The organism is Rubellimicrobium thermophilum DSM 16684, from assembly GCF_000442315.1.
GTDB classification, from domain to species: domain Bacteria; phylum Pseudomonadota; class Alphaproteobacteria; order Rhodobacterales; family Rhodobacteraceae; genus Rubellimicrobium; species Rubellimicrobium thermophilum.
Window position 1 is genome coordinate 56,053 of sequence record NZ_KE557325.1, and the last position, 57,671, is coordinate 113,723.

General features: G+C 69.8%; 41 protein-coding genes, 1 tRNA gene and 6 pseudogenes (2 of these 48 only partly in view). 35 read left to right on the top strand and 13 right to left on the bottom strand.

The genetic code is table 11. The annotated features are described in order from the left end of the window. The 10 genes and pseudogenes from RUTHE_RS14525 to RUTHE_RS14565 form a co-directional block, all read left to right on the top strand. Window positions 1-1,256, top strand: partial view of an ABC transporter substrate-binding protein gene (locus tag RUTHE_RS14525; RefSeq protein WP_021099241.1) — the 3' portion only. The gene continues 31 nt to the left of window position 1, outside the view; only the last 1,256 of its 1,287 coding nucleotides appear in the window; its start codon lies beyond the left edge, outside the window; its stop codon occupies window positions 1,254-1,256. Between the two features lie 109 nt (window positions 1,257-1,365). Then, window positions 1,366-2,352: a carbohydrate ABC transporter permease gene (locus RUTHE_RS14530; RefSeq protein WP_021099242.1), complete on the top strand. Its 987-nt coding sequence runs from the start codon at window positions 1,366-1,368 to the stop codon at window positions 2,350-2,352. A gap of 1 nt (window position 2,353) precedes the next feature. Next, window positions 2,354-3,313, top strand: a complete 960-nt coding sequence (locus RUTHE_RS14535) for a carbohydrate ABC transporter permease (protein ID WP_021099243.1) — start codon at window positions 2,354-2,356, stop codon at window positions 3,311-3,313. Window positions 3,314-3,316: 3 nt separating this feature from the next. Beyond that, a complete protein-coding gene (locus RUTHE_RS14540; RefSeq protein ID WP_021099244.1) occupies window positions 3,317-4,342 on the top strand; it encodes an ABC transporter ATP-binding protein in 1,026 nt (341 codons plus the stop codon). A 144-nt stretch (window positions 4,343-4,486) separates the two neighbouring features. Continuing rightward, window positions 4,487-5,755 (top strand): efflux RND transporter periplasmic adaptor subunit, encoded by a 1,269-nt coding sequence (locus RUTHE_RS14545; RefSeq protein WP_021099245.1) that lies wholly within the window; start codon window positions 4,487-4,489, stop codon window positions 5,753-5,755. Between the two features lie 52 nt (window positions 5,756-5,807). After that, window positions 5,808-6,221 (top strand): annotated as a pseudogene (locus RUTHE_RS18100) (efflux RND transporter permease subunit); the annotation flags it as partial. A 112-nt stretch (window positions 6,222-6,333) separates the two neighbouring features. Then, a complete protein-coding gene (locus RUTHE_RS14550; protein ID WP_021099246.1) occupies window positions 6,334-8,868 on the top strand; it encodes an efflux RND transporter permease subunit in 2,535 nt (844 codons plus the stop codon). A 55-nt stretch (window positions 8,869-8,923) separates the two neighbouring features. Next, a complete protein-coding gene (locus RUTHE_RS14555; protein ID WP_021099247.1) occupies window positions 8,924-10,066 on the top strand; it encodes a fumarylacetoacetate hydrolase family protein in 1,143 nt (380 codons plus the stop codon). A gap of 64 nt (window positions 10,067-10,130) precedes the next feature. Further along, on the top strand, window positions 10,131-10,409 hold the full coding sequence (locus RUTHE_RS14560; RefSeq protein WP_021099248.1) for a hypothetical protein: 279 nt from the start codon (window positions 10,131-10,133) through the stop codon (window positions 10,407-10,409). A gap of 71 nt (window positions 10,410-10,480) precedes the next feature. Continuing rightward, window positions 10,481-12,019, top strand: a complete 1,539-nt coding sequence (locus tag RUTHE_RS14565; RefSeq protein ID WP_021099249.1) for an aldehyde dehydrogenase (NADP(+)) — start codon at window positions 10,481-10,483, stop codon at window positions 12,017-12,019. Window positions 12,020-12,513: 494 nt separating this feature from the next. On the opposite strand, the pseudogene RUTHE_RS14570 reads toward RUTHE_RS14565, so the two are convergent. From RUTHE_RS14570 to RUTHE_RS14580, 3 genes and pseudogenes are all read right to left on the bottom strand, one after another. Further along, window positions 12,514-12,723 (bottom strand): annotated as a pseudogene (locus RUTHE_RS14570) (iron chelate uptake ABC transporter family permease subunit); the annotation flags it as partial. 227 nt (window positions 12,724-12,950) lie between these two features. Continuing rightward, window positions 12,951-13,445: a bactofilin family protein gene (locus RUTHE_RS14575; protein ID WP_021099251.1), complete on the bottom strand. Its 495-nt coding sequence runs from the start codon at window positions 13,443-13,445 to the stop codon at window positions 12,951-12,953. Further along, entirely contained in the window at window positions 13,435-14,733 is a 1,299-nt protein-coding gene (locus RUTHE_RS14580) for a M23 family metallopeptidase (RefSeq protein ID WP_021099252.1), read from the bottom strand. The genes RUTHE_RS14575 and RUTHE_RS14580 overlap by 11 nt, the downstream gene beginning before the upstream one ends. A 463-nt stretch (window positions 14,734-15,196) precedes the next feature. On the opposite strand from RUTHE_RS14580, the gene RUTHE_RS15680 reads away from it, so the two are divergent. From RUTHE_RS15680 to uvrA, 7 genes and pseudogenes are all read left to right on the top strand, one after another. Continuing rightward, window positions 15,197-15,760 (top strand): Uncharacterized protein involved in outer membrane biogenesis, encoded by a 564-nt coding sequence (locus RUTHE_RS15680; RefSeq protein WP_021099253.1) that lies wholly within the window; start codon window positions 15,197-15,199, stop codon window positions 15,758-15,760. Further along, the gene (locus tag RUTHE_RS16555) at window positions 15,757-17,061 is read left to right on the top strand and encodes a hypothetical protein (RefSeq protein WP_051150490.1); all 1,305 of its coding nucleotides are present in this window, start codon (window positions 15,757-15,759) and stop codon (window positions 17,059-17,061) included. Before RUTHE_RS15680 ends, RUTHE_RS16555 begins: the two co-directional genes overlap by 4 nt. Further along, window positions 16,950-18,485, top strand: a complete 1,536-nt coding sequence (locus RUTHE_RS15690; RefSeq protein WP_051150491.1) for an AsmA-like C-terminal region-containing protein — start codon at window positions 16,950-16,952, stop codon at window positions 18,483-18,485. Before RUTHE_RS16555 ends, RUTHE_RS15690 begins: the two co-directional genes overlap by 112 nt. A 21-nt stretch (window positions 18,486-18,506) precedes the next feature. Beyond that, window positions 18,507-19,556, top strand: coding sequence for a tRNA preQ1(34) S-adenosylmethionine ribosyltransferase-isomerase QueA (queA, locus tag RUTHE_RS14590; protein ID WP_021099256.1), 1,050 nt, complete (start codon window positions 18,507-18,509; stop codon window positions 19,554-19,556). An 80-nt stretch (window positions 19,557-19,636) separates the two neighbouring features. Then, window positions 19,637-21,499, top strand: coding sequence for a DUF924 family protein (locus RUTHE_RS18460; protein WP_021099257.1), 1,863 nt, complete (start codon window positions 19,637-19,639; stop codon window positions 21,497-21,499). Between the two features lie 63 nt (window positions 21,500-21,562). Then, window positions 21,563-22,955, top strand: a pseudogene (gene lpdA / locus RUTHE_RS14605) (dihydrolipoyl dehydrogenase). A gap of 108 nt (window positions 22,956-23,063) precedes the next feature. Next, window positions 23,064-25,928 (top strand): excinuclease ABC subunit UvrA, encoded by a 2,865-nt coding sequence (gene uvrA / locus RUTHE_RS14610; RefSeq protein WP_021099260.1) that lies wholly within the window; start codon window positions 23,064-23,066, stop codon window positions 25,926-25,928. A gap of 64 nt (window positions 25,929-25,992) precedes the next feature. Here the strand turns inward: uvrA and RUTHE_RS14615 are convergent, their stop codons facing one another. Next, window positions 25,993-26,622 carry a hypothetical protein gene (locus RUTHE_RS14615; protein WP_021099261.1) on the bottom strand — a complete coding sequence of 210 codons (630 nt, stop codon included), beginning with the start codon at window positions 26,620-26,622 and terminating at the stop codon, window positions 25,993-25,995. Between the two features lie 201 nt (window positions 26,623-26,823). Here RUTHE_RS14615 and RUTHE_RS14620 point away from each other — a divergent pair. After that, window positions 26,824-26,900, top strand: a tRNA-Pro gene (locus RUTHE_RS14620). A gap of 550 nt (window positions 26,901-27,450) precedes the next feature. Next, window positions 27,451-31,059, top strand: a complete 3,609-nt coding sequence (locus tag RUTHE_RS14625; RefSeq protein WP_021099262.1) for a vitamin B12-dependent ribonucleotide reductase — start codon at window positions 27,451-27,453, stop codon at window positions 31,057-31,059. 205 nt (window positions 31,060-31,264) lie between these two features. Here RUTHE_RS14625 and RUTHE_RS14630 read toward each other — a convergent pair whose 3' ends face one another. The 3 genes from RUTHE_RS14630 to RUTHE_RS16565 all read right to left on the bottom strand — a co-directional run bounded on the left by RUTHE_RS14630 (window position 31,265) and on the right by RUTHE_RS16565 (window position 32,864). Next, window positions 31,265-31,768 (bottom strand): regulatory protein RecX, encoded by a 504-nt coding sequence (locus RUTHE_RS14630; protein WP_021099263.1) that lies wholly within the window; start codon window positions 31,766-31,768, stop codon window positions 31,265-31,267. A 145-nt stretch (window positions 31,769-31,913) separates the two neighbouring features. Beyond that, on the bottom strand, window positions 31,914-32,408 hold the full coding sequence (locus tag RUTHE_RS14635) for a transglycosylase SLT domain-containing protein (RefSeq protein WP_021099265.1): 495 nt from the start codon (window positions 32,406-32,408) through the stop codon (window positions 31,914-31,916). 273 nt (window positions 32,409-32,681) lie between these two features. Then, window positions 32,682-32,864, bottom strand: coding sequence for a hypothetical protein (locus RUTHE_RS16565; protein ID WP_021099266.1), 183 nt, complete (start codon window positions 32,862-32,864; stop codon window positions 32,682-32,684). A gap of 254 nt (window positions 32,865-33,118) precedes the next feature. Between RUTHE_RS16565 and RUTHE_RS14640 the strand changes: the two genes are divergently transcribed. From RUTHE_RS14640 to RUTHE_RS14650, 3 genes are read left to right on the top strand one after another with little or no spacing between them, the layout of a single operon-like run. Beyond that, window positions 33,119-33,865, top strand: a complete 747-nt coding sequence (locus tag RUTHE_RS14640) for an SDR family oxidoreductase (RefSeq protein WP_021099267.1) — start codon at window positions 33,119-33,121, stop codon at window positions 33,863-33,865. A gap of 14 nt (window positions 33,866-33,879) precedes the next feature. Next, the gene (locus tag RUTHE_RS14645; protein WP_021099268.1) at window positions 33,880-34,725 is read left to right on the top strand and encodes a fumarylacetoacetate hydrolase family protein; all 846 of its coding nucleotides are present in this window, start codon (window positions 33,880-33,882) and stop codon (window positions 34,723-34,725) included. 3 nt (window positions 34,726-34,728) lie between these two features. Continuing rightward, window positions 34,729-35,595 (top strand): amidohydrolase family protein, encoded by an 867-nt coding sequence (locus RUTHE_RS14650; RefSeq protein ID WP_021099269.1) that lies wholly within the window; start codon window positions 34,729-34,731, stop codon window positions 35,593-35,595. Between the two features lie 45 nt (window positions 35,596-35,640). Here the strand turns inward: RUTHE_RS14650 and RUTHE_RS14655 are convergent, their stop codons facing one another. After that, on the bottom strand, window positions 35,641-35,949 hold the full coding sequence (locus RUTHE_RS14655) for an ATP-dependent Clp protease adaptor ClpS (protein ID WP_021099270.1): 309 nt from the start codon (window positions 35,947-35,949) through the stop codon (window positions 35,641-35,643). A 211-nt stretch (window positions 35,950-36,160) separates the two neighbouring features. Between RUTHE_RS14655 and RUTHE_RS14660 the strand changes: the two genes are divergently transcribed. From RUTHE_RS14660 to RUTHE_RS14685, 6 genes and pseudogenes are all read left to right on the top strand, one after another. Continuing rightward, window positions 36,161-37,006, top strand: a complete 846-nt coding sequence (locus tag RUTHE_RS14660; RefSeq protein ID WP_021099271.1) for an ABC transporter ATP-binding protein — start codon at window positions 36,161-36,163, stop codon at window positions 37,004-37,006. Next, a pseudogene (locus tag RUTHE_RS14665) lies at window positions 37,003-38,030 on the top strand (FecCD family ABC transporter permease). The gene RUTHE_RS14660 and the pseudogene RUTHE_RS14665 overlap by 4 nt, the downstream one beginning before the upstream one ends. Continuing rightward, the gene (locus RUTHE_RS14670; RefSeq protein WP_021099273.1) at window positions 38,027-39,091 is read left to right on the top strand and encodes a FecCD family ABC transporter permease; all 1,065 of its coding nucleotides are present in this window, start codon (window positions 38,027-38,029) and stop codon (window positions 39,089-39,091) included. The pseudogene RUTHE_RS14665 and the gene RUTHE_RS14670 overlap by 4 nt, the downstream one beginning before the upstream one ends. A gap of 116 nt (window positions 39,092-39,207) precedes the next feature. Beyond that, a complete protein-coding gene (locus RUTHE_RS14675) occupies window positions 39,208-40,209 on the top strand; it encodes an ABC transporter substrate-binding protein (RefSeq protein WP_021099274.1) in 1,002 nt (333 codons plus the stop codon). A 5-nt stretch (window positions 40,210-40,214) separates the two neighbouring features. Beyond that, window positions 40,215-41,174 (top strand): ABC transporter substrate-binding protein, encoded by a 960-nt coding sequence (locus tag RUTHE_RS14680; RefSeq protein ID WP_021099275.1) that lies wholly within the window; start codon window positions 40,215-40,217, stop codon window positions 41,172-41,174. Window positions 41,175-41,179: 5 nt separating this feature from the next. Beyond that, window positions 41,180-42,142 (top strand): iron-siderophore ABC transporter substrate-binding protein, encoded by a 963-nt coding sequence (locus RUTHE_RS14685; protein WP_021099276.1) that lies wholly within the window; start codon window positions 41,180-41,182, stop codon window positions 42,140-42,142. 109 nt (window positions 42,143-42,251) lie between these two features. On the opposite strand, the gene RUTHE_RS14690 is transcribed toward RUTHE_RS14685, so the two are convergent. The 3 genes and pseudogenes from RUTHE_RS14690 to carB form a co-directional block, all read right to left on the bottom strand. Continuing rightward, window positions 42,252-43,988 carry an ABC transporter ATP-binding protein gene (locus RUTHE_RS14690; RefSeq protein ID WP_040646022.1) on the bottom strand — a complete coding sequence of 579 codons (1,737 nt, stop codon included), beginning with the start codon at window positions 43,986-43,988 and terminating at the stop codon, window positions 42,252-42,254. A gap of 76 nt (window positions 43,989-44,064) precedes the next feature. Further along, window positions 44,065-44,760 (bottom strand): IucA/IucC family C-terminal-domain containing protein, encoded by a 696-nt coding sequence (locus RUTHE_RS14695; RefSeq protein WP_040646024.1) that lies wholly within the window; start codon window positions 44,758-44,760, stop codon window positions 44,065-44,067. A 353-nt stretch (window positions 44,761-45,113) separates the two neighbouring features. Next, window positions 45,114-48,439 (bottom strand): annotated as a pseudogene (gene carB / locus RUTHE_RS14700) (carbamoyl-phosphate synthase large subunit). Window positions 48,440-48,718: 279 nt separating this feature from the next. On the opposite strand from carB, the pseudogene RUTHE_RS18725 reads away from it, so the two are divergent. The 5 genes and pseudogenes from RUTHE_RS18725 to RUTHE_RS14725 all read left to right on the top strand — a co-directional run bounded on the left by RUTHE_RS18725 (window position 48,719) and on the right by RUTHE_RS14725 (window position 55,040). After that, a pseudogene (locus RUTHE_RS18725) lies at window positions 48,719-49,829 on the top strand (aminodeoxychorismate synthase component I). Beyond that, on the top strand, window positions 49,793-50,458 hold the full coding sequence (locus RUTHE_RS14710) for an aminotransferase class IV family protein (protein ID WP_021099282.1): 666 nt from the start codon (window positions 49,793-49,795) through the stop codon (window positions 50,456-50,458). Before RUTHE_RS18725 ends, RUTHE_RS14710 begins: the two are co-directional and overlap by 37 nt. Window positions 50,459-50,558: 100 nt before the next feature. Next, on the top strand, window positions 50,559-52,340 hold the full coding sequence (gene aspS, locus RUTHE_RS14715) for an aspartate--tRNA ligase (RefSeq protein WP_021099283.1): 1,782 nt from the start codon (window positions 50,559-50,561) through the stop codon (window positions 52,338-52,340). Window positions 52,341-52,469: 129 nt separating this feature from the next. Further along, the gene (locus RUTHE_RS14720; protein ID WP_021099284.1) at window positions 52,470-53,843 is read left to right on the top strand and encodes a DUF1800 domain-containing protein; all 1,374 of its coding nucleotides are present in this window, start codon (window positions 52,470-52,472) and stop codon (window positions 53,841-53,843) included. Between the two features lie 3 nt (window positions 53,844-53,846). Continuing rightward, on the top strand, window positions 53,847-55,040 hold the full coding sequence (locus RUTHE_RS14725; RefSeq protein ID WP_021099285.1) for a DUF1501 domain-containing protein: 1,194 nt from the start codon (window positions 53,847-53,849) through the stop codon (window positions 55,038-55,040). Window positions 55,041-55,199: 159 nt separating this feature from the next. Here the strand turns inward: RUTHE_RS14725 and RUTHE_RS14730 are convergent, their stop codons facing one another. Together RUTHE_RS14730 and RUTHE_RS14735 are read right to left on the bottom strand one after the other, a co-directional pair. Beyond that, window positions 55,200-55,943 (bottom strand): Bax inhibitor-1/YccA family protein, encoded by a 744-nt coding sequence (locus tag RUTHE_RS14730; RefSeq protein ID WP_021099286.1) that lies wholly within the window; start codon window positions 55,941-55,943, stop codon window positions 55,200-55,202. A gap of 114 nt (window positions 55,944-56,057) precedes the next feature. Further along, entirely contained in the window at window positions 56,058-56,282 is a 225-nt protein-coding gene (locus RUTHE_RS14735) for a DUF1127 domain-containing protein (protein WP_021099287.1), read from the bottom strand. 140 nt (window positions 56,283-56,422) lie between these two features. On the opposite strand from RUTHE_RS14735, the gene RUTHE_RS14740 reads away from it, so the two are divergent. Further along, entirely contained in the window at window positions 56,423-57,319 is an 897-nt protein-coding gene (locus RUTHE_RS14740; protein WP_021099288.1) for a LysR family transcriptional regulator, read from the top strand. 171 nt (window positions 57,320-57,490) lie between these two features. Further along, window positions 57,491-57,671: the start of a helix-turn-helix domain-containing protein gene (locus RUTHE_RS14745; protein WP_021099289.1), read on the top strand. It continues 197 nt past the right edge of the window; the window shows 181 of its 378 coding nt (coding positions 1-181); its start codon is at window positions 57,491-57,493; the stop codon falls past the right edge of the window.

Consider the following 57,671-nt stretch of genomic DNA (forward strand, 5'->3'; position numbering starts at 1 on the left):
GGTCGTCAGCTCTCGCCATCCTTGTGGCGCTGGGGGCCTCGGCAGCGGCGGCGCAGGGTGTGCAGGTGACGATCGTGTCGGGGGCTGTGGGCAATGCCGTGGCCAATTTCGATGCGCTCGTGGCCCCTTGGGAGGAGCGGACGGGCAATGACGCGGTCCTCGTGCCGATGCCGGCATCGACCACCGACCAGTTCGGTCAGTACCGTCTGTGGCTTGCCGCGCAGAACGGCGACATCGACGTCTACCAGACCGATGTCATCTGGGCGCCCCAGCTTGCCGAGCATTTCGTGGACCTGACCGAGGCTGCCACGGCCGCCGGCCTGATCGAGGCGAATTTCCCCTCGATCATCGAATCGCAGACGGTGGACGGCAAGCTGGTCGCCATCCCGATCTTCACCGATGCTCCCGCGCTCTACTATCGCACGGATCTGCTTGAGAAATATGGCGCCTCCGTGCCCACCACCTGGGAAGAGCTGACCGCCACGGCGCAGATGATCCAGGATGCCGAACGCGAGGCGGGCAACAGCGAGATCTGGGGCTTTGTCTGGCAGGGCAACGCCTACGAGGGGCTGACCTGCGATGCTCTCGAATGGATCAAGTCCTTCGGGGGCGGCCAGATCATCGAGCCGGACGGCACCATCTCGGTCAACAATCCGCAGGCGGCGGCGGCGCTCGAGATGGCGGCGTCCTGGGTGGGGACGATCTCGCCCGAGGGGGTTCTGGCCTATCAGGAGGAAGAAAGCCGCGGCGTCTGGCAGACCGGCAATGCGGTCTTCATGCGCAACTGGCCCTATGCCTATGCCCTGAGCAACTCGCCCGATTCGGCGGTGGCCGGGAAGTTCGACGTGGCGCCGCTGCCGGCCGGTCCTGGCCCTGATGGGCGCTCGGCCGCGACGCTGGGCGGATGGAACGTGGCCGTCTCGCGCTATTCGGACAATCAGGAAGCGGCCATCGACCTGGCCCTGTATCTCGGTTCGGCCGAGGCGCAGAAGCAGCGCGCCATCAACGAAGGTAACCTGCCGACCATCCAGGCCCTCTACGAGGATCCGGACGTCCTGGCGGCCAATCCCTATTTCGCGCGCTGGCAGGAGGTGTTCCTGAATGCCGTGCCGCGGCCCTCGGCCCCGGCCGGCGAGGATTACAACGAAGTCTCCACCGCCTTCTTCACGGCGGTGCACAATGTGCTGTCGGGCAACACCGATGCCGCCTCGGCGCTGGCGGATCTGGAGGTCGATCTCGAGGATATCCTCGAGTGATGACGGCCTGACCGGCGGCCGGCGCGGGAGAGCGCCGGCCATGGCCCCAAGTCGAGCGGGGTGGTTCCGCCGCCCCGCCCCCCGAAGCGACAGCGGGAGGTACCCGGCCATGACCACCACAGTCACCGCCGGATCGATGGCCGGCACGCGATCCGGAGAATCCGGACTCGAACGCCAGCGGGCGAGGGCGGCCTTCTGGTTCCTCGTGCCGATGCTGGCGATGCTGGCCTTCGTCGCCGCCTGGCCGCTTCTGCGGTCGATCATGCTGTCGCTCACCGATGCCGACGCCAACACCATCTTCAGCGGCAGCTATGAATGGGTCGGCTTCGACAACTATCTGCGGGCGCAGGAACGGGCGGACGGCACGATCCGCTGGCGCGGAGTCCTGGTCGATGCGAGCTGGTGGAACGCGGTCTGGAACACCATCCGCTTTGCCGTGATGTCCGTCACGCTGGAGACGATCCTCGGCCTGCTGGTGGCGCTTGTGCTCCATGCCGAGTTCAGGGGGCGCGGCTTGGTGCGCGCGGCGATCCTGATCCCCTGGGCGATCCCGACCATCGTCTCGGCCCGGATGTGGGGCTGGATGTTCAACGACCAGTACGGGATCATCAATCACATGCTCCTGTCGGTGGGGCTGATCGACGCACCCATCGCCTGGACCGCCCGCCCCGATACGGCGATGATCGCCGTCCTCATCGTCGATGTCTGGAAGACCACGCCCTTCATGGCGCTGCTGATCCTCGCCGGGCTCCAGATGATCCCCAAGGAGATGTACGAGGCGGCCAAGCTCGACGGCATTCATCCGGTGCGCGTCTTCTTCCGCGTCACGCTGCCCCTGCTGAAGCCGGCGCTGATGGTCGCCGTGATCTTCCGCCTGCTCGATGCGCTGCGGATCTTCGACCTGATCTATGTGCTGACACCGCGGTCCTCCTCGACGGTGACGATGTCGGTGATCAGCTTCCAGAATATCCGCGAATTCGGCGACTATGCCGAAGGCTCGGCCCAGTCCACGATCCTGTTCCTCATCATCCTGGTCTTCGTAACCCTCTATATCTGGCTGGGCCGCGTGGACCTCTCCGGCGAGAGGAGCCGCTGAGATGGAAACCCTCACCTTCCTGCTGTGGCAGCTCGTCCGCTTCGCCATCTTCCTGGCGGTGGCGCTCGCCGTGACCTTCCCCTTCCTCTATGCCGTGCTGGCCGCCGGCGAACGGGGAGAGGAGGACCGCTCTCCGGCCGGTCTGTTCTGGCGGGGCATGTTCTGGCTGGTCGTCGGGCTCATCGTCCTCGTGGCCGTCTTCCCCTTCTACTATGCCATCCTGTCGAGCCTCGAGACCGGAACAGCCCTGTTCCGCGTCAACTATCTGCCCGAGTCCTTCAACCTCGCCAACTACCGCGATGTGCTGACCCGCCCGGCCTTCGTGCGCGCAGTGGGCAATTCGGTCTTCGTCGCGACGATCACGGTGATCGCCGCCCTGATCCTCGCGGTGACGGCCTCCTACGCGCTGGCGCGGGTGCGCTTTCGCGGGCGGGGCCTGCTGCTGATGACGATCCTGGCGGTCTCCATGTTCCCGCAGATCGCGGTGCTGTCGGGCCTTTACGAGCTGATCAACTGGCTCGGCCTCTACAACACGCCCTGGTCGCTGATCCTGAGCTACACGATCTTCACCCTGCCCTTCACGGTCTGGGTGCTGACCACCTTCATGCGTGACCTGCCCATCGAAATCGAGGAGGCCGCGATCATGGACGGGGCAAGCCCCTGGATCATCATCACCCGCGTCTTCATGCCCCTGCTGTGGCCGGCGCTGGTCACCACCGGGCTTCTGGCCTTCATCGGCGCCTGGAACGAATTCCTCTTCGCCCTCACCTTCACCATCAGCGAGAACCAGCGGACCGTGCCGGTGGCCATCGCGATCTTCACCGGGGCTTCGGTTCAGGAAATCCCGTGGGGCCCGATCATGGCGGCCTCGGTCCTCGTGACGGTTCCGCTGATCGTCCTCGTCCTCGTCTTCCAGCGCAAGATCGTGGCCGGCCTGACCGCCGGCGGCGTCAAGGGGTAGGTCATGGCCAACATCCAGCTTCGCAATGTCGTCAAGGCCTTCGGTGCCGCCAAGGTGATCAAGGGCGTGGATCTGGAGATCCGCCGGGGCGAGTTCATGGTCTTTGTCGGCCCCTCGGGCTGCGGCAAGTCCACCCTCCTGCGGCTGATCGCCGGGCTCGAGACGATCACCTCGGGCGATCTGCTCTTCGACGGAGAGCGGATGAACAGCGTCCTGCCCTCGAAGCGGGGCATCGCCATGGTGTTCCAGAGCTATGCGCTCTACCCGCACATGACGGTCTACGAGAACATGGCCTTCGGCATGAAACTGGCCGGGGCCTCGAAGGAGGAACTCGACGCGCGGGTGCGGCGAGCAGCCAGAATGCTCCAGATCGACCATCTGCTCGAGCGGCTGCCGCGCCAGCTCTCGGGCGGGCAGCGGCAGCGGGTGGCCATCGGGCGGGCCATCACCCGCGATCCCCGCGTGTTCCTCTTCGACGAGCCGCTGTCCAATCTCGATGCCGCGCTGCGGGTTGCCACCCGGCTCGAGATCGCCAAGCTGCATCACGAGATGCGCGACGTGACCATGATCTATGTCACGCATGACCAGGTCGAGGCGATGACCCTGGCCGACCGCATCTGCGTGCTGCGCGATGGCCGCGTCGAGCAGGTGGGCACCCCGGCCGAGCTCTATGACCATCCCGCCAATCTCTTCGTCGCGGGATTCATCGGCAGCCCGCGGATGAATTTCATCGAAGGGCCGATCGCGGCCGAACATGGCTGCGCCACCCTGGGCGTGCGCTCGGAGCATCTCGATCTCGTTTCCGAGGAGGAGGGGACCTGGACGGGCCGCGTCGTCCATGCCGAGGATCTGGGTTCGGACAACTATCTGTTCGTGGACATGGGCCTGTCCGAACCGGTGATCGTGCGCCAGCCCGGCAAGGTTGCCGTGGCCATGGGCGAACAGGTCTGGCTGCGTCCCCAGCCGGGACGGCTCCATCGCTTCGACGGGAACGGCCAGCCGATCCCTGTGCCGATGGCCGCCGAATAGACAGCAGGCGAACCGGCAACAGGCGGGGCGCGCCTCTGCCTGCATCGCTGTGGACGCGGCGGGCCGCCCCGCCCTTGATTCTGCCTGCCGGGAGGCCCAGCTTCCCACGGCATGCGGTTTCGGGCTGCTTCGGGGGTCTGGGCGATGGCGAAGGATGCAGGGGCAGCGCCGGACGATCCGCTGGCCAAGCCCGAATGGGCGCTGTCGCGGCGCGAGCGGCGCGCGGCCGAGCGGGCCCGGCTGGGGCGTCCTCCGGCCCGGCGCAAATGGCCCTGGGTCCTGGCTGGCCTGCTGCTGGTCGCGGGGATCGCGCTCTGGCTGGGGCAGGACCGCCTCGTGGCTTCCGTGCCCCCGCCTTCGGCAGAGGCCGGGACGGCCGGGGCGGCCGCGACGGAACCGGGGGCCGGGCCCGCGCCGCGTCTCACCCAGATCAACCGTGGCGAATGGGCGCGGATCGAGCCGTCAACCCAGCGCCGGACGGTGCGCGTGATCGGCACGCTGGCCCCCGTCCGGCAGGCGACCGTCGCCGCCGAGACCGGGGGGCTGGTGGAGGCCGTTCTGGTGCGCCCGGGCGATGCGGTGGAGGAGGGGCAGATCCTCGTCGAGCTCGATATCGAGCGGGCGCGGATCGACCTTGATCTGGCGCGGAGCAATCTGGCCGCCACGCAGGCGCAGCTTGCCCTGGCCGAAGGGCAGCTCGAGCGGTCCGAGGCGCTCGTGGCGCGCGGCGTGGCGGCCGAGACGACGCTGGCCGAGGTGCGGGCCAATGTCGAAAGCCTGCGGGCCAATCTGGCCGCGCAGCAGGATCAGGTGCGGGCGGCGGAACTGGCGGTGGAGCGCGCGGCGGTCACTGCGCCTTTCGATGGCGTGGTCGCGCAGCGCAGCGTGGATCCGGGAAGCGTCGTCGCCGCCGGCACGCCGCTCATGACGATCGTCGATCTGGATCGGATGGAGCTGCTCGGTCAGGCGCCGGTGCGCGCCGGATCCGCGGTGCGGCCGGGACAGCGCGTCGATCTGACGGTGGAGGGGATCGCGCAGCGGCGCTTCGAGGGCCGTGTGAGCCGCATCGCGCCGGTTGCCGCCGAAGGGACGCGCATGCTGACGGTCTATGTGGAGGTGGACAACTCCGAGGGGCTTCTGCTGGGCGGCATGTTCGCCACGGGTGAGATCGTGCTGGCCGAGGCGGAGGGCGTGCTGGCCGTCCCGCAGGAGGCGTTGCGTCAGGATGCGGAGGGCGATTTCCTCTTCGTCATCGTCGATGGCGTGCTGGAACGCCGTGCGGTCACCCCGGGCGAGGTCTGGTCCGGGGGGCTGATCGGGATCGCGCGGGGGTTGTCCCCGGGAGAGGCAGTCGTGACAGCGCCGCTCGAGGGGATCGAGGCCGGCGAGGCCGTGACCCTCGTGGAGTTCTGACATGTTCCTGACCCGGATCAGTGTGGGTCAGCCGGTCTTTGCGGCGATGGTGATGCTGGCCATCACCATCCTGGGCCTTGTGTCCTATTCCCGCCTACCCATCGAGCAGTTCCCGGATGTGGACTTTCCCGTCGTCGCGGCGGTCGTGTCCTATCCGGGGGCGAGCCCCGAAGCCGTCGAGGAGGATGTGATCCGCCCCATCGAGGAGGCGGTCAGCACCATCGCGGGGATCGACGAGATCCGCTCCACGGCGCAGCAGGGGCAGGGCATCGTGGTGATGATCTTCGACCTCGATGTGCGCTCGGCGGATGCGGCCCAGGATGTGCGCGACCGTTTGGCCTCGGTGAGCGCGGGCTTCCCCGAAGGGGCCGAGGATCCCACCGTGCTGCGCTTCGACCCGGCCGAGCAGCCGGTCATCTCCGTCGCCATCTCGTCCGACCGGATGGCCCGGCGCGATCTGACGGCGCTGGCCGAGGATGTCGTGGCGCGGCGGCTCCTGACGATCCAGGGGGTGGGCCGGGCCTCGGTCGTCGGGGGGGGCGCCGCGGCAGATCGACATCCTTCTCGATCCCGACCGGATGAATGCCTACGGGATCGGGGTCGGGCAGGTGACGGCCGCACTGACCGCCGAGAACCGCGACCGCCCCGCCGGCCAGATCGAAGGCGAATCGCGCGTCCGCTCTGTCACCGTCGAGGGGCGGATCGAACGGATGGAGGATTTCCTGTCGCTGCCCGTGGGGCAATCCGGCGGCCTGCCGGTGCTGCTGGGCGATGTGGCGACGATCCGCGCCGGCGAAGGGGATGTCACCTCTCTGGCGCTGCTTGACGGGCAGGCGGCCATTGCCATCGACGTGGTCAAGCAGCAGGGCGCCAATACCGTCGCCGTGGCCGAGGCGGTGCGCGCCGCCATCGCCGAGCTGCAGGCCACGGCGATGCCCGAGGGCGTGACGCTCGAGATCATCCGCGACAACGCCGTGCCGGTGGAGGAAAGCTTCGAGAGCGTGCAGGCCATGCTGATCGAGGGCGCCGCGCTGGCTGTCGTGATCGTGTTCCTGTTCCTCAACTCGTGGCGGAGCACGGTCATCACGGGGCTGACGCTGCCCATCTCGATCATCGGGACGATGACGGCGCTCCATGCCCTGGGCTTCACGCTCAATCTGATGACCCTGCTGGCGCTGTCGATCGCCATCGGCATGCTGATCGACGATGCCATCGTCGTGCGCGAGAACATCACGCGCCATCTCCAGATGGGAAAGGGGCATGTCCGCGCCGCCCTGGAGGGAACGCAGGAGATCGGCCTGGCCGTGGTGGCGACGACGCTGACCATCGTCGCGGTCTTCCTGCCGGTGGCCTTCATGGAAGGCATTCTCGGGCGCTTCTTCCTCCAGTTCGGTGTCACGGTGTCGGTGGCGGTGCTGATCTCGCTGTTCGTCGCCTTCACGCTGGATCCGATGCTGTCCTCGGTGTGGTATGACCCGGCCTCGGACCCCCGTGCTCCCAAGGGGGTGCTGTGGCGGATGGTGGCCTGGTTCGACCGGGGCTTCTCGGCCCTGGGTCGCGGCTATGCGGGGGTCATCCGCTGGGCCTTGCGGCATCGCATCCTGACCCTGATCATCGCATTGCTGGCCTTTCTGGGGAGCTTCACCCTGCTGCCGCGGGTCGGAGTGGAGTTTGCCCCCTCGGTCGATACGGGCGAATTCGTGGTGGAGATCGAGGCCCCCACGGGATCGGCCCTGGCCTACACGGCCTCCAAGATCCGGCAGGTGGATGCCATCCTGCGGCAGTTCCCGGAGGTCGCACGGACCTATGCCACCGTCAATTCGGGCAGCACCGCTGCGGGGGCCCATGTCGCGACCCTCACCGTGGCCCTGGTTCCCTCTTCCGAGCGGACGCGCAGCCCCCAGGACATGACGGAACCGGTGCGCGAGGCGCTGTCGGTCGTGCCCGGCATCGAGGTCACCGTGGGCGCGGCCGGGGGACTGGGCCGGGTCGAGGCGCCGATCCAGGTGACCATCCAGGGCGACAGTTTCGCGGTTCTCGAAGGCATCGCGGCCGAGCTGTCGCGCCGGCTCGAGGCCATCGACGGGGTGAGGGATGTGACCTCGAGCCTGGCCGATGTGCAGTCCACGCTGGCGGTGCGGATCGACCGGGATGTGGCGGTGGATTTTGGCGTGTCCCCGGCCGAGGTGGGGGATTCGCTCTCGGCCCTTCTGTCGGGGCGGCGGGTCGGCGACTGGACGGCTCCGGACGGGCGGTCCTGGGCGCTGAATGTCCAGCTTCCCGAGGCGGTGCGCAACGATGAGGAGGCCTTGGGCCGCCTTCCCATCGCCACCGCACAGGGGACGCTGGTCCGCCTCGATCAGGTGGCGGAGATCACGCCCTCCACCGCCCCGGCAGAGATCACCCGGTCAGGCCAGTCGCGCACCGTCACCGTGAGCGCCAACCTGTCCGGCGCGACGATGGGCAGCGTCGGCCCGCGCGTGGCGGCGGCGATCGACAGCCTGACCCTGCCGCCGGGATATCGCATCCTGCAGGCGGGCGAGGCCGAACAGCTTGCCGAATCGGCAGCCTCGGCCGGGCAGGCGCTCGTGCTCGCGATTGTCTTCATCTATCTGGTGCTGGCCTCCCAGTTCGGCAGCTTTCTCCAGCCGCTGGCGATCATGGTCTCGCTGCCGCTGTCGCTCATCGGGGTTCTGGGCGGGCTGATCGTCGGAGGATCCACGCTGAACATCTATTCGGCCATCGGCTTCATCATGCTGATGGGCCTTGTGGTGAAGAACGCGATCCTTCTGGTGGACAATGCCAATCAGCGGGTGCGGGAGGGAACGAATCTCTATGATGCGCTCGTTCTGGCCGGCGGGACGCGGTTCCGGCCCATCGTGATGACGACGCTGGCCATGATCTTCGGGATGCTGCCGCTGGCGCTCAACCTGCACGGGGGCAGCGGGCAGAACGCGCCGATGGCCCATGCGGTGATCGGCGGGCTGATCTCCTCCACGCTGCTCACGCTGATCGTGGTGCCGGTGGCCCTGACCTTTCTCGACGGTCTCGGGCGGCGGGTGGCCCGCTGGTTCCCGCCCCCGCCCGACCATGATGCCGCGCCGGCCGAATGAGGCTTTTCTGTCTCCGCCGCCGCTGGCATCAGGAAGGCCCCGGGGGAGGCAGGACATGGAACTGGACAGGGACGGACTTTATCTGGGACGGGTCTGGCGCGAGGGGATCGGCCCCTGTGTCGTGACGCTTCGGGATGGGCGGCTGCGCGATGTCACCTCGCGCGCCTTCCCGACCCTGAGCGCCCTTCTGGCCGCGGAGGACATCCCGGAGGCCTGTGCCGGCGGCGAGGAGATCGGCCCGATCGGGGAATGGGAGGCGATGAGCCTCGAGGCCGCCGCCCGCCGCGATGCAGGGGCATCGCGCCTTCTGGCGCCCTGCGACCTGCAGGTGGTGAAGGCCTGCGGCGTGACCTTTGCCCGTTCCATGATCGAACGGGTGATCGAGGAACGGGCAGGGGGCGATCCGTCGCGGGCCGAGGCCATCCGGGCCCGTGTCGGGGCCGTGGTGGGCGAAAGGCTGCGCGACCTCGTTCCCGGATCCGCGGCGGCGGCGGAGGTCAGGGCCGTGCTGCAGGCCGAGGGGCTGTGGTCGCAATATCTCGAGGTGGGCATCGGGCCGGATGCAGAGGTGTTCACCAAATGCCCGCCGATGGCGGCCGTGGGCTGGGGCGCGGAAGTGGGGCTCCATCCCGTCTCGCGCTGGAACAACCCCGAGCCGGAGGTCGTCCTGGCCGTCGATCCGCGCGGCCGGGTGCGGGGCGCCACGCTGGGCAATGATGTCAATCTGCGCGATGTCGAGGGGCGTTCGGCGCTGCTTCTGGGCAAGGCCAAGGACAACAACGCCTCGGCTGCCATCGGACCCTTCCTGCGTCTGTTCGATCGCAGCTTCGGGATCGAGGATGTGCGCCGGCTCGATCTGACCCTCCTGGTGGAAGGGGAGGGTGGCTACCGGATGGAGGGCCGCTCCTCCATGGCCGAGATCAGCCGCGATCCGCTCGATCTCGTGGCGCAGGCGATGGGGCGGCACCATCAGTATCCTGACGGGATGATGCTCTATCTGGGCACGCTGTTCGCCCCCGTGGAAGATCGCGACGCGCCGGGACAGGGCTTCACGCATCATCCCGGCGACCGGGTGACGATCGCGGCACCGGGACTGGGCACACTCGTCAACCGTGTGGCACTGGCGACCGAGGCGCCGGAATGGACCTTCGGGCTGGGGGCGCTGATGCGCAATCTCGCACAGCGGGGGCTCCTGTGATCCGCTCTCTTGGGGCTGGCCGACGGGATGCCTATCCTTGCAGCGAAACGGACAGGAGACCCCGATGACCCCGACCGCGATCCTTCTGGACCAGGTGACGGACCCGCTCCGCCTGGGTCTTCTTGTTGCCTTCGTCGCGCTGCTGCTGCGCTCGCGCGAGGCGGGGCGGCATCTTCCTCTGCTCGCCCTGTCGGTGGTCGCGGTGGCGCTGCTGCGGCCGCTGTTCCTCCCGATCGAGGGCGTGTCCTACGGGATGCAGGCGGGCCTCGGGCTGATCTCCACGCTGGGACAGCTCGCCGTGGTGCTGTCCATCCGCCATGTCGTGCTGCGCTGGCTGGTCTGAGGGCCGGACAGTGGACATCCCGGCGGCGGGACGCCAGATTGCGCCCCGCAGCAGGACTCGGAGGGCATGAGATGGCAGGACGCGGCACAGGCGGCGAAGCGCAGGGACGGCATCTGATCGCAGGCGAATGGGTGGAGGGCGAAGGGTTTTTCCTCTCTGCCCCCTGGACCGGCGAAGCCCAGGAATTCGCCCTCGGATCCCCCGCGCTGGTGGACCGTGCCTGCCGCGGGGCCGAGGCCGACTTCGGAGCCTATGCTGCCCTTTCGCGCGAAGAGAGAGCCGCCTTCCTCGAACGCATTGCCGAAGAGATCGAGGCCCGCGGTGCCCGCCTGACCGAAGTGGCCCATCGCGAGACCGGCTTGCCCCCGGCACGGCTGGACGCCGAAAGGGGCCGCACCACCGGCCAGCTCCGCCTGTTCGCGGATCATATCCGCAAGGGGGATTACCTCGATCGTCGGCACGACCCCGCCCTGCCGGACCGCAAGCCCCTGCCGCGCCCGGATCTGAAGCTCGTGCAGCGGCCGATCGGGCCGGTGGCGGTCTTCGGGGCGTCGAATTTCCCGTTGGCCTTCTCGGTGGCGGGGGGGGACACGGCGTCGGCCCTGGCGGCGGGTTGCCCGGTTGTGGTCAAGGGGCACACGGCGCATCCGGGCACGGGCGAGGTCGTCGCCGAAGCGATCCGCGCCGCCATCGTCGCACTGGGCGTGCCGCCGGGGGTCTTCTCCTTCATCCAGGGCGGGGATCGCAAGGTGGGCGAGGCCCTTGTCACCCATCCGGTCATCCGGGCGGTGGGCTTCACCGGATCGCTGGCCGGCGGGCGGGCCCTGTTCGATCTCTGTGCCCGCAGGCCCGAACCGATCCCCTTCTTCGGAGAGCTGGGATCGGTCAATCCCGTCTTCCTCCTGCCCGCCGCCCTGGCCGCGCGAGGGGCGCAGATCGCCGAAGGCTGGGCCGCTTCGCTCACGCAGGGGGCAGGGCAGTTCTGCACCAATCCCGGCCTCGCGGTGGCGATGGACGGGCCGTCCGCAGACCGCCTTGCCGAAGCGACGACCGCCGCCCTCGCCAAGGTGGGGCCGCAGGTCATGCTGACCGATGGCATCGCCCAGGCCTATCGCGAAGGGTGCCACCGCGTAGCCAGTGCCGAAGGCGTGCGCGCCCTGCATGAGACCCGCCCCGAAGGCCGCAACGCAACCCCCCTGCTCTATGAGGTGACGGGCGAGCATTTCCTGCGTCAGCCGCATCTGGCCGAGGAAGTCTTCGGCCCGCTGGGCCTGCTCGTGCGGGTGCGCGATGGCGAGGAGATGCTCCGGGTCGCCGAGGCGATGGACGGACAGCTTACGGCGACGCTCCACCTCGAGGACGGCGACATGGATCTGGCGCAGCGCCTTGTGCCGGTTCTCGAACGCAAGGCCGGGCGTCTTCTGGCGAACGGCTTCCCCACCGGGGTCGAGGTCGCCGATGCCATGGTCCATGGCGGACCCTATCCCGCCTCCACCAATTTCGGCGCGACCAGCGTGGGCACGCTGTCCATCCGTCGCTGGCTGCGCCCCGTCTGCTACCAGAACTGGCCCGAGGCGCTGCTGCCCGAGGACCTCAGGCCGGCGGGCTGACGGGGGGCGTCCGGCAGGCGCTGACAGGCGGGCTGACGGCCAACGGCACGGGGGCAGGGGACTGCGGCGGACAGACCGCCAGGCAGACTGCCCCGCAGCCGGCCCCGCAGCCGGCCCCGCCGCAGGACGCGACAGGACAGCCCGGCCGTTTCTGCGGGGTTTCGCAGCGGTGGTGCGGCAGGGGCGCTGCGCGGGGCGGGGGGAGATGGCCCTATGGCTCCTTCGGTGCCGCGACAGCAACCCCGGGGGAGTGGCCCGGCGGGCGCGCACAGCCACGGCGCGTCCGGCCAAAGAGCGGAAGGGGCGGACGCGCGCAAGGATGCCGCAGAATGCGGCATGCCCCTGCGGAGCCCGCAGGCACCCTTCAGCCCGGGCTCCCCCTGCCGGGGCGGGCCGTCCGGTGCCTGCGAATCAGACTGCCACAGAAAGCTTAAGATCCGGTTAACGCCACAGCCGCCAACTGGGACAGACCATGGCGGATCCGGGGCAGGGCCTCAGGCGGCCTTCCGTCCCAGCAGGCGGACGAAGAACAGCCCGCCCACCAGGCCGGTGACGATGCCGATGGGCATGTCCTCGGGCGCCATCAGGGTGCGGGCGGCGATATCGGCCCACAGCAGCAGCAGCGCCCCGATCAGGGCGCCGGCCGGCAGAACGCGGGCATGGTCGCCCCCCAGGATCAGGCGCGCGATATGCGGCACCATCAGGCGGGCCGTCCGGTGCCTGCGAATCAGACTGCCACAGAAAGCTTAAGATCCGGTTAACGCCAGCAGGGCTTCCGGTCGCGCCAAGGCTTCCTGTGCCGCCATGGCGTGGCAGTTCCGACGCCCCCCCCCGCTGCCCACCGGGCATCGCCCGGCCCATCCGCTGCGCCGATGCGGACACGAAAAAGGGGCGCCGGGCGCCCCTTTCCCACAGCATCCCCGGATAGCCTTCAGCCCTGGCTGTCGGCGGGGGGGATCGTGGGCTTGGGCAGGACCTTGGTCGCCGCATTGAGCGGATCGTCCTGCCGCTGGACGGAGCCTTCGAAATGGGCGCCCGATTCGATGGCGATGGTCTTGTGGATGATGTCGCCTTCGACGCGGGCGGTCGCCGTCAGACGGACCTTGAGGCCCCGCACACGCCCGACGATGCGCCCATGGATGACGACGTCATCGGCCATCAGTTCGCCGCGGACAGTGGCCCCTTCGCCGACGGTCAGCAGATGGGCACGGATATCCCCCTCTACCTGGCCGTCGATCTGCAGATCCCCCGTGGTCTTGATGTTGCCCTTGATCTGCAGATCCGAGGAGAGGATCGAGGCAGGGGGCTTCGCCTTGGGGGGCTGGGGCCGGTAGTCGGCGGCGGGGGCAGCGCCCGGCGGCGGGGGCACGGGTTGCGGCGGCTGGGCCGCCGGCCCGGGCTCGTTGATCTTGGACTTAGAAAACATCGTCGCCTGCTCTGATATAGATCATGGGGTTGATGGGCTGGCCTCCCACCCTGATCTCGTAGTGGAGATGGGGCCCGGTGGATCGTCCGGAGTTGCCCATATCACCGATGCGCTCTCCGCGCGAGACCCTTTGGCCGACCTCGACCCGGATCGCATTGAGATGGGCATAGCGCGTCTCGATCCCGAAATCGTGCCGGATGCGAACGAGGCGACCATAGCCCGATTCCCAGCCGGCGAAGACCACCACGCCATCGGCCGTGGCATAGACCGGCGTTCCGACGGGGCCGGCCATGTCGACACCTTCATGCATCCGGCCCCAGCGCGTTCCGAAACCCGATGTCCAGCGGAAACTGTCCTGAAGGGGCAGCGCGAAGGGCACCCGCTCGACGGCGATGCGGTAGAGATTGAGCTGATCGAGCTGATCGAGGATGCGGTTGGCGCGCATCGTGCCGTCATCGATCCCGGCGGGGCCCATGGTGGAATAGGCGATCGGCGTCAGCGGCCCCCCGGTTCCGGAATAGCCGCGGCGCACCTCCTCGATGATGCGGTCGGGATCGAGACCCGCGGTGCGGAACAGATTGTCCAGCGGTTCGACGGAGATCTGCATCGCCTCTTCGAGCTGGCGGAAGATCTCGTCGTTGCGTTCCTCCATCAGGCGCAGTTCGAGGTCGAGATCCCCCGCAAGGCGCGTGGCCTCTTCGGCCATGGAGGCATGGCGGTCGCGATCGGCGGCGGTATCGGCCAGCGCGTCGGTCACGAAATCGAGCGCATCGGCCAGCTCGGAGGTTGCGGCACCGGGTTCATCGGCGGTCATCGCGGCGAGCCTGGTCTGCGCGTCCTCGCGCTCGGCCACGGCGCGGCGCAGCGTGTCCTGGACCACGGCGAGCGAGGTGGACAGCTCGCGCGCCCGCTCTTCGGCGGCGAGCAGTTCGCTCTGCATGGCCGAGACCTGAGCCAGGGCGGCGGCAAAGCGTTCCCGCGCGCTGGCGGCCTCGGCGGCATAGGCATCGCGTTCGGCGGCCATGGCCAGAAGGCGGTCCTCGTAGACGGCCTGGTCGCGTTCGGCCTGGGCGCGGAAATTGCCGGCGCCGATCGAATCCATCAGCACGATGGCCGTGGCGACGATGGTCCAGCCCAGCGTGAGGGCGGACACCGTCCAGAAGGCGATCTGGGTGCCCGGCCGCAGACGGATGAAGCGGGTGTGGTCATCGGACCGGATGAACAGACGCCTCTCGGGGAAGCGACGTTCGAGTGCCGCATGGACGCGCTGCGCCAGTCGTGAGGTCAATGCTCCGCCCCGTTGCTGTCCCAGGCCCTTGCCGGCCTTCCGATGGCAGAAGGGGGTAGCGGGCCGGCCGGCAGGCCGCAACGATTTTAGGGATCCCTGTCAGGGCCGGCGGAGGAGAATTGCCGCCGCTTGGCAGGAATCTGCCGATCAGGACGGCCAGGTGGAACCGGTGCGCGCCGGTCCCGCATCTGTGAGCCGGGACGGCCTTGACCCGGCGCGCCTCTGACGGCGGGGACAGGCATCGGCGGGTCCCGAAGCTGCGGGAGCGAAGCGAGTCGCGGATCGGCGGTCTTGCCGGCGGGGTCGCGTGGCGGAGCGGCGACTCGGGCAGGCGGGTCCGGGGGTGCGGCGCGCGTCGCGCTTGGGCTCCGGCCGGAGCGGGGCGATGATGAAAGCCGCAAGAGGCGTGCGGGCAGGCATGGAACAGACGGGCAGGACAGCCGTAGCGGCAGGACGGGGAGACATGCGCGACCCTGGCGCATTCCCCGCGTCCGGGCCGCCGCCCCGGCAGCGGAAGGCGGGGCGGCGCCTGGCCGCCGCGACGCTCGGGGCGCTGCTGCTGCTGATCCTGCTGCTGCCGGCGCCGCTGTGGCTGATCGGGCGCGAGATCGCCGCCCCCCCTTGGCTGCGCGAGCGGGTGGAACAGGCCGCCGCGGCGAGCCTGGGCGAGGATGCGCTGCGCTTCGGCGCCCTGCGGCTGGAGATCGGCCGCGACCTGCATCCGCGGATCCGCCTCCTTGATGTCAGCCTGAGCGACGGGGCAGGGCGCGTCCTGGCCCGCGTGCCGGAGCTGGCCGTCACGCTGTCGCCCCGCGGCCTGATCCTCGACCGCCGCCTTCTGGTGCAGCAGATCGCGCTGCGCGGGGCGGTCCTGTCGCTCCGGCGCGGGCGGGACGGGCAGCTGGATCTGGCCTTCGGGGGCGATGAGGACAGCGCCCCCGCCTGGACCGGAGCCACGCTTCTGGCGCTGCCCGAACGGTTCGAGGCCCTGTTCGATCGCCCGCCCTCGCGGCGCTGCAAGGGGTGAGGGTCGAGGGCCTCGTGGTCAATTACGAGGATGCGCGGGCCGGGCGGAGCTGGACGCTCGACGGGGGGATGCTGGCGCTCGACCTCACGGGGGGCGAGACAAAGCTGACGGGCGAGGTCGCGCTGCTGTCGGGCCGGGCCTATGCCAGCCGCGCCCGTCTTGTCTATGAAAGCCCGCGCGGCAGCCCTGCGGCGCGCATCGGCCTGACCATGATCGATGTGGCGGCGACGGATGTGGCCAGCCAGTCCCCGGCCCTGGCCTGGCTCGGCGTTGTCGATGCCCCCCTCTCCCTGTCGCTGCGGGCCGAGGTGGACGCGAACGGCGCCCTGGGGCCGGTGGGCCTTGCCCTCAAGATGGCGGCCGGGGCGTTGCGGCCCGATCCGGCCGCCCCGCCCGTGGGCTTCGATCTGGCGCGCGCCTATCTGTCCTGGAACCCGGAGGACCAGACGCTCCGCTTCGACCGGGTGGAGGTCCGCAGCGATTGGGGGTCGGTCAGGGGCGAGGGGCAGGCCGCGCTGCAGGACATCGTCAACGGTCTGCCGCGCAGTCTCATCGGCCAGTTCACCCTGCGCCAGATCGTGATCGACCCGCCGGGCCTTTATCCCGAGCCGCTGCGCTGGGATCAGGCCGGCGCCCAGTTCCGGCTGCGGCTGCAGCCCTTTGCCCTCGAGGTCGCGCAGGCGGATGTCGCGCTCGGCGGGGACGAAGGGCTGACGCTGTCGGGCCGGGTGCGGACGCCGGATGGCGGCTGGGAGGTGGCGCTGGATGCACGCGCCGGCCGTCTTGGGCGCGACCGCATCCTGGCGCTCTGGCCGCAGGGATGGCGCCCCGGCCTGCGCGCCTGGCTGGAGACCAACCTGCTGGAAGGGGCGCTCCGGGGGCTGGCGGCCTCGCTCCGGCTGTCGGAGGGGCAGAGGCCCCAATTCGCCGTCACGTCGCGCTTCGAGGGGACAAGCCTGCGTCCCCTTCCCTCCCATCCGCCGATCGAACAGGCCTCGGGGCTGCTGAGCTGGGACGAGGCAGGCCTTGCGGTCTCGCTCGATGCCGGCACGCTCTGGCCCGCGCAGGGCGGCGCGCTGAGGTTGGACGGTTCCGCCCTGGTGATCCCCCCGCCGGAGCAGACGCCGGCGCCCCGCCGCCGGCGCGGCTGCATCTGCGGGCGGAAGGCGCCATCGAGGCGGCGCTGTCGGTGCTCGACGTGCCGGCCTGGCGCTTCCTCAGCCGGGCCGGTCTGCCCGTGGCGCTGGCCGAGGGGCAGGCAAGGCTGGCCGGCACGGTGGATCTGCGCCTGGGGCGGATGAGGCCGGGCGATCTGCGCTACGACCTGCAGGGTCTGCTGACCGGGGTGCAGAGCGACAGGCTGGTGCCGGGGCGCCGGCTCGAGGCGGAGCATCTGACCCTGGCGGCGACCGAAGCGGGGATCGAGATCGCCGGGACGGCCCGGCTGGATGGTGCCGAGGCCACGGGCACATGGCGGATGGCCCATGCCGATCGCGGCGCCTCGCGCCTTGAGGCCGATGTCGCGGTCAGCCCCCCGACGCTGGCCGCCCTGGGCATCGCCCTGCCCGAGGGCATGCTGCGGGGGGCGGGCAGCGGGCGGCTTCTCCTGGATCTGCGGCCGGGGCAGCCTCCGGCCTTTTCCTTCCGCTCGACGCTCGAGGGGCTTGCGCTGGCCGTGCCGCAGATCGGCTGGTCCAAGGCCGCGGCGCAGAGGGGCACCCTCGTCCTCGAGGGACGGCTGGGTCGCTCCCCCGTGGTGGAGCGTCTCGCCCTCGATGCGCCGGGGCTTTCGGCGCAAGGATCGCTGCGGATCGGCGCCACGGGGGGGCTCGAGCGGCTCGATCTCGACCGGCTGCAGGTGGGGGACTGGCTCGACGCGCCCGTCTCGCTCCTTGGCCCGGGAATGGCGGTCGAGCTGCGGGGGGGGACGCTCGACCTGGCCCATGCGCAGCTGGGCAGCGGCGGCGGCGGGCGCGGCGGCGGCGGGCCGATCACGGGACGGCTCGACCGCGTGCAGGTGACAGGGGGACTGGCGCTGACCGATGTGACGGCGGTGCTGAATACGGCGCAGGGACTGGAGGGCCGCTTTGCCGGGCAGGTGAATGGCGGGCCGGCCGTGACGGGGCGGCTGGCGCCGCAGGGCGGGCGCGTGGGCGCGCGGGTGCAGGGATCGGATGCCGGCGCGGTGCTGCGGGCGGCGGGCTTCTTCGCGGGGGCGGAGGGGGGCACGCTCGATCTGCTGCTTCTGCCGGCGGGATCGCAGGCCTGGAAGGCGGAGCTGTTCCTGCGATCCCTGCGCGTGCGCGAGGCGCCGGCACTGGCGCATCTGCTCAATGCCGTCTCCGTGGTGGGACTGCTGCAGCAGCTCGGCGGTCCCGGCATCCTCTTCGACGAGGTGCAGGGCGAGTTCCGCATCGATCCCGGCCGCGTGACGGTGCAGCGATCAAGCGCCGTGGGCGCGGGGCTGGGGCTTTCCGTGGAAGGAAGCTACGATCTGACGACAGGACGGATGGAGCTGCGGGGTGTGCTTTCGCCCTTCTACCTCGTCAACGGGATCGGTGCGCTGCTGACGCGGCGCGGGGAGGGGCTGTTCGGTTTCGACTTCACGCTCGAGGGGCCGCCAGAGGCCCCCAGCGTGGCGATCAACCCGCTGTCGGCGCTGACACCGGGCTTCCTGCGGGAAATCTTCCGCGCCCCGCCCCCGCCTGAGTGGACGCGCGCATGACGGCAGGATAGCGGAGCTGGCATGAAACTGTCCGATTTCGACTTCGACCTGCCCGACGGGCTGATCGCCACGCGGCCTGCGCGGCCGCGATCCTCGGCGCGGCTTCTCGTGGCAACGCCGGACGAGCTGCTCGACCGGCGGGTCTGGGATCTGCCGGGGCTGCTGCGGCCCGGCGATCTGCTGGTGCTCAATGACACCAAGGTGATCCCGGCGCGGCTGCGCGGGCTGCGGCGGCGGGGAGAGGCGGCGGCGCGGATCGAGGCGACGCTGCTGTCCGACCGCGGCGGGGGGCTGTGGATGGCGCTGGTCAGGCCCCTGCGCAAGCTGCGGGAGGGCGAGGTCATCGATTTCGGCGAAGGGCTGTCGGCGACTTTCGAAGGGGTGGAGGAGGGGCAGGCAAGGCTGCGCTTCGCCCTCTCTCCTGACGCCTTCGCCGAGGCGCTGGCGCGGGCGGGGTCCATGCCTCTGCCCCCCTACATCGAGGCGCTGCGCCCCGCCGACGAGGCGGACCGCGAGGATTACCAGACGGTCTGGGCTGCGCGCGAAGGGGCGGTGGCGGCACCCACGGCCTCGCTCCATTTCGATGCCGATCTGCTGCGGTCGCTCGAGGCGGCGGGTATCGGTTTCGTCCATGTCACGCTGCATGTCGGGGCAGGGACCTTCCTGCCGGTCAAGGTGGACGACATCCGCGATCACCGCATGCATGCCGAATGGGGCGAGGTCACGGAGGCGGCGGCGGCGATCATCCGGGCCGCAAGGGCAGAGGGACGGCGCGTGATCGCGGTGGGCACCACCGCGATGCGCCTGCTCGAGACGGCCGCGCGCGCGGGCCGGGGTGAGGTCGTACCCTGGCAGGGCGAGACCGACATCTTCATCACCCCCGGCTTCGACTTCCGGGCCTGCGACGGGCTGATGACGAATTTCCACCTGCCCAGATCGACGCTGATGATGCTGGTCTCGGCCTTTCTGGGTATCGACCGCATCCGCGAGGTCTATGATCATGCCATCCGGGAGGGGTATCGCTTCTTCTCTTATGGCGATGCCTCGCTGCTGTTGCCGGGAGGGCGCTGAGCGATGCAGCCTGTCGCGGGTGGACGGCCGGTCCCTGAAGGGAGGATGCAGGCTGGACGGACAGGGGGAGGGGGTGGGCGATGATTCAGGTTCTCGGCAGCGCCTGGGCGCTGCTTCTGGGCATCTATCTGCTGATGATCGGCAATGGTCTGCAGGGCACGCTGCTGGGGCTGCGGGCGCAGGCGGAAGGCTTTGCCACGCTCGAGATCAGCGTGGTGATGTCGGCCTATTTCGTCGGTTTCCTCTTCGCCTCGCGGCTGGCGCCGGTCCTCATCCAGCGGGTCGGGCATGTGCGGGTCTTCTCGGCGCTGGGATCGATGATCTCGGCCATCCTGATCCTCTATCCGCTGCTGCCCGAGCCCTGGGCCTGGGCGCTGGGCCGCGTGGTGATCGGCTTCTGCTATTGCGGGGTCTACATCACCGCCGAATCCTGGCTCAACAACGCCGCCTCCAACGAGAACCGCGGCAAGGCGCTGTCGCTCTACATGGTCGTGCAGATGGGCGGGATCGTCACGGCGCAGTGGCTGATCACGCAGGGCGACGTGATGGGCTTTGCCGTGTTCATCATCCCGTCGGTGCTCGTCTCGCTGTCCTTCGCCCCCGTGCTGCTTTCGGTCACGCAGACCGCGCCCGCCTTCGAGAACACCCGCCCGCTGTCGATGCAGCGCCTGCTGCGCGCCTCGCCACTTGCCTGCATGGGCATGTTCCTGCTGGGATCGGTCTTTGCCGCGCAGTTCGGCATGTCGGCCGTCTATGGCACCCGCGCCGGCCTGACCGAGGGGCAGATCGCGCTGATGGTCTCGCTCGCCTACACGGCGGCGATGCTGGCGCAGTATCCCATCGGGTTCCTGTCGGACAGGATGGACCGGCGGCTGCTGATCCTCATCCTGGCCGCCCTGGGAGGCGGGGTGGCGGCCGGGGCCGTGCTGTTTCCCGGATCGGTCTGGGTGGCCCTTCTCGCGGCGGCGGTGGTGGGAGGAACCTCCAATCCGCTCTATGCCCTGCTCATCGCCTATGCCAATGATTATCTCGACAGCAGCGACATGGCCGGGGCCTCGGCCGGGCTGCTGCTGATCAACGGCCTTGGCGCCATTGCCGGGCCGTTCCTGGTGGGGGGCGTGATGGATGCAATCGGCGCCTCGGGCTTCTGGGGGATCATCGGAATCCTGATGATCCTGCTGGCCCTCTATGCCCTGTTGCGGATGCGCGCCGCACCCGACAAGCCCATCGTCGGCGAAAAGACGCAATTCGCCCCCCATCCCCGCCGCCGCCACGCCCGTCGCTGCCACGCCCGACATCCCCACAGCCGAAGGACGACCCGCATGACCCCGGCCCGGACCGGCCCCGACGCTCTCCTGCCCTCGGCGCAGGACATCCTCGACTTCTGGCTGCACGAGGCCGGCGAGGCGAAATGGTATGCGCAGGACGAGGTCCTGGATGCCGCGATCCGGGCACGCTTCGAGCCGCTCTGGACCCATGCGATGGAGGGAGGGCTCGGCCTCTGGCTCACCTCGCCCGAGGAGGCGCTGGCCTATCTGATCCTGACCGATCAGTTCCCCCGCAACATGTTCCGCGGCCATGCCGATGCCTTTGCCTCGGACCCGCTGGCCCGGGCGGCCGCCAAGGCCGCGATCGCCCGCGGCTGGGACCGACGCATCCCGCCGCCCGCGCGCCAGTTCTTCTACCTGCCGCTCATGCACAGCGAGAACCTGAACGATCAGGACCGCTGCGTGCGTCTGGTGATGACGGGCATGCCGGATGGCGGCGGGGACATGCTGCTGCACGCGCTGGCCCATCGCGAGCAGATCCGCCGCTTCGGCCGCTTTCCGGGGCGCAACGCCGCGCTGGGCCGCGCCAGCACGCCGCAGGAGCAGGCCTTCCTTGCCGAAGGGGGGCAATACGGCCTCTACAAGCGCATCCGGGCCGAACGCATCAGCAGCTGATTGCTGGCGCCGGGGCGCATCGCGGGCTATCTCGGAGCTCAGGCTCACGGGAAGGAGAGGCGCATGGCAGCGCAGGACTTCGACATGATCGTGATCGGCGCAGGGCCGGGAGGCTATGTCTGCGCCATCCGGGGGGCGCAGCTCGGCCTGAAGGTCGCGGTGGTGGAACGCGAGCATCTGGGCGGCATCTGCCTCAACTGGGGCTGCATCCCGACCAAGGCGCTGCTGCGTTCGGCCGAGGTCTTCCACCTGATGAAACGGGCAAAGGATTTCGGGCTGAAGGCCGACGCCGTGTCCTTCGACTTCGATGCGGTGGTGAAGCGTTCCCGCGCGGTCGCCCGGCAGCTTGCCGGGGGCGTCGGGCATCTGCTGAAGAAGAACAAGGTCACGGTCGTGATGGGCGAGGCGCGTCTGGCCGGCAAGGGGCGCGTTGCCGTGAAGGGAGAGAAGGGCGAGCAGGAGCTCGCCGCGCCGGCCATCGTCATCGCCACCGGCGCCCGCGCGCGCGAGCTGCCGGGGATGGAGCCCGATGGCGATCTGATCTGGACCTATCGCCATGCCCTTCAGCCGCCGCGGATGCCGAAGGATCTGCTGGTGATCGGTTCGGGCGCCATCGGGATCGAGTTCGCGTCCTTCTTCAATGCGCTGGGGGCGAAGGTGACGGTGGCCGAGGCGGTCGATCGCATCCTGCCCGTGGAGGATGCCGAGATCTCCGCCTTTGCCAGGAAGCAGTTCGCCAGGCAGGGGATGACGCTGATCGAGGGGGCGAAGGTCACGCTGGCCAAGGGCAAGGGCCATGTGACGGCCCGGATCGAGGCCGGCGGCAAGACCGAGGAGAAGGTCTTCGATACCGTCATCTCGGCCGTGGGCATCGTCGGCAATGTCGAGGGGATCGGTCTCGAGGAGGCCGGCGTCCGGGTCGAGCGGACCCATGTCGTCACGGACGCATACTGCCGCACGGGGGGTCGAGGGGCTGTGGGCCATCGGCGATGTGGCGGGGCCGCCCTGGCTGGCCCACAAGGCGAGCCATGAGGGCATCATGGTCGCCGAGATGATCGCCGGGCGCGAGGTCCACCCCCTGAAGCCGGGCAGCATCCCCGGATGCACCTACAGCCATCCGCAGGTGGCCTCGGTCGGCCTGACCGAGGCGCGGGCGAAGGAGCTGGGCCATGAGGTGCGCGTCGGCCGCTTCCCCTTCATCGGCAACGGCAAGGCCATCGCCCTGGGCGAGCCCGAGGGGATGATCAAGACCGTCTTCGATGCGAAGACCGGCGAGCTTCTGGGGGCGCATATGGTGGGCCCCGAGGTCACGGAGATGATCCAGGGCTATGTCGTGGCCCGCACGTTGGAGACGACCGAGGCCGAGCTGATCGAGACCGTCTTTCCCCATCCGACGATCAGCGAGGCCATGCATGAGGCGGTGCTCGACGCCTTCGGACGGGCTATCCATTTCTGAGGGCGGGGCGCGCGGCATGACGCCGCGCGTTCCTGTTCCGTTCGACAATCCGCTTTCCTCCGGCCTGCGTTTCCGCTAGGGAGACTCGTCATCCCGGAGGCGCGGAGAATGCCCGAGCAGAAGGTCATCGAGGTTCGCGGCGCGCGCGAGCACAATCTCAGGAACATCGATCTCGACATCCCGCGCGACAGGCTCGTGGTCATCACCGGCCTGTCCGGTTCGGGCAAGTCGTCGCTGGCCTTCGACACGATCTATGCCGAGGGGCAGCGCCGCTATGTCGAATCGCTGTCGGCCTATGCGCGCCAGTTCCTCGACATGATGGAAAAGCCGGATGTGGACCGGATCACGGGCCTGTCCCCGGCCATCTCCATCGAACAGAAGACGACCTCGAAGAATCCCCGCTCCACCGTCGGCACGGTGACGGAGATCTACGACTATCTGCGTCTGCTCTTCGCGCGGGCGGGCACGGCCTTCAGCCCCGCGACCGGTCTGCCCATCGAGGCCCAGCAGGTGCAGGACATGGTGGACCGCGTGATGGCCCTGCCCGAAGGGACGCGGGGCTATCTGCTGGCCCCCATCGTGCGCGACCGCAAGGGGGAATACCGCAAGGAGCTTCTGGAGCTGCGCAAGCAGGGCTTCCAGCGGGTGCGGATCGACGGCCAGTTCCACGAGATCGAGGAGGCCCCCGCGCTCGACCGGAAGCTGCGGCACGACATCGATGTGGTGGTGGACCGGATCGTGGTGCGGCCCGGACTCGAGACGCGTCTGGCCGACAGTTTCCGCACGGCGCTCGATCTGGCCGACGGGATCGCGGTGCTGGAGACCGCCCCGCCGGAGGGCAAGCCCGAGCGGATCACCTTCAGCGAGAAATTCGCCTGTCCCGTCAGTGGCTTCACGATCCCGGAGATCGAGCCGCGGCTGTTCTCCTTCAATGCGCCCTATGGCGCCTGTCCGGCCTGTGGCGGGCTGGGGGCAGAGATGTTCTTTGACGAACGTCTCATCGTGCCGGATGTGACGCGCAGGCTTTCTCAGGGGGCCATCGCCCCCTGGGCGCGCGCGAAGTCGCCCTATTCGGCCCAGACCATCGAGGCTCTGGCCGCGCATTACGGCTTTGACCCCAATGCCTGCTGGCGCGACCTTCCGGAGGCGGCGCGGGAGGCGCTGATGCACGGCTCGAAGGGCGAGGAGATCCTCTTCCGCTATGACGAGGGCGGGCGGGTCCATCAGGTCCGCCGTCCCTTCGAGGGGGTGATCCCCAATCTGGAACGGCGCTGGAAGGAGACGGACAGCGCCTGGCTGCGCGAGGAGCTCGAGCAGTATCGCAACGAACGGCCCTGCCATGCCTGCGGCGGTCACCGCCTCCGCCCCGAGGCGCTGGCCGTGAAGATCGCCGGGCTGCATATCGGCGAGGTGGTGCAGATGTCGATCCGCGCCGCCCATGACTGGGTGCGGACGGTGCCCGCCGCCCTCTCCGGGCAGAAGAACGAGATCGCCCGTCCCATCCTCAAGGAGATCCGCGAAAGGCTGGGTTTCCTCAACAATGTGGGTCTCGACTATCTGACGCTGGCGCGCAATGCCGGCACTCTCTCGGGGGGAGAGAGCCAGCGCATCCGCCTGGCCTCGCAGATCGGATCGGGGCTGACGGGGGTGCTCTATGTTCTGGACGAGCCCTCGATCGGCCTGCATCAGCGCGACAACGACCGGCTGCTCGAGACGCTGCGCAATCTGCGCGATCAGGGCAACACGGTGATCGTGGTCGAGCATGACGAGGATGCGATCCGCACGGCCGACTACGTCTTCGACATCGGTCCCGGCGCGGGGGTCCATGGCGGACAGGTCGTCGCCCAGGGAACCCCGGCCGAGATCGCGGAGAATCCCGCCTCGCTGACGGGGGATTACCTTTCAGGCCGACGCGCCATTCCCGTCCCGGCCGCGCGGCGCGAGGGCAACGGCAGGACGCTGCGCGTGGTCAATGCGACGGGCAACAACCTCAAGGGGGTCACCGCCGAGTTCCCGCTGGGGCGCTTCATCTGTGTCACGGGCGTGTCGGGCGGCGGCAAGTCCACCCTCACCATCGAGACGCTCTACAAGACTGCGGCGGTGGCGCTGAACGGCGCGCGCGAGACGCCCGCCCCCTGCGACACGATCGAGGGCTTCGAGCATCTCGACAAGGTCATCGACATCGACCAGCGCCCCATCGGCCGCACCCCGCGGTCCAACCCGGCCACCTATGTCGGCGCCTTCACCCCCATCCGCGACTGGTTCGCCGGTCTGCCCGAGGCGCAGGCCCGCGGCTACAAGCCGGGGCGCTTCAGCTTCAACGTCAAGGGGGGGCGCTGCGAGGCCTGCCAGGGCGATGGCGTCATCCGCATCGAGATGCATTTCCTGCCCGATGTCTATGTCACCTGCGAAACCTGCAAGGGCAAGCGCTACAACCGCGAGACGCTCGAGGTGAAGTTCAAGGGCCGGAGCATCGCGGACGTGCTCGACATGACCATCGAGGATGCGCAGGAGTTCTTCCGCGCCGTCCCCGCGATCCGCGAGAAGATGGATGCGCTGATGCGCGTGGGCCTAGGCTATGTGAAGGTCGGCCAGCAGGCCACCACCCTGTCGGGCGGAGAGGCGCAGCGCGTCAAGCTCGCCCGCGAGTTGTCGCGGCGCAGCACCGGGCGCACCCTCTATATCCTCGACGAGCCGACGACGGGCCTGCATTTCGAGGATGTGCGCAAGCTGCTCGAGGTGCTGCACGAGCTGGTGGATCAGGGCAATACCGTTGTGGTCATCGAGCACAACCTCGATGTCGTGAAGACGGCCGACTGGGTGATCGATATCGGCCCCGAGGGCGGCGAGGGGGGCGGGCGGATCGTCGTCGCCGGCACGCCCGAAGAGGTGGCCGCCCATCCCGGAAGCCATACCGGGCGCTATCTGGCCCCGCTGCTCGAGGCGGCGCGGCGGCGGGTGGCCGCGGAATAGGGCCGCGGGGCGCTGGGCCCCTGCCAGGCTCCGGGGAGGGGCGGCCGGGATGGCGGGCAGCGGATCAGTCCGACCCTGCGGCGGCGCCGGAGGGCAGGGGGCGATCGAAGAGCCCGGTGATGTCCACGATCGTCGGCTCTGGGACGGATGCGGCAGCCGGCGGTGGCGGCGGGATCGGCAGGGGCTCGGCATCCGCCGGACCGGTCATGGCCCGGGCCGCTGCCTCGACCCAGGCGGGCCGCGCCGGGATGCGGGCGATGGCGAGGGTCGCCGGCGCAAGGCCGGAGGGCGCCGGATCAGGGGCCGGATCAGGGACGGCGGCGGGTTCGGTCCCGGCTTCCCGGTGCTGCTGAAGCAGGGCCAGGCCCAGCAGCGCACCGATCAGGGCGACGGCCCGTTCGGCCTCGCGCTGCTCCCGTTCCCCCCGCACGAGATGCAGGGTTCCCCTGCCGCTGTCCCCGCCCCTGTCCCGCACAGCCTGCCGTCCGGTCTGCTGTCCCGGCGGCAGGCAGGCCGGATCGTGCCGCGCCAGTCCCGGCGGGCACCCGCCCTGAGCCGCCAGGCGGGCGACGACCGACGGCCCCCCATGGCCATGCCCGGGATGGCCATGCCCGGGCTGGGCCGCCCCCGCGGCCGGGACGACGGCGAGCAGGATCGGCAGGATCGCCGGCAAGCCTTTGCGGAGGCAGGTCATGGCAGGCTCCCTTGATGGGGTGCGGTGCCGGTCAGCTTCGGCATCCGGCTGCGGAACGTCCAGCCGGGGCGGCCTGTTCCCCCGGCAGATGGCGGAGCCCTGCCGGCCCTCTGCCAGTGTTCCGGCGGCCCTCTGCCGGTGGTTCTCCGGCCGGTGCCCATCTTCCCAAGAGGGCGGGCTTGTCCTACAAGGCCCGGAGGCCGGGGCGTAGCGCAGTCTGGTAGCGCATCTGCTTTGGGAGCAGAGGGCCGGGAGTTCGAATCTCTCCGCCCCGACCATCCTTCCCCCTCCTTTTTTCCGTCGCCCTCCCTGCCGCGGCTCTGCCGGTTGCCGGGGCCGGTTCCCTGGTCGCACCGGCGGCGGCCTGCCCGCCTGCGCGGGGGGGCTGGCGCGTCTTCCGCGGGGGGGGCGGGGGGCTCCGGTCCGGCCCTGTCGCGGGGCGATTCGCCTCCGGTCATCCACAGGAGCGGCGGCGCGGACGGGGAAGACGGCGGCAGGGCAGCGATCCGCCGGCCCCCCGCAGGGCGTGCGAGGCAGTGGCTGTGGATCGCTCGGGGGATGAATGACGGGACGAATCCGGGGATCGATCCCCCGCCGGGACGGCGCCGGAATCAACCCGCCCGGGGATTTGTCCACAGAAAACTTTGCGATTGCCTTGGAACCGAAGACCCATCAGACTGTGTTCCTGCAATTGGCAGATACAATATCTGGTGGTCGGTGGCGGCCAGCACCGGGTGGATGGTCCGGCGGATCCTGCCGGCGACCATCCGGTCGGAGAAGGCCCGGCGTCCCATCGCCCCGGATGCGGCAGGGCAAGGAGGATGAGGCATGAAGATCGCGCGCAGGTTCACCAGGGAAGGTCGCGACGCCTATGAGGGCATCCCCTTCCGCACCACCACCTCGGAGATCCGGAACCCCGACGGCACCGTCGTTTTCCGGCTCGATGAGCTCGAGGTGCCCGAATCCTGGTCGCAGGTCGCGGCCGATGTGATCGCGCAGAAATACTTCCGCAAGGCGGGAGTCCCCTCGGCGCGTCAGCGCGTGCCCGAAGAGGGCGTGCCCGAATTCCTGTGGCGTTCCGTGCCGGCCGAGGGCGCGACGATGGGCGGCGAGACCAGCGCGCGGCAGGTCTTTGACCGGCTGGCCGGGGCCTGGGCCTACTGGGGCTGGAAGGGCGGCTATTTCACCGACGAATCCGATGCCCGCGCCTATTATGACGAGATGCGGCACATGCTGGCCCGGCAGATGGGTGCGCCCAACAGCCCGCAATGGTTCAATACCGGCCTGCACTGGGCCTATGGCATCGATGGACCGGCGCAGGGCCACTACTATGTGGATTACCGGACGGGCGAGCTTGTCCGCTCGACCTCGGCCTATGAACATCCCCAGCCGCATGCCTGTTTCATCCAGTCCGTCCAGGACGACCTCGTGAACGAGGGCGGCATCATGGACCTCTGGGTGCGCGAGGCGCGGCTGTTCAAGTACGGCTCGGGCACCGGCACCAACTTCTCCAGCCTGCGCGGCGAGGGAGAGAAGCTGTCGGGCGGGGGGCGTTCCTCCGGCCTGATGGGGTTCCTGCGCATCGGCGACCGGGCGGCCGGCGCGATCAAGTCGGGCGGCACGACGCGGCGGGCGGCCAAGATGGTCATCGTGGATGCCGATCACCCCGACATCGAGGAATTCATCAACTGGAAGGTGGTCGAGGAACAGAAGGTTGCCAGCCTCGTCGCCGGATCGAAGATGCATGAGAAGCGCCTCAATGCCATCTTCAAGGCGATCCGCGACTGGGATGGCGAGGCTGCGGCCGCCCATGACCCGGCCCGCAACGCCGCCCTGAAGGCCGCCATCCGCGAGGCGAAGAGATCCGCCATCCCCGAGACCTATATCAAGCGCGTGCTCGACTATGCGCGGCAGGGATTCACGTCCATCGAGTTTCCCACCTATGACACCGACTGGGATTCGGAGGCCTATGCGACCGTCTCGGGGCAGAATTCCAACAACTCGATCCGTGTCACCGACGCCTTCCTGCGCGCGGTGGAACAGGACGGGGACTGGCATCTGCTCGCCCGCCGCGACGGCCGCGTGACCAAGACGCTGCGGGCGCGGGACCTGTGGAACCAGATCGGCCATGCCGCCTGGGCCTGCGCCGATCCCGGCATCCAGTTCCACGACACCATCAATGCCTGGCATACCTGCCCGGCCGACGGGCCGATCCGGGGATCCAACCCCTGCTCGGAATACATGTTCCTCGACGATACGGCCTGCAACCTCGCCTCGCTGAACCTGCTGCGCTTCTTCGACGGAGACCGGTTCCTCGCCGAGGACTACATCCATGCGGTGCGGCTCTGGACGCTGACGCTCGAGATCAGCGTGCTGATGGCGCAGTTTCCTTCGAAGGAGATCGCGCAGCTTTCGCATGATTTCCGCACGCTGGGCCTGGGTTATGCCAATATCGGCGGGCTGTTGATGAACATGGGCCTGCCCTACGATTCCCCGGAGGGGCGCGCGCTCTGCGGGGCGCTGACCGCCATCATGACCGGCGTCGCCTATGCCACCTCGGCCGAGATGGCCGGCGAGCTCGGCCCCTTTGCCGGTTATGCGCGCAACCGCGAGCACATGCTCCGCGTGATCCGCAACCATCGGCGCGCGGCGCATGGCCAGACCGGGGGCTATGAGGGCCTGGCCATCCTGCCCGTGCCGCTCGACCATGCCCATTGCCCGGATCCGCGCCTGTCCGAGCTGGCCATGCAGGTCTGGGACGAGGCCCTGTCCCAGGGCGAGGCGCATGGCTTTCGCAATGCGCAGGCCACCGTCATCGCCCCGACCGGGACGATTGGCCTGGTCATGGACTGCGACACCACCGGCATCGAGCCCGACTTTGCCCTGGTGAAGTTCAAGAAGCTCGCCGGCGGGGGCTATTTCAAGATCATCAACCAGTCCGTCCCGGCGGCCCTGCGCAAGCTCGGCTACACCGAGGCGCAGATCGAGGAGATCGTCGCCTATGCCGTGGGCCATCGCAGCCTGGCGAATGCGCCGGGGGTCAATCATACGGCGCTGATCGGCCATGGCTTCGGTCCGGCCGAGATCGCCAAGATCGAGGCCGCCCTGCCGCAGGCCTTCGACATCCGCTTCGTCTTCAACCAGTGGACCCTGGGCGAGGATTTCTGCGCCGGCACCCTGGGCATCCCGCGCGAGAAGCTCAACGACCCGGCCTTCGACCTGCTGCGGCATCTGGGCTTTACCAAGGCGCAGATCGAAGCCGCCAACGATCATGTCTGCGGGACCATGACGCTCGAGGGGGCGCCGCATCTGAAGCCCGAGCATCTGCCTGTCTTCGACTGCGCCAATCCCTGCGGGCGCAAGGGGCGGCGCTTCCTGTCGGTCGAGAGCCACATCACCATGATGGCCGCCGCGCAGAGCTTCATCTCGGGCGCGATCTCCAAGACGATCAACATGCCCAATTCGGCCACGATCGAGGACTGCCTGAATGCCTACAAGCTGTCCTGGAGCCTGGGCGTGAAGGCCAATGCCCTCTATCGCGACGGCTCCAAGCTCTCCCAGCCGCTGGCGGCCGCCCTGATCGACGGCGACGAGGAGGCGGAGGAGACGCTGGCTGCCGGCACGCCCCCGGAGAAGGCCGCGGCCCTGGCCGAACGGGTCGTCGAGAAGATCGTGGTGCGCGAGGTCCGCTCGCGCGAGCGCGAACGGATGCCGGCCCGGCGCAAGGGCTATACCCAGAAGGCCATCGTCGGCGGGCACAAGGTCTATCTGCGCACCGGCGAATACGAGGATGGACGCCTGGGCGAGATCTTCATCGACATGCACAAGGAAGGCGCCGGCTTCCGTGCGATGATGAACAACTTTGCCATCGCCGTCTCTGTCGGCCTGCAATACGGCGTGCCGCTGGAAGAGTTCGTGGATGCCTTCACCTTCACCCGCTTCGAGCCCTCCGGGCCGGTGCAGGGCAATGATTCGATCAAGAACGCGACATCCATCCTCGACTACATCTTCCGCGAGCTGGCGATCTCCTACCTCGACCGCACGGATCTCGCGCATGTCGCCCCCAAGGGGCCCAGCTTCGACGAGCTGGGCGGGGGAGAGAGCGAGCGCAATGTCACGGCCTCTGGCGATGTCGCGACCAGCCGCTCCATCGAGGTGCTCAAGCAGATCAGCTCCACCGGCTATCTGCGCAAGCGCCTGCCGCAGGACCTGGCGCTGCTGAATGGCGGCTGGGGCTTGGCCGAGGGAGGCATCGCCCCCCTGCATGGCGGGGCAAGCGCCACCGCCGTCGCCGCAACCCAGATCAGCGCGCGCGACAAGGCCCGCATCCAGGGCTACGAAGGAGACCCCTGCGGCGAATGCGGCAACTACACGCTGGTGCGCAACGGCACCTGCATGAAGTGCAACACCTGCGGCAGCACGACGGGCTGTTCCTGACGGCCCGCCCCCCGGCGGGGCGGACGGATGGCAATGGGGGGCGGCGGGCACGAACCGGACTCCTCTGCGGGCAGTGACGCGCAGAGGATGGCCCGGAGAGGGTTAACACCTCGTTACAGCACCGCGCGCTCCGGGGCCGATTCGCGCAACACCCCCCCCGATGGGTCTGGACGGGTCTGACCCTTCTGACCCTCGTGCGCGAGGGTCAGCCCTCCTCCTCGGGCTCGCGGCCCAGCAGGGCGCGGATGATGTCCGCATCGAAGCCGGCGCGGGCCATCGCGGCCGCCTCGCGCGACCAGAGGCGGGCACGGGCAGCGCGGTCCTCCGGCAGGGGGGCGCCACGCCAGGGGCCGATGCGGCGGCGGCGGGCAAAGGCCTCGGCTGCTTCGGTCTCGGCCGCGCGCAGGGGATCTTCGGCATCGGGGGCGATCTCGCGCGCGGCGGCCTCGATCGCCGCGCGGGCGGTGGCCCCCTCCACCCCCCTGGCGCCCAGATCGCGCAGGATACGCCGCGCCCCGCGCCCCCGCCCCAGCGCCGCGCGCGCCTTCAGCCCGGCAAAGCGCGCATCGGCCACAAGGCCTGCCTGTTCGAGCCGCGCGAGCTCGGCCTCGATCAGCGGCAGGGTGGCGTCGCGCTCGGCCTCGGCCTGATCGGGGGGAAGGGCGGCCAGGCGGCGGCGCAGGCGGCGCAGGAGGGAGGCCCGGAGCATCGCGACGCTGGCTTCGCGTCAGGCGAGATAGTCCTGGGCTGCGGCGCGGATCCGTTCGGCCGTGAGGGGCGGCGGCGGCCGGGAGGCGACAGGGCGGGAGGAGGGGGGCATCGGTGGCCTGCGGGGCGGCCCGGCGGGCCTGGGATCAGATCCGTTCGCGCGCGGCCAGCCCGGTTTCCACCAGAAGGCCGCGGTTGCGGGCCTCGTAGTAGTAGCCGCGGGCATACCAGCGGATGGCCGCATCGAGATCGCCGTTGGCGACGATATAGGCCCCGCGCAGATAGCGGCCGGCATAGAGGAGATTGACTTCGGGATCGAGCAGATCCTCGGGCGCGCCGCGAAAGCCCATGGTGCGGGCGGTCTGGGGATGGATCTGCATGAGCCCGTAATAGGGGCCGTTGCGGGCGGCCGGGTTGTAGCCCGATTCGCGCTGGATGACGCGATGGAGCAGTTCGGGCGGAATGCCGTGGATCGCCGCGTAGCGGTTGATGAGCGCGCGCATCTGCGGGGTTTCGCCCCTGTGGAGGCCGGTGGTCGCAGCGGAAGGCGCCGCATCGGCCCCCGGTCGGCGTCCGCAGGCGGCCAGTCCGCCCAGGATGAGTGCCAGCGCCGCGCGGCGGCCGATGGAGGATGCCGTCATGTCCTGTCCCGTTCCCGATGGTCTCGCGCCGTCGTGGGGCGGAGTTACGCGCGGCCGGGCGCGGGAGGGAAGGGCCTTGTGCGGGGCGGGATGACCCATCGGCAGGCTTCTGCCGGTGGGGTGCAGGCGGCGGAGGGGAAGAGAAGGGAGGCCAGGGGGCGCGGTCGCCGGGGAGAGCGGGGAGCGGGCCCGCCTGGCCTCCGAGTTCGTTCCGGGTTGGCCCGAGGGAGGGCGGGCCATCGAAGGCCCGGAACGTCGAGGGATGCGCGAGGGTCAGATGCTCGCGTAGTCGCTGAAGATGACGCCGCCGCCGGAGGTGCTGAAGGCTGCCGGATGGCCGGGCTGTGCCGTGAGGCGGGGCCGCGGTTCGGCGGCCTCCATCTGTCGGGTCTCGTCGGCCTGGGCCGGCGGCACCGCCCCTGTCTGGGGGGTGGCTGGCGCGGAGGGCTGGGTCATGGTCGGATCTCGGATGCTCGTTGCCGATCGGGGGCTCTTGCCGGGGTGCCTGTTCCCCGGAGGACTGCGCCTAAGGCCGCCTCGACCTGAAGGCAAGCCTGCCATGATTCGCATTTTCGTGCATCGGCCGTGTCTCGGCGCGGTCCCGCGGCCGTGGTGGCGTGGCGCCTCTGTCACAGCCTTCCGGATGGCGTTGCAACGCCGGGGCAAGCCTGCCAGACAGGAGCCGGAATGCGGGGGGAGGAGCGGACGGCATGGGGCGCCTCGAAGGCAAGCACTGTCTGGTGACGGCGGCGGGGGCGGGGATCGGCCGGGCCTCGGCCCTGGCGATGGCGCGCGAGGGGGCGCAGGTCCTGGCCACCGATATCGACGAAGCCGCGCTCGAATCGCTGGCGGCCGAGGCAGGAGGCGCGCTGATGGTGCGTCGGCTTGATGTCCTCGATGCCACGGCGGTGCAGGCGGCGGTGGCGGCGGCGGGGCCGCTGGATGTGCTCGTCTCCTGCGCGGGGATCGTCCATCACGGCACCATTCTCGATTGCGACGAGGCCGCCTGGGAGCGCTCTGTCGCGCTCAACATGACGGCGATGTACCGGCTCTGCCGGGCGGTGCTGCCCGGCATGATCGCCCGCGGGGGCGGGTCGATCATCGCCATCGCCTCGGTCGCCTCCTCTCTCATCGCCGTGCCCAACCGCTTCGTCTATGGCGCGACCAAGGCCGGCGTGATCGGCATGACCAAATCCATCGCGGCCGATTTCGTGGGGCAGGGGATCCGCGCCAATGCGATCTGCCCCGGCACGGTCGAGACGCCCTCGCTGCAGGAACGGATGCGGGCCCTGGGCGATGCCGAGGCCGCGCGGCGCGCCTTCGTGGAGCGCCAGCCGATGAAGCGGCTCGGCCGGCCCGAGGAGATCGCCCATCTGGTGGTCTATCTCGCCTCGGACGAGAGCGCCTTCACCACCGGAACCGAGCATGTCATCGACGGTGGCTGGACCAATATCTGAAGGGATCGACTGGCATGAAGCTTCTGCGCTGGGGCGAAAGGGGGGCCGAACGGCCGGGGATGGTCGATGCCGAAGGGCGGATGCGCGACCTGACCGGCATCGTTCCCGACATCGCGGGCGAGGTGTTGAGCGACGAGGGACTGGCCCGGTTGCGGGCGCTGGATCCCGCCACGCTGCCCCCGGTGCCCGAGGGGGCGCGCCTCGGCCCCTGCGTCGGCGGCATCGGCAAATTCATCTGCATCGGTCTCAACTATGCCGATCACGCCGCCGAATCGGGCCTCAGCGTGCCGCCCGAGCCGGTCATCTTCATGAAGGCCACCTCGGCCGTCTGCGGGCCGAACGACCCGATCCTGATCCCCCGCGGCAGCCAGAAGACCGACTGGGAGGTGGAGCTGGCCGTCATCATCGGCACGCGCGCCAAATATGTCTCCGAGGCCGAGGCGATGGCCCATGTCGCCGGCTATGCGGTGTGCAACGATGTCTCCGAACGGGCCTTCCAGGCCGAACGGCAGGGCCAGTGGACCAAGGGCAAGAGCTGCGACAATTTCGGCCCCCTCGGGCCGTGGCTCGTGACCCGCGACGAGGTGCCCGATCCGCAGGACCTGCGGATGTGGTGCGATGTGAACGGCCAGCGGATGCAGGACGGATCCACCCGCACGATGGTCTATGGCGTGGCCTATCTGGTCAGCTACCTCAGCCAGTTCTTCACGCTCCATCCCGGTGATGTCATCTCCACCGGGACACCGCCCGGCGTGGGCCTTGGCATGAAGCCCCCCCGCTACCTGAAGGCCGGCGAGGTCGTGACGCTCGGCATCGAGGGCCTGGGCGAGCAGCGGCAGATCTGCGAGGACGATGCCTAGACGATGCGGCTTCTCGATACCCATCTGCATCTGATCGACCGGCGCGTGACCGGGCATGCCTGGACGCACCGGGTGCCGGCGCTCCAGCGCGACTTCCCGCTCGAGGAGGCGCTGATGCTCTATGGCGGGCGGGTCGCGGGATCCATCTTCATGGAGGTCGCGGCGACCGACTGGGTCGCCGAATCGCGCTGGATCGCCGGGCTGATCCGCGAGGGGCGGCTTCTCGGCCAGATTGCCAACTGCCGGCCCGAGACGGACGAGGGCTTCGAGGCCTGGCTGGAGGAGGGACCCTCGCTCGGCGTGGTGGGATACCGCCGCATCCTGCATGAGGACGTGGACGAGGACGTGTCGCTGTCCGAGACCTTCCGCGCCAATGTCCGGCGCATCGGGAAGGCCGGATTCCCCTTCGATGTCAATGTCCTGGGGCGGACGCTGTGGCTGGCCCGCGATCTCGCCCGGGCCTGCCCGGAGATGCGCTTCGTCCTCGACCATTGCGGCACGCCCGACATCGCGGGCGGCGCCTTCGCGGAATGGGCACGGGGCCTGCGCGAGGTGGCGGCCTGCGACAATGTCGTGGTCAAGCTGTCCGGCATCACCGCCTATGCCGCACCGGGACAGGCCACGCTCGAAACCCTGCGCCCCTGGATCCATGAGGTGCTGGAGGTCTTCGGCCCCGCGCGCATGGTCTGGGGCAGCGACTGGCCTGTCTGCAATCTGGGCGCCGGCCTGCCGGGCTGGCTTGCCATCACCGAGGCCGTGCTCGCCGAGCTGTCGCCTGACGAACGCGATGCCATCGGCTGGCGCAATGCCGAGGCCGTCTATGGCGTGCGCCTGCCGCCGGTGGTCGGGGGCGCGACGGCCGGGGGCTGAGCCCCGCCGTCCCGCCGTCCCCTGACCCGGCGGCCGGGGGCGGGGTCAGTCCTCGCGCTCGGTCGTGAAGGCCAGGGGATGGCCGGCGGCGCGGCCCCGCGCGGTGGCGGCCAGGGCCTTGCTTTCGGCCACCTCGCGCGTGAAGACCCCCACGACGCAGGCCCCGCGGCGATGCGCCGTCAGCATGACGCCTGTCGCCTCTCCCTCGGTCATGCGGAAGACGGCCCGGAGAACCGTCACGACGAAATCGCGCGGGGTGAAATCGTCATTGAGGAGGATGACCTTCCACAGCCGCGGCCGCTCTGGCCGTGTCTTCGTCTGCGGCAGCAGGAGGAGATCGGCGGATTCGGGCATGAGCGCGGCTCCGGTGGGGAGGAAGGATAAGACCGACGATGTGCTCTGCCAAGACCGTGCTGCCGATTCCCGGTGCGGGGGGTGCGGCCTGTCCCGGCAGGGATCCCCCATGCGGCAGTCTGCCGCCGGGATGGCCCTGCGGCCTTTACAGGAGGGGCAAGAAGTATATAGAAACTGTCGGGTATGGGATCGGCGGACAGGGGGCCTGATCGTGGATCGCTCTGACAGCATGACCGCCGAGGCCATCCTGCAATGCCGGGATGTGGTGGCCGGCTATGGGGCCGAGCCCGTTGTCCGGGGGGTGAGCCTGCAGGCCCCGGCCGGGCGGCTGACGGCGCTGGTGGGGCCGAATGGCTGCGGCAAGTCCACGCTGCTGAAGACCATGGCGCGGGTGATCGCGCCGCGGTCCGGGCGGGTGGAGATCGACGGACAGTCCGTCCATGCCATGCCCACGCGCGCGGTGGCCCGGCGCATCGCGCTTCTGCCGCAGGGGCCGGTGGCGCCCGAGGGACTGACGGTGCGCGAGCTGGTCGCCCAGGGCCGTTATCCGCATCAGTCGCTGCTGCGGCAGTGGTCGCCGGCCGACAGCGCAGCCGTGGACGCCGCGCTCGCCCGGACCGATCTGGGCGATCTGGCCTCCCGTCCCGTCAACAGCCTGTCGGGCGGCCAGCGACAGCGGGCCTGGATCGCCATGGTGCTGGCGCAGGACACCGACATCCTCCTGCTCGACGAACCGACGACCTTCCTCGATCTGAAGGTGCAGGTCGATCTTCTCTCGCTGTTGTCCCGGATCGCCCATGAGGAGGGCCGGACTGTCGTCGTCGTGCTGCACGAGATCAACATGGCGGCGGCCTTTGCCGACCGGATCGCGATGATGGCCGGGGGGCGGATCCTGGCCGAGGGCCCGCCCGAGGCGGTGGTGACCCCGGACAATCTGGGCCGCGTCTTCGCCCTGGCCGCCGATGTCCTGCAGGCCCCGAGGGGCCGCCATCCTGTCTGCGTGCCGCATCGGCCGATGGCGGACGGGATCGCCTGCATCGCCGCGGCCGCGGAATGATCCGCCTTTCCTCCCCGGTTCCCCCGGCAGGGGCGGCAACCCGCTGGGCGGGGCTGGCCCTGGGGCCGGCGCTCCTCCTGGTTCTGGGTCTTGTCTTCCTGGCCCATGTTGCGGTGGGCGCGAAATCCATTCCCCCTGCCACGGTGATCGAGGCCCTGACAGCGCCCGACCGGGACAACTTCGATCATGTGGTGATCCGCGATCTGCGCCTGCCGCGGGCCATCCATGCCGTGGTGGTGGGGGCGGCGCTGGCGGTGGCGGGGGCCCTGATGCAGGGCGTGACGCGCAATCCCCTGGCCGAGCCCGGTCTGCTCGGGCTCATGGAGGGGGCAGCGCTGGCCGTGGTGCTGTGGATCCTCTGGCAGGGGCCGGGGGGAGCAGCGGGGCTGCCCGTCGTGGCAGCGGCCGGCGCCCTGGGCGGAGCGGCCCTGGTCTGGGCTCTGGCGAGCGCCGTTCCCGGCGGGGCACAGCCGCTGTCGCTGATCCTGTCGGGGGCGCGGTCTCGGCCTTTCTGGCGGCCTTTGTCACGCTGGCGCATCTGCTTGACGACCAGGGATTCCAGTCGCTGCGGATCTGGCTCAACGGGACGCTGGCGGGGCGCTCCCAGGAGGTCTTCCTGTGGGGGCTGCCCTGGTTCGCGGGGGGGCTGCTGCTGGCCTTTGCGATCCGGGGGCAGGTGACGGCCCTTGCCATGGGCGAGGAGGTGGCAACCGGCCTGGGCGTGGATGCCGGGCGGATCCGCATCCTCGCGCTGGGCGCCGTGGTGGCCCTGACGGCAGCCTCGGTGGCGCTGGTCGGGCCGCTCGGCTTTGTCGGTCTCGTGATTCCCCATGCCGCGCGGCTTCTGACAGGGGCCGACTACCGGCGCATCATCCCCGTCTCGGCGGGGCTGGGGGCGATCTATCTTCTGGCTGTCGATATCGTGGCGCGTCTCGCCCTCGCGCCGGTCGAGATCGCAACAGGCCTGGTCACGGCCCTGGTGGGAGGGCCGGTCTTCATCTGGCTCGTCCGGGTGCGGCTGTGAGGGGCGGCGTCTGGCGCATCCGCGCGGCCGGCGGCGTGCTGGCGTTCGAGACCCCGCTGCGGCCGCTGATCGTCCTGTCGGCCCTGTGCGCGGGGCTGGCGGCGACGGGCCTGATCAGCCTGCTGACCGGGAGCTATGGCCTGTCCTGGGGCGAGGCCGCGGCCCTGCTCGCCCGGCCCGAGGCCGGCAGCATGGCCTCGACCGTGATCTGGGAACTGCGCTTTCCCCGGATGCTCGTGGCGCTGATGACCGGGGCGATGCTCGCCCTCTCCGGGGCGATCCTGCAGGGGATCACGCGCAATCCCCTGGCCGATCCCTCGCTGGTGGGGGTGAGTCAGGGCGCCGCCCTGGCGGTGGTGGCGCTGATCGTCCTGTGGCCTGAGGCCCTGCCCGGCCTGCGGCCCCTGATCGCCTTCGGGGGGGCGATCATCGTCGCCGCGGCGATCCTGTCGCTGTCGCGCGGCGCAGACAGTGCGGAAAGCGGCGCCACACTGCGCTTCGTCCTCATGGGGATCGGGGTGGCCGCATTCCTGTCGGCGGTCACGGGCGCCATGCTGACCTATGGTCGCATCGAGGCAGCGCAGTCCGCCTTGGGCTGGCTGTCGGGCAGCATCCATGCCGCCGGCTGGGGCGAGGTGCGGGTCCTGGCGCTTGTCCTGCTCGCCCTGACGCCGGCGCTGATCTGGGCGGGCCGACCCATCGGCGCGCTGCAGTTCGGCCCGGCCATCGCGACGGGTCTCGGTGTGGCCGTGCCGCGCACCCGTGCCGTCCTGATCCTGCTGTCCGTCGCCCTGGCGGCGACGGCCGTTTCGGCCGTCGGGCCGCTCGGCTTTGTCGGACTGGTCGCCCCCCATGTCGCCCGCCGCCTGGCGCATGCCGGGCCGGGGCTGCACCTGGCCCTCTCCGCAGCAACCGGAGCCCTGATGGTGGGGCTGGCGGATCTCGTCGGGCGGGCCGCCTTCGCCCCCCTCCAGATCCCCGCCGGCCTGGTGACGGCGATGGTCGGGGCGCCGGCCTTTGCCCTGCTGATCCTGCGCAGTCAGGCGCGCCGCACACTCTGAGACAGCAGGGGCGGGAGCCCTTGCATATCCGACATTATCTGTCAGAAAAGAGGGCGGACCGAGCCAGCCCTCCGCCCGCTCCGTCGCATCGTCCGGGAACCGGATCGGAGACTGTCATGCGCCCTGCTGCCTCGGCCTTGCCTTGCGCCCTGAGCCTTCTTCTGGCCGGCGCACCGGCCTTCGCCCTCGACTGCCCCGAGGGGCAGCGGCCCTTTACCGATGTCCGCGGCGAGATCTGCATCCCGGCCGATCCACAGCGCATCGTCTCGCTCCATGACATGACGGTCACGCTGCCGCTGCTCGAACTCGGCGCGCCGGTCGTGGGATCCATGGGGCGCATCGACGCGGCGGGCAACCGCTACATGCGGTCCGTCGATCTCGTGCTCGGGCTCGATTTCGAATCCGCGGGGCTGGGCTATATCGGTGCCTGGGAGGAGTTCGACTATGAGGCGGTGGCGGCGCTTGCCCCGGATCTGATCATCGGCAGCCGCTGGGATGCCGACTATGCCGAGCGGATGGGGCGGATCGCCCCTGTCGTGTTGGTGCCCGACGATCCGGCCGACGCCATGAGCCTGGCCCGCGGTGTGGCCGATGCGGGCGGCGTGCTCGACCGCTTCGAGGCCGAGATGGCACGTTATGAGGCCAATCTCGCCCGAGTCCGTGCGGCCCTGCCCGAGGCGCAGGGCATGACCTATGCCGAGGTCCAGGCCGATGGTGGAACGCTCTATGTCTTCACCAATTTCGGCGCATCGACCAAGGTGCTGCGCGATCTGGGTCTGGTTCCCAATGCGCTCACCGCGGAGCTTCTGGCGCAGGGTGTTGCCGACTATGCCGAACTGACAGCCGAGGTGCTGCCCCGGCTTGAGGCGGATGTCGTCCTTGACAGTTTCACGCTTGCCTATGGCGACAGCATGCAGTCCCCGCGCGAGCGGATGGCGGAGGTTATCCCCGGCTGGTGCGACCTGCTGCCCGCCTGTTCCGAGGACCGCTATGTCGTGCTGCCCCGGGAGCTGACCGGTATCAGTTTCCGCGAGCTCGACATGATGCTGGTGGCGATCTCCACCAATCTCGCGCGGATCCTGCACCGCCCTTCCGCCCCTTCCGTTCCCCTGGAGTGACCCTGATGTCGAGATCCCTGACGGCTGTCCTGGCCCTTGTGGCGGCAGTGCCTGCCCTGGCGCAGGACTTTCCCCTGACCCTCGAGACGAAGTTCGGTCCGGTGACGATCGAGGAGCGCCCCGAGCGGGTGGCGACGCTCGACTACGGGGGAGCAGACAACCTGCTGGCGCTGGGGATCCAGCCCCTGACGGCACGGAGCTGGTTCGGCCCCTATGAGGACGGCTTCTGGCCCTGGGCGCGGCCCCTGGTGCAGTCCGAGCCGGTGATGATCGGCGATCCGATCGACATCGAGGCCGTCGCGGCGACGGATCCGGACGTCATCCTCGCCTTCCATTCCGGCATCACGCAGGAGGATTTCGATCGCCTCTCGACCATCGCGCCGGTCGTTGCCGCCCCGCCGGGACGGGGCGATTACGAGCTCGACTGGAAGGGCCGGGCCGAGCGGGCCGCCCTGGCCACCGGACGGGAGGCGGAGGCGGCAGAGCGCATCGCCGCAATCGAGGCGCAGATCGCCGCGCTGCGGGCCGCCAATCCCGAATGGGAAGGACGGACCTTCACCATGCTGACCATCTGGGAGGGGTCCATCGGTCTCTATACCGCGAGCGATCCGACCGTGCAGCTCCTCGCCCAGCTGGGCCTGGTGCCGCATCCGAAGGTCGTGGAGCTGTCGCCGCCCGGCGAGTTCTATCAGCAGATCTCCGAAGAGATCCTGCCCGAGCTCGATGCCGATCTCGTCGTCTGGTACGAGGCGCCGGACGACCCCGAGGTGATGGCCCTGGCCGGCCGGCAGGGGATGCGGGCCCCCGCCGAAGGGCGCGAGATCTTCCTGGCCATCGACAACGAGGTGAACGGGGCGCTGTCCTACGGATCCCTCCTGTCGCTGCCCTATGCGCTCGAACGGCTCGCGCCGGTGATCGACGCCGCCATCGACGGCGATCCTGCCACCCCCGTTCCCCTGGAGTGACCCTGATGTTGTCGAGATCCCTGACGGCTGTCCTGGCCCTTGTGGCGGCAGTGCCGGCGCTGGCGCAGGACTTTCCCCTGACCCTCGAGACGAAGTTCGGCCCGGTGACGATCGAGGAGCGCCCCGAGCGGGTGGCGACGCTCGATTTCAACGGGGCGGACAATCTGCTGGCGCTGGGCATCCAGCCTGTCGTCATCCGCCACTGGTATGGCGACTGGCCGGAGACGGTCTGGCCCTGGGCGGAGGAGGCGCTGACGACGCAGCCCGTGGTCATCGGCTCGCCCATCGACATCGAGGCGGTGGCGGCGGCCGACCCGGATGTCATCATCGGCCTCTGGTCCGGCATCACCGAGGAGGAGTTCCGCCAGCTCAGCCTCATCGCGCCCGTCGTCGCCGTGCCGCCGGGGACAGGTGATTATGCCCTGCCCTGGGAGGAACAGGTGCGGATCATGTCCCGCGCTGTCGGGCGGGCCGAAGAGGCCGAAACGCAGATCGCGGACATCGAGGCGCGGATCGCCGGCATCCGCGAACGCCACCCCGACTGGCAGGGGCGCACAGCCACCGTGGCCTTCTTCTGGGGCGATCGGCTGGGCGTCTATGGGCCGCAGGACATCCGCGCCCAGCTTCTCCACCGGCTGGGTCTGGAGACGCCGCAGGCGGTGTCCGAAGCCGTGCCCCCGGATGCCTTCAGTGTCGATGTCTCGGCCGAACGGCCGGACCTGATCGATGCCGATGCGGTGATCTGGTTCACCGATCAGCCGCAGGAGGCCCTTCTGGCGCTGCCGATCCGCGCCGGGATGCGCGCGCCATCCGAAGGGCGCGAGATCATGGCGGACGAGATGATGGCCAGCGCCTTCAGCCATGCCACGCTGCTGTCGCTGCCCTATGCGCTCGAACGGCTCGAGCCGATGATCGCGGCCGCCATCGACGGCGATCCGGCGACGGCCGTGCCGGAGCAGGACCTCTAGCCGGGCCTGTTCCGGGTCGCCGGGACCGGGTGGCTCTATCGCCCGGTCCGCCCTTGCCTGATGCCGACCCTGCCCCGGCCGATCCCTGTCGGCCGATGAGGAGCGCCCGTCAGGACGCGATCCGTTCGGGCGCCGACTGGGCGGCCACCAGACGGGCATAGAGACCGCCGCGGGCCATCAGCTCGGCATGGCGGCCGCGTTCGACGATGCGCCCGCCGTCCAGCACCAGGATCTGGTCGGCCTCGCGGATCGTGGACAGGCGATGCGCGATCATCACCGTCGTCCGCCCCTGCATCAGACGGTCGAGACTGTCCTGGATCGCCCGTTCGGTCTCGCTGTCCACGGCGCTTGTCGCCTCGTCGAGGATGAGAATGGGCGCGTCCTTGAGCATCGCCCGCGCGATCGAAAGGCGCTGCTTCTGGCCCCCCGACAGCCGCACCCCGCGTTCGCCCACGATCGTGTCATAGCCCTGGGGCAGGGACAGGATGAAGTCATGCGCCCTGGCCGCCCGCGCCGCGGCCTCCACCTCGGCATCCGACGCGCCGGGGCGGCCGAAGCGGATATTCTCGCGCACGGTGTCGTTGAAGAGGAAGACATCCTGCAGCACCATCGAGACATTCGCCCGCAGATCGGCCAGACGGATCTGCCGCAGGTCATGCCCGTCAAGCTGGACGACCCCGGCAGTCGGATCATGGAAGCGGGCGATGAGATGGGCCAGCGTGGACTTGCCCGCCCCCGTCGCCCCGACCAGGGCCAGCGAGCGGCCAGCCGGTAGCGTCAGGTCGATCTCGTGCAGGACGCGATCATGACCGGGATAGGAGAAGCTGACACCCCTCAGGGCGATCTCGCCCCTTGCCCGCCCGAGCGCAAGACCCTGCGGCGGATCGGCGACCTCCGGTTCATGGGCCAGCACCTCGCCGATGCGGGCGAGGCTTGCGAGGCTCTTCTGGAAGGATTCCGCCGCCCCCGCGACGCTGTGCAGCGGCAGATAGATGGCCGCGATATAGAGAACGAAGGCCACCAGATCGCCCACTGCGATCTGCCCGGCAAGGGCCATCTGCCCGCCGATCAGCACCACGGCCGCAGTGGACAGGCCGGCGGCCCCCTCCACCAGCGGTTCGAATCCGGCCATCACCTTGCGCGCATGCATCTGGGCCGAGGCCAGATCCTGCGAGGCGGCGGCAAAGCGCCGGGCTTCGGCGGTCTCGCGGTTGAAGATCTGGATCTCGCGCATGCCGGCGACCTGATCCTGGGCAAGGGCTGAGGTGCTCCCGAAGAGCCGGCCTTCGCGGTCGAAGGCCTGCTGCGCCAGACCGCCGAGCCGCCAGACCCCCCACAGCGCGAAGGGCAGGGGCAGGATCGCCAGCACCGCCAGAAGCGGCGAGATCGTCAGCAGGACGATGAAGACGCCCAGTCCGATCAGCGTCGAGACGACGAATCCATAGACCGCATCGGCCAGAAGCGGCTCCATCTCCTCGGTATCTCGCATGATGCGGCTGACGAGATCGCCGCTCGAGCGGGCGGCGAAATAGGCCGGAGAGAAGAGCTGCAGCCGCGCCTGCACCGCATTGCGCATGTCCCGCACGGTGGAGAAGGCGACGACATGGCTCAGATGGAACACCGCCCCCGTTGCCAGACTGCGCAGGAGGGCCACCCCCGCCAGCAGCCCGGCGACACCGGCCAGCCCGCCGGCCGAACCGCCGGCTTCGATCCGGCGGACGATCTCGCCGATCAGCCAGGGGCCGAGAAGGCCGGTGGCCGCCACCGTCAGCACCGCCAGCAGCACGGCCAGGGCGGTGCCGCGATAGGGGCGGACGAACTGCCTCAGCAGGCGGATCCGGCCCATGCGGGCCCTTCGCGGGCGATCGGGGTTCAGCATCGCACCCCCCCGCCGGCCGGACAGGCGAAGGGGACAGGCGCCGTCAGACTGCCGGGCATGGATCCTCCTCCGGACCGGCGGCGGCCGCTGCCGCGCGTTGCCCCTCCTGCCAGTCCTGCCAGCGCCGGATCTGTTCCTCGGGCGCCAGATGGACGCAGGTGGAGCAATAGCCGTTGCCCCCCCATGTATAGGCCCGGCAGCAGCCCCCCCGCGCGCGCCAGATCTCGCGGCTTTCGGGCAGGTTCCGGGCGGGATCGGCCGGCAGGACCAGTTCGACGATGCGCCTTTGCCGGGCGAAGAAGCGGCCGCCCTGGCGGGCCGACAGGGCCTCGGCCTCGGCCGGCAGAAGGGCGGTCCGCCCCAGGGCGCGGGCCGGCTCGATCAGGCCGAGCACGAGCCCGTCCCCCGCCAGCCGCCACAGGGCGGGGCGGGACAGGCCGCTGGCCGCGTGAAGCCCTTCGGTCAGCGGGGCGACCAGCCGGGCAAAGCTGTCCTCGAAGGCCATGCGGAAGGCGGGATCGCCGGGGCATCCGCGTCGCAGGGCCGGGCAGGGCGGCAGGAGGCGGACGGTCCAGGCCCGGCCGATCCCGCTCTGGCCCTCATGGGTCCAGTGGACATCCCGCGGCTCGAGCGCGAGGGCGCCGGGATCCGGATCCACCACCAGACCATGGAGATACAGATGGCCGAGCACGCTGCCCAGCGCCCAGCCGATCGCATCCATGAAATAGGCAGCCCCCACCTTGCGGTCTGCCCCGGGGCAATCGGCCGTCTCGCGCGTGATCTGCCGATCCAGCAGCCCGTCTTCCCCGTTGCACAGACGCAGGAAGGGGAGGGCCTCCCCGCCGGCTGGCCCGAATGCCGCCCGCGGCGACCAGATGTCCGGCGCCGGCAGACGGTCCAGGACGGATGCCAGAAGGGCCGCTTCGGCATCGGCAGCCGGAGGGAGGCAGGGGATGGCTCATGACGGATCCCGGTTCGACGGCGCGGACGCCCCCTCCGAGGATTCGGAGTGGTCCGGGATTTCTGACTTGAATCGTAAACTATGTCAAACCATGCCGGGGCGGGCTGTCCGGTCGGCCAGCCCTGCTCCCTTCAGGCCTGGAGGCTGCGGACCCCGATCTCGCCTTCCTCGCGCGCGCGGATGGCCAGGGCCGCGGCATGCGCCCCGGCGGCGGTGGTGAAATAGGGGATGCGGTCCATGAGGGCGACCGTCCGGATCTCGCGCGAGTCGCTGATGGCCTGGGTGCCGTCGGTGGTGTTCATGACGAGGGCGATCTCGCCGTCCTTGAGACGGTCCACGATGGTGCGGCCGCCCTCATAGACCTTGTTGACCTGTTCGCAGGGAAGGCCATGGGCGGCGAGCCAGGCGGCCGTGCCGCGGGTGGCAACCAGCGTGAAGCCCAGATCGTGCAGGATGCGGCAGGCTTCGTGCATGATCTCGCCCTTGTCCGCATCGCGGATCGAGACGAAGGCCGCCCCCCCTTCGGCAGATGGACGCCGGCGCCCATCTGGGCCTTGAGGAAGGCGCGCGGGAAGCTGCGGTCCCAGCCCATGACCTCTCCGGTCGAGCGCATCTCGGGCCCGAGCAGCGGGTCCACGCCGGGGAAGCGGGCGAAGGGCAGGACCGCCTCCTTGACCGAGAACCAGGGCATCGCCGGATCGGCGAGGGTCATGGGATCGGCATAGGGCAGGGGCGTGTCGTAGGAGACGTTCTCGTAAGGCGGGCGAAGGGGGAAGGCATCCAGCGTCTCGCCGGCCATGAGGCGGGCGGCGATCGAGGCGATGGCGCTGTCGGTCGCCTTGGCCACGAAGGGCACGGTGCGGCTGGCGCGGGGATTGACCTCGAGCAGGTAGATCTCGCCGTCCTTGACGGCGAACTGGACATTCATCAGTCCCACGACACCCAGCGCGAGGGCCAGGGCCTCCGTCTGGCGTTCGATCCCGGCGATGATCGCCGGAGGCAGGGAATGGGGCGGCAGACAGCAGGCGCTGTCGCCGGAATGGACACCGGCCTCCTCGATATGCTGCATGATGCCGGCGACATGGACACGGCGCCCGTCGCAGAGCGCGTCCACGTCCACCTCGGTCGCGCCCGAGAGATAGCTGTCGAGCAGCACCGGGCTGTCGCCCGAGACATGGACAGCCTCGCGGATGTAGCGGTCGAGCTGGGCTTCGTCCCGCACGATCTCCATCGCCCGCCCGCCGAGCACATAGGAGGGGCGGATGACGAGGGGAAAGCCGATCTCTCCGGCGATCCGCAGCGCCTCTTCGGCAGAGCGGGCGATGCCGTTGCGGGGCTGCTTCAGGCCGAGGCGGTTGACGAGGCCCTGGAAGCGCTCGCGGTCCTCGGCGAGGTCGATCGCATCGGGCGAGGTGCCGAGGATGGGGATTCCGGCCTCATGCAGCGCGCCCGCGATCTTGAGCGGCGTCTGGCCGCCGAACTGGACGATGACACCCAGAAGGGTGCCTGCCTCCTGTTCGACGCGCAGGATCTCCATGACATGCTCGAAGGTGACGGGCTCGAAATAGAGACGGTCGGAGGTGTCGTAATCGGTGGAGACCGTCTCGGGGTTGCAGTTGACCATGATGGTCTCGTAGCCCGCGGCCGAGAGCGCGAAGCAGGCGTGGCAGCAGCAGTAATCGAACTCGATCCCCTGACCGATCCGGTTCGGGCCGCCGCCGAGGATCACCACCTTCCTGCGGTCCGACGGGCGCGCCTCGCATTCCGCCTTGCCCATCGCGGGGGATTCGTAGGTGGAATACATGTAGGGGGTCTGGGCCTCGAACTCGGCGGCGCAGGTATCGATGCGCTTGAAGACGGCGGTGACGCCCAGCCTCTGCCGGGCGCGGCGGACCTGCCCCTCGTCCCGGCCGGTGAGCCGGGCCAGGCGCGCATCGGTGAACCCCATCATCTTGAGGGCGCGCAGCCCCTCCTCGGTCACGGGCAGGCCGTCGCGACGGATACGCTCCTCGGTCTCCACGATCTCGCGGATGCGGGCGAGGAACCAGGGGTCATAGGCGGTGGCCTGATGGATCTCCTCGTCCGAAAGGCCGTGACGCATGGCCTGGGCGATGGTGCGCAGACGGTCCGGCGTGGCGCGGCTGAGCGCGGCGATGACGGCGCCCTTCTCCGGCGCACCGGGGATCTGGATCTCGTCGAAGCCGGTCAGACCTGTCTCCAGCGAGGCGAGCGCCTTCTGCACGCTTTCGTGGAAGCTGCGGCCGATGGCCATCGCCTCGCCCACGGACTTCATGGCGGTGGTCAGCTCGGGCTTCGCGCCGGGGAACTTCTCGAAGGCGAAGCGGGGGATCTTGGTCACGACATAGTCGATCGAGGGTTCGAAGGACGCGGGCGTGACGCGGGTGATGTCGTTGTCGAGCTCGTCGAGCGTGTAGCCGACCGCGAGCTTGGCCGCGACCTTGGCGATGGGGAATCCTGTCGCCTTGGAGGCGAGCGCAGAGGACCGCGACACCCGGGGGTTCATCTCGATGACGACCATGCGGCCGTCGGCCGGGTTGATGGCCCACTGGACGTTGGATCCGCCCGTCTCCACTCCGATCTCGCGCAGCACGGCGATGGAGCCGTTGCGCATCTGCTGGTATTCGCGGTCGGTCAGCGTGAGCGCCGGGGCGACGGTGATCGAATCGCCCGTATGCACGCCCATCGGATCCACATTCTCGATGGAGCAGACGATGATGGCGTTGTCCGCCTTGTCGCGGACCACCTCCATCTCGAACTCCTTCCAGCCGAGCAGCGATTCGTCGATCAGGATCTGCCCCACGGGCGAGGCATCCAGACCGGCGCGGCAGAGGGCTTCGTATTCGGCGCGGTTGTAGGCGACGCCCCCCCCGGTGCCACCCAGCGTGAAGGCCGGACGGATGATGGCGGGCAGGCCGACCTTCTCGAGCGCCTCCATGGCCAGGCGCACCCCTTCGCGCAGGTCGCGCCGCCCGTCCACCAGGGGGGCGGTGACGATCTCGGCCCGGGGGTTCTGCAGGCCGATCCGCTCCATCGCCTCGCGGAAGAGCTTGCGGTCCTCGGCCTTTTCGATGGCCTCGCGCCGGGCGCCGATCATCTCCACCCCGAACCGGTCCAGAACGCCCATGTCGGCCAGGGCGAGGGCCGTGTTCAGACCGGTCTGCCCGCCCATCGTCGGCAGCAGGGCGTCGGGTCGCTCCTTCTCGATGATCTTGGCGACGATTTCGGGCGTGATCGGCTCGATGTAGGTGGCATCGGCAAGACCGGGATCGGTCATGATCGTCGCCGGGTTGGAGTTGACAAGGATGACCCGGTAGCCTTCCTCCTTCAGCGCCTTGCAGGCCTGGGCGCCGGAATAGTCGAACTCGCAGGCCTGGCCGATGACGATGGGCCCGGCGCCGATGATGAGGATGCTCTGGATGTCCGTCCGCTTCGGCATCGTTCTTCCCCCGTCCGGCGCAAATTGGCCGCGCTTATAGACGCGGGGGAAACAGGCGCAAGCGGCCGGTGGCGCGGGGCGCGCCGGAGCGGGACGCATGGCACGGGGGCCGCATCCGGGATGCGGCCTTCCTCTCCGGCAGGCGTTGATTCCGGCGCGCACAGCGCATAGCCCCGTCGCACCGGGCCGGCGGTCGCGCCCGGTCGGAGATGCCGGGTCGCCTGCCGTGACGTCCTTCCTCATCGGTCCGCCGTCGCCCCCCTGCGGGCGCCCTGCGCCATGATCCTGCTCGACCACGGGCCCGGCGGGCGCCCTGCCGCTTTCCTCTTCCCGCAGGGGCTGATCCTCGCGCGGGAGCCGGGCGAGGTGGGGCCCGCCCTCGCCCATGCCGACGAGGCCCGCGCGGCAGGGGCATGGGTGGCAGGCTGGATCGCCTATGAGGCCGGCGCCGCCTTCGAGCCGCGCCTGGCCGGGGTGTGGCGGGGGGGCGATGCGCCTCTCCTCGTCCTTGGGCTGTTCGACGGGCCGGTCGCCCCGCCCCCCATCGTGGCCGACCGCGACGGGCATCTGTCGCGGCCCGAGCCGATGATCGCGCGTGCCGATTACGACCGGGCCCTTGCCGCGGCCCTCGGCTATATTGCGGCGGGGGATGTCTATCAGGTGAACCTGACCTTCCCCCTCCGGGCGCGGCTGTCGGGCGATCCGCTGCCGCTCTGGGCGCGGCTGCGGACGGCGGGGGGCCGTGGGCCATGGGGCCTTTGCCGATCTGGGCCAGGGGCCGGTCGTGGCCTCGCTCTCGCCCGAGCTGTTCTTCCGCGTGCAGGGCGGGCGGATCACGGCGCGGCCCATGAAGGGCACCGCCCCGCGCGATCCCGACCCCGCCCGCGACAGCGCCCTGGCCGGAAACCTGCGGCGATCGGCCAAGGCCCGGGCGGAAAACCTGATGATCGTGGACCTGCTGCGCAACGACATCGGCCGGCTGTCGCGGACGGGCAGCGTGCGCGTGCCGGCGCTCTTTGCCATCGAATCCTATGCCACCGTGCATCAGATGACCTCCACGGTGACGGGCGATCTGGCCGAGCCGCCTGCCCTGTCGCGCCTGATGCCCGCCCTGTTCCCCTGCGGATCGGTCACCGGAGCGCCGAAGATCCGGGCGATGCAGGTGATTCGCGAGCTGGAACCCTTTGCGCGGGGGCCCTATTGCGGGGCGGTGGGCTGGATGGCCCCGGGGGGGGATTGCGACTGGTCCGTCGCGATCCGCACCCTGGCGATCGAGGGTGAGGCCGTGACAATCGGCGTCGGCGGCGGAATCGTGGCCGATTCGACCGCGGCCGGCGAATGGGAGGAGGCCCTGTGGAAGGCACGCTTCCTGAATCCCGCCATCCGCTGAGGCCCGCGCCCCTGCGCGACGATGGCGATCCCGGCCTGCGTCTGATCGAGACGCTGGCCTGGGACGGCACGGCCCCGCGGCGCGAGGCACGCCATCTTGCCCGCATGGCCGGGGCCGCTGCCCGGCTCGGCTGGCCCTTCGATCCCGCGGCCGCCGCACGGATCCTGCGCGAGGGGCGCCGCGGACCGGCCCGGTTGCGGCTGACCATGGGGCGCGACGGCTCCTTCCGCGTCGAGGAAGGGCCGCTGCCGGCGCCGGCTGCGCTCTGGCGGGTGCGGCTGCATCCCCGGCGCCTGTGCTCGGCCGATCCCTGGCTGGGCATCAAGTCCAGCCGCCGTGCCCTCTATGACAAAGCCCGCGCGGCGCTCCCCGACGGGGTGGACGAATGGCTGTTCCTCAATGAACGGGGCGAGCTCTGCGAAGGCACCATCACCACCCTGTTCTTCGACCGCGGAGCGGGCTGGCGGACGCCGCCCCTGGCCTGCGGCTGCCTTCCCGGGGTGCTGCGCGCCGAAATGATCGAGACCGGCGCCGCCCGCGAGGAGATCCTGTTGGTCGAAGATCTGCCCCGGACGCGCCTCGCCCTGGGCAACGCCCTGCGCGGCCTCGTGCCGGCGGTCCTCGTCTGAGGGGGAAGGAAAGGCGGGCGGGGCCCCGCACAGCCCCCTCCGGCTTGACTTCGCCTGCCTGTTGCGATGGATCGGCGGGACCGTCCGAAGGAGGCGCCCCATGCACCGCTACCGCAGCCATACCTGCGCCGATCTGCGCCCCGACCATGCGGGACAGGCGGTGCGCCTGTCCGGCTGGGTCCACAGGGTGCGCGACCATGGCGGCATCCTCTTCGTGGATCTGCGCGACCATTACGGCATCACCCAGTGCCTGGCCGACCCGGACTCCCCCGTCTTTGCCGAGGTGGAACGGCTGCGTGCCGAATCCTGCGTGCGCATCGACGGGGTCGTGAAGCGGCGCGACCCCGCCCTTGTCAATCCGAAGATCCCGACCGGCGAGATCGAGGTCTTCATCCGGGCCCTCGAAGTCCTGGGTCCGGCGGGCGACCTGCCCCTTCAGGTCTTCGGGGATCAGGAATACCCCGAGGAGACACGCCTGCGCTACCGCTTTCTCGATCTGCGCCGCGAGGCGATGCAGCGCAAGATGATGCTGCGGTCGGACGTGATCCGGTCCCTGCGGCAGCGGATGTGGGCGCAGGGCTTCCGCGAATACCAGACGCCGATCATCACCGCCTCCTCCCCCGAAGGGGCGCGGGACTTCCTGGTGCCCTCGCGCCTGCATCCGGGCAAGTTCTATGCCCTGCCGCAGGCGCCCCAGCAGTTCAAGCAGCTCCTGATGGTGTCGGGCTTCGACCGCTATTTCCAGATCGCCCCCTGTTTCCGCGACGAGGATCCCCGCGCCGACCGCAGCCCGACCGACTTCTACCAGCTCGACATGGAGATGTCCTTCGTCACGCAGGAGGATGTCTTTGCCGCCATGGAGCCGGTCCTGCGCGGCGTCTTCGAGGAGTTCGGCGGCGGGCGCAAGGTCGATGCCGACTGGCCCCGCATCTCTCATGCCGATGCCGCGCTGTGGTATGGTACCGACAAGCCCGACCTGCGCAATCCGATCCGGATGCAGCGTGTCTCGGATCATTTCCGCGGTTCGGGCTTCCGCGTCTTCGCCGCCCTGCTCGAGCAGGAGGGAACCGAGGTGCGCGCCATTCCCGCCCCCGGCGGGGGCAGCCGTGCCTTCTGCGACCGCATGAATGCCTGGGCCCAGAAGGAAGGTCTGCCGGGGATGGGCTACATCTTCTGGCGGCAGGCCGAAGGCGGCGGGCTCGAAGCCGCCGGCCCCATCGCCAAGGCCCTCGGCCCCGAACGGACCGAGGCCATCCGCCTGCAGCTCGGCCTCGGCGAGGGGGATGCGGCCTTCTTCCTGGGCGGCCGGCCGGCCGTCTTCGAGAAGATCGCCGGACGGGCCCGGGTCCTGATCGGCGAGGAGCTGGGCCTGACCGAGAAGGACCGCTTCGCCTTTGCCTGGATCGTCGATTTCCCGATGTTCGAGCGCGACCCGGAGACGGGACGGATCGACTTCTCCCACAACCCCTTCTCCATGCCGCAGGGGGGGCTGGCCGCGCTCGACGGCGATCCCCTGCAGGTCGTGGCCTATCAGTATGACCTGGCCTGCAACGGCTACGAGCTCGTCTCGGGCGGGATCCGCAACCATACGCCCGAGATCATGTTCCGCGCCTTCGAGATCGCAGGCTATGGCCGGGAGGAGGTGGAGCGGCGCTTCGGCGGAATGGTCAATGCCTTCCGCTACGGGGCGCCGCCGCATGGCGGATGTGCCGCCGGGATCGACCGCATGGTGATGCTGCTCGCCGACGAGCCGAATATCCGCGAAGTCATCCTCTTCCCGATGAACCAGCGGGCCGAGGATCTGCTGATGGGGGCGCCCTCCGATCCCACGCCCCAGCAGCTGCGCGAGCTGGGTCTGCGCATCGTGAAGGAGACGGCGTGACGGCGGAGACGGCGTAAGCCCGCCGACGAGGCCGCCAAAGAGCCATGGAAGGGGCACGGGCCCCCTCCGCCTGGGTCGCGGCCCCCTTATGCTGGGGCCGACGCGAGGGGGGGAAGGGGGGAGGGGGCCGTGACCTTCGATCCGCATCTGGCCGCGATCCGCTTCGGCACCGGCCTGTCGCCGTATCTGCCTCCGCCGTCCTCGATCGAGGCCATGCTGGAGCGGCTCGCCGGTCCCGACGTGGCGGCGCGCGCCATCCCCGCCATGTCCTACACGGAGGCTCTGGCGATCGAGAGGGCCTTCGCGCAGGCCAACAGACAGGCCCGCAACGGCGAGACGGCGGCGATCCGTGCCGCCGCCAGGGCCGAGCGCGACCGCCTGCGCCGCCTTGTCGAGCCCACGCGCCTTGCCCAGTTCCGCACCGTGCTCGCCCGGCAGGTGGCCAGCGAGGACGCCCTGCGCGAACGGCTCCTGCTCTTCTGGGCCAATCACTTCACGGCCCGTCCCAAGACGACCGTCGCCGGCATCCTGATCGCCCCCTATGTGGAAGAGGCGATCCGCCCCCATGTCGCGGGGCGCTTTGCCGACATGCTGACGGCGGTCGCCCTGCACCCGGTGATGGTCGCCTATCTGGATCAGGCGCGGTCCATCGGACCGGGCAGCATCCAGGGCCGGCAGAGCGGGCGGGGCCTCAACGAGAACTACGCGCGCGAGCTGCTGGAGCTGCATACCGTCGGCGTGGGGGGCGGCTACACGCAGGAGGATGTGCGTCAGCTGGCGCTTCTGCTGACCGGCGTGACGGTCGCGGAGGGGCAGACGGTCTATCGCCCGCGCTGGGCCGAGCCGGGGGCAGAGACGGTTCTGGGCCGGACCTATCCGGCAGAGGCCGATCTGGCCACGGTGCAGGCGGTTCTGGCCGATCTTGCCGTCCGGCCCGAGACGGCCCGCCATCTGGCCCGCAAGCTCGCGGTCCATTTCGTCTCGGACGCGCCCGAGGAGAGGCTGGTGGAGGCGCTGGCCGGGGAATGGCTGGCCAGCGGGGGCGATCTGCTCGCCGTGACGGGGGCGCTGCTGCGCCATCCCGCCGCCTGGTCACCCCGGAAGGACAAGGTCAAGCCCCCCGTCGATTTCATCGCCTCTGCCCTGCGGGCGCTGGGGCTGGGGGCGGACTTCCTCCTGCCCCTCGGGTTCCGCGAGACGCGGCGGCTCCTTGCCAACCCCCTCGCCGTGATGGGCCAGCCCTGGCAGGATCCGCCGGGACCCGATGGCTGGCCCGAGGCCCCGGAGGCCTGGATCACGCCCCAGTTCATGGCCGCGCGCATCGACTGGGCCATGAACCGGCCCGAGGAGATGCAGCCCGACCTGCCCGACCCGCGCGATTTCGTGCGCATCGCGCTGGGTCCGGCGGCGCGCGAGGAAGTCATCTTTGCCGCGCATGCCGCCGAGCGGCCCTCCGAGGCGATCGGCGTGATCCTTGCCTCGAGCGATTTCCAGAGGAGATGAGGCATGGCCGTCCTGCTCAACCGCCGGCAGATGATCGGGGGGCTGGCCCTCGGCTGTTCCGCCGCCGCCTCGCCCCTTGTCACCCCCATCGCCTTCGCCCGCGCCCCCTGGGAGGAGCGCCTTGTCGTGCTGATCCTGCGGGGGGCGATGGACGGGCTCGACGCGGTCCGCCCCGTCGGCGATCCGGCCTTCCGGGCGCTGCGACCCACCTTGTCGGAGGGCGGGCTGCCGCTCGACGGCTGGTGGGAGCTGCATCCCGCGCTCGGGCCGCTTCTGCCGCTGTGGCAGGCCGGCGAATTCGGCGCGGCCCATGCGGTGGCCACGCCCTATCGCGACCGGCGCAGCCATTTCGACGGACAGGACATCCTCGAGGCCGGGACGGGCGGGCCAGATCTGATGCGGCTGCGCGATGGCTGGCTCAACCGGGCGCTTGCCCTGCTGCCGGGGGTGGAGGCCGAGACAGCCTTCGCCATCGGGCGCGAACATCTGCTGATCCTGTCGGGACAGGTGCCCGTCAGCCAGTGGTCCCCCGAGGCGCGGCTGCGCCTGTCCCCCCAGGCACGACGGCTCATCGAATCGGTTCAGCATGACGACCCGCTGTTCCGCGATGCCTCGCTCATGGCGATGGAGATCGTGGACGAGCTCGCCGCCGAGGCCGAGGAGGGGGGGCAGGCGATGATGGCCGGCCCCGCCGCCGGCGGCGGCCCCCATGGCCAACTGGCCGACTTCGCCGCCTCGCGCCTGCGCGGAGAGACGCGGATCGCGAGCTTCTCGCTCGGGGGATGGGATACCCATGTGCAGCAGGCGCAGAACCTGACGCGCGCCCTGGGGCGCCTGGCCGAGACGATCCTGGCGCTGAAGGACGGGCTGGGGCCGCTCTGGGACCGCACGGCGGTGCTCTGCCTGACCGAGTTCGGCCGCACCGCGCGCGAGAACGGCTCGGGGGGGACGGATCACGGCACGGGGGGGGCGATGCTGTTCGCAGGCGGGGCGCTGCGCGGGGGGCGGGTGCTGGGGGACTGGCCCGGTCTCGATGAGGCCGATCTCTATCAGGGACGGGACCTCATGCCCACGCGCGATGTCCGCGCCCATGCCGCCTGGGTGCTGCGCGCCTTTGCGGGATTGTCGCGCCCCGATCTCGAAGGGACGGTGTTCCCGGCCCTCGACATGGGATCCGACCCGGGCCTTGTCCTCTAGCCGCCCGTCCGCCCGCCCGGCGGGGGACGGGATCGGCGGGCATCGCGGCCTGCATGGCTGCGCGGGGGGGCGGATGCGAAAAGGGGCCGGCGCGGCCGCCGACCCCCATCCGTCGAAACCATCCCCTTTCGGGACCCGCCCTGCGGCAGGTGCTGCGGCTTACTCGCGATTGCCGAGGAAGCTCAGCAGGAAGGTGAAGATGTTGATGAAGTTGATGTAGAGGCTCAGCGCCCCGAGGATCGCCGACTTGCCCAGCCATTCAACATCGCCATGGGCGGCATGGGCGACATATTCGGACTTGATGCGCTGCGTGTCATAGGCGGTCAGACCGGCAAAGATCAGCAGGCCGATCACCGACACGGCGAAGTGGATCGCGGGCGAGCCGATGAAGATGTTGATGAGCGAGGCCACGATCAGCCCGATCACCCCCATGATGAGGAAGGATCCCCAGCCGGAGATGTCGCGCTTGGTCGTGTAGCCCCAGAGCGAGAGGCCCGCAAAGGCGATCGCGGTGACAAGGAAGGTCTGCGCGATGGACAGGCCGGTGAAGGCGGCGAAGATCCAGGCGAGCGACAGCCCCATCAGCGCCGAGAAGAGGTAGAACAGCCCCTGCAGCCCCGCCGCGGAGACGCGGTTGATCGCCCCGCCGATGACGAAGACGAAGATCAGCGGCGCGAACATCGCGATCCAGCCCAGGATGTTCGGCTGGAGCGTCACGGGATCGCGGAAGATGGACAGCAGCGCCGGCGACGACCCGACCGCCCAGGCCACGCCGGCTGTGACCAGCATGCCCACGGACATCGTGCCGTAGACCTTGTTCATGTGGGCGCGCAGCCCCTCGTCGATCCGCGCGGCGCGGGTGCCGACGGTGGTCCCTGCGCGGAGCGTGTTGAAATCTGCCATCGATCCCCTCCGTTCGTGTCTCCCCAAGGGGCCGCCCATGCGGGCAGCGCCTTTGGGCCAGCATATCGGAAGGGGGGGATGGCATTTCAAGACGCAATCGGCCGCAGCCTCGATCTACCGCAGCCAGTGGGCCGGCACGTCCCAGATGGGCCGCTCCGCCTCCTGCAGGGCCTGATCGCGCGTCAGGCCGATGTCGCGCAGGATGTGATCGTCCAGGTCCGCCAGATGGCGGCGCGAACGGCCGCAGTCGAGACGCCGCAGCAGCCGGCCCCAGGGCGGAAGACGCAGGGCGGCCGGGCGAAGGCGGACAAGGGCAGGGAAGGACAGCGGGCGGTCCATGATGGACTCCGGTTTGCAGGGGATTGGCGATGCAGGATCGTGATGACAGGCGGGGCCGCCATTCCGATGCTTGATGGATCGCATGGAATGCGACATCATGGAAATGAATGTTTGTCGGGCCATCCATCAGGTATCGTGATATGCCGCGCAATCTCGACCTGACCGCCCTGCGGTCCTTCCTGACGGTGGCCGAATCAGGCGGGGTGACGCGGGCGGCGGGTCTGCTGAACCTCACCCAATCCGCGGTTTCGATGCAGATCCGGCGGCTGGAGGAGGGGCTCGGCCTTGATCTGCTGGACCGCTCCGGGCGCGGGGTGGCGCTGACCCCTGCGGGAGAGCAGCTCCTGGCCTATGCGCGCCGTCTGATCGCGCTCAATGACGAGGCGCTGGCGCGGCTGACTGCGCGCGGACAGGAAGGCGAGATCGTGCTTGGCGTGCCCTGCGACATCGTCTTTCCGGCGATTCCGGCGGTGCTGCGCCGCTTTGCCCGGGACTTTCCGCGCATCAAGGTCAATCTCGTCTCCTCCTTCACGCGCATGCTCAAGGACGGGTTCGAGAGGGGCGCGATCGATGTCATCCTCACGACCGAGGATCATGTTCCCCCGGGGGCCGAGACGCTGGCCGTGCTGCCGCTGGTCTGGGTCGGGGCGCGGGGCGGGCGGGCCTGGCGCGAAAGGCCGCTGCGCCTGGCCTTTTCCACGCAATGCATCTTCCGCCAGCCGGTGCAGCGCTGCCTCGACCGGGCCGGCATCCCCTGGGAGATGGCCGTGGAAACGGCTTCAGACGGGTCGGTGCAGGCGACGGTCAGTGCCGATCTGGCTGTGCAGACGCTGCTTGACGGCACCTTCGCGGCCCGCGACGATTCCCTGTTCGAGGTGATCGATCACGGCGGGGCGCTGCCCGAACTCTGGTCGGTGCATATCAATCTCTATGCCCGTTCACCGGCTGTCCTGCCGGCACAGGCCGATCTGCTGGAGCTGATCCGTCAGGAGTATGGGGCAGCCGGAAGCGGGGGCGGGCGCCTGGTCGCGGCCTGAGCGGGCAGCCACCTGTCCAAAAAGCCAAGATGCATTTTGCAACCTATCCGTGTTTGCTCCAGATGCGGCACTCCCGTATGCGGGGATCGCACGTCGGGGGGCGCGGGCCGGGGACGGGCCGGATCCCCTTCGTCCGACTGGTCCGAAGCGCAGACAGTGAAAGGTGAAGGCATGACGAAACACCCGGTCGATGTTCATGTGGGCAAGCGGATCCGACACCGGCGCTGGACGATCGGCGTCACGCAGCAGCAGCTTGCCGATCGCGTGGGAATCAAGTTCCAGCAGATCCAGAAATACGAAACCGGCATGAACCGCGTCAGCGCCTCGCGCCTGTGGGACATCGCGCATGCGC

What these genes read in the sequence shown, in the direction of transcription:
- RUTHE_RS14530 (WP_021099242.1), top strand. Translation starts at nt 1,366, where the DNA reads ATGACCACCACAGTCACCGCCGGATCGATGGCCGGCACGCGATCCGGA.
- RUTHE_RS14535 (WP_021099243.1), top strand. Translation starts at nt 2,354, where the DNA reads ATGGAAACCCTCACCTTCCTGCTGTGGCAGCTCGTCCGCTTCGCCATC.
- RUTHE_RS14540 (WP_021099244.1), top strand. Translation starts at nt 3,317, where the DNA reads ATGGCCAACATCCAGCTTCGCAATGTCGTCAAGGCCTTCGGTGCCGCC.
- RUTHE_RS14545 (WP_021099245.1), top strand. Translation starts at nt 4,487, where the DNA reads ATGGCGAAGGATGCAGGGGCAGCGCCGGACGATCCGCTGGCCAAGCCC.
- RUTHE_RS14550 (WP_021099246.1), top strand. Translation starts at nt 6,334, where the DNA reads ATGAATGCCTACGGGATCGGGGTCGGGCAGGTGACGGCCGCACTGACC.
- RUTHE_RS14555 (WP_021099247.1), top strand. Translation starts at nt 8,924, where the DNA reads ATGGAACTGGACAGGGACGGACTTTATCTGGGACGGGTCTGGCGCGAG.
- RUTHE_RS14560 (WP_021099248.1), top strand. Translation starts at nt 10,131, where the DNA reads ATGACCCCGACCGCGATCCTTCTGGACCAGGTGACGGACCCGCTCCGC.
- RUTHE_RS14565 (WP_021099249.1), top strand. Translation starts at nt 10,481, where the DNA reads ATGGCAGGACGCGGCACAGGCGGCGAAGCGCAGGGACGGCATCTGATC.
- RUTHE_RS14575 (WP_021099251.1), bottom strand. Translation starts at nt 13,445, where the DNA reads ATGTTTTCTAAGTCCAAGATCAACGAGCCCGGGCCGGCGGCCCAGCCG.
- RUTHE_RS15680 (WP_021099253.1), top strand. Translation starts at nt 15,197, where the DNA reads ATGCGCGACCCTGGCGCATTCCCCGCGTCCGGGCCGCCGCCCCGGCAG.
- queA (WP_021099256.1), top strand. Translation starts at nt 18,507, where the DNA reads ATGAAACTGTCCGATTTCGACTTCGACCTGCCCGACGGGCTGATCGCC.
- RUTHE_RS18460 (WP_021099257.1), top strand. Translation starts at nt 19,637, where the DNA reads ATGATTCAGGTTCTCGGCAGCGCCTGGGCGCTGCTTCTGGGCATCTAT.
- uvrA (WP_021099260.1), top strand. Translation starts at nt 23,064, where the DNA reads ATGCCCGAGCAGAAGGTCATCGAGGTTCGCGGCGCGCGCGAGCACAAT.
- RUTHE_RS14615 (WP_021099261.1), bottom strand. Translation starts at nt 26,622, where the DNA reads ATGACCTGCCTCCGCAAAGGCTTGCCGGCGATCCTGCCGATCCTGCTC.
- RUTHE_RS14625 (WP_021099262.1), top strand. Translation starts at nt 27,451, where the DNA reads ATGAAGATCGCGCGCAGGTTCACCAGGGAAGGTCGCGACGCCTATGAG.
- RUTHE_RS14630 (WP_021099263.1), bottom strand. Translation starts at nt 31,768, where the DNA reads ATGCTCCGGGCCTCCCTCCTGCGCCGCCTGCGCCGCCGCCTGGCCGCC.
- RUTHE_RS14635 (WP_021099265.1), bottom strand. Translation starts at nt 32,408, where the DNA reads ATGACGGCATCCTCCATCGGCCGCCGCGCGGCGCTGGCACTCATCCTG.
- RUTHE_RS16565 (WP_021099266.1), bottom strand. Translation starts at nt 32,864, where the DNA reads ATGACCCAGCCCTCCGCGCCAGCCACCCCCCAGACAGGGGCGGTGCCG.
- RUTHE_RS14640 (WP_021099267.1), top strand. Translation starts at nt 33,119, where the DNA reads ATGGGGCGCCTCGAAGGCAAGCACTGTCTGGTGACGGCGGCGGGGGCG.
- RUTHE_RS14645 (WP_021099268.1), top strand. Translation starts at nt 33,880, where the DNA reads ATGAAGCTTCTGCGCTGGGGCGAAAGGGGGGCCGAACGGCCGGGGATG.
- RUTHE_RS14650 (WP_021099269.1), top strand. Translation starts at nt 34,729, where the DNA reads ATGCGGCTTCTCGATACCCATCTGCATCTGATCGACCGGCGCGTGACC.
- RUTHE_RS14655 (WP_021099270.1), bottom strand. Translation starts at nt 35,949, where the DNA reads ATGCCCGAATCCGCCGATCTCCTCCTGCTGCCGCAGACGAAGACACGG.
- RUTHE_RS14675 (WP_021099274.1), top strand. Translation starts at nt 39,208, where the DNA reads ATGCGCCCTGCTGCCTCGGCCTTGCCTTGCGCCCTGAGCCTTCTTCTG.
- RUTHE_RS14680 (WP_021099275.1), top strand. Translation starts at nt 40,215, where the DNA reads ATGTCGAGATCCCTGACGGCTGTCCTGGCCCTTGTGGCGGCAGTGCCT.
- RUTHE_RS14685 (WP_021099276.1), top strand. Translation starts at nt 41,180, where the DNA reads ATGTTGTCGAGATCCCTGACGGCTGTCCTGGCCCTTGTGGCGGCAGTG.
- RUTHE_RS14690 (WP_040646022.1), bottom strand. Translation starts at nt 43,988, where the DNA reads ATGGGCCGGATCCGCCTGCTGAGGCAGTTCGTCCGCCCCTATCGCGGC.
- aspS (WP_021099283.1), top strand. Translation starts at nt 50,559, where the DNA reads ATGCACCGCTACCGCAGCCATACCTGCGCCGATCTGCGCCCCGACCAT.
- RUTHE_RS14725 (WP_021099285.1), top strand. Translation starts at nt 53,847, where the DNA reads ATGGCCGTCCTGCTCAACCGCCGGCAGATGATCGGGGGGCTGGCCCTC.
- RUTHE_RS14730 (WP_021099286.1), bottom strand. Translation starts at nt 55,943, where the DNA reads ATGGCAGATTTCAACACGCTCCGCGCAGGGACCACCGTCGGCACCCGC.
- RUTHE_RS14735 (WP_021099287.1), bottom strand. Translation starts at nt 56,282, where the DNA reads ATGGACCGCCCGCTGTCCTTCCCTGCCCTTGTCCGCCTTCGCCCGGCC.
- RUTHE_RS14740 (WP_021099288.1), top strand. Translation starts at nt 56,423, where the DNA reads ATGCCGCGCAATCTCGACCTGACCGCCCTGCGGTCCTTCCTGACGGTG.